The organism is Sphingobium sp. CECT 9361 (genome assembly GCF_918741285.1).
Classification (GTDB): Bacteria; Pseudomonadota; Alphaproteobacteria; order Sphingomonadales; family Sphingomonadaceae; genus Sphingobium.
In genome coordinates this window covers 747,207-804,746 of sequence record NZ_CAKKNC010000001.1, presented here as the reverse complement: position 1 = coordinate 804,746, position 57,540 = coordinate 747,207, and the positions used below count along the sequence as shown (strand labels likewise).

At 61.9% G+C, this 57,540-nt stretch carries 53 protein-coding genes and 1 pseudogene (2 of these 54 running past the window's edge); 22 read left to right on the top strand and 32 right to left on the bottom strand.

Features of this window, described 5'->3' with window-relative positions:
* Positions 1-857, top strand: a pseudogene (locus LQ220_RS24985) (O-antigen ligase family protein) (its annotated part extends 247 nt beyond the left edge of the window); the annotation flags it as partial.
* A 207-nt stretch (positions 858-1,064) separates the two neighbouring features.
* On the opposite strand, the gene LQ220_RS24980 reads toward LQ220_RS24985, so the two are convergent.
* Entirely contained in the window at positions 1,065-1,673 is a 609-nt protein-coding gene (locus LQ220_RS24980) for a heparin lyase I family protein (protein WP_354957072.1), read from the bottom strand.
* Between the two features lie 359 nt (positions 1,674-2,032).
* Between LQ220_RS24980 and LQ220_RS03580 the strand changes: the two genes are divergently transcribed.
* The 3 genes from LQ220_RS03580 to galE are packed head-to-tail and all read left to right on the top strand — an operon-like array spanning position 2,033 to position 5,059.
* A complete protein-coding gene (locus tag LQ220_RS03580; RefSeq protein ID WP_230186888.1) occupies positions 2,033-3,655 on the top strand; it encodes a heparinase II/III family protein in 1,623 nt (540 codons plus the stop codon).
* Entirely contained in the window at positions 3,652-4,065 is a 414-nt protein-coding gene (locus tag LQ220_RS03575) for a hypothetical protein (protein ID WP_230186887.1), read from the top strand. Before LQ220_RS03580 ends, LQ220_RS03575 begins: the two co-directional genes overlap by 4 nt.
* Positions 4,055-5,059 (top strand): UDP-glucose 4-epimerase GalE, encoded by a 1,005-nt coding sequence (gene galE, locus LQ220_RS03570; protein ID WP_230186886.1) that lies wholly within the window; start codon positions 4,055-4,057, stop codon positions 5,057-5,059. Before LQ220_RS03575 ends, galE begins: the two co-directional genes overlap by 11 nt.
* Positions 5,060-5,760: 701 nt before the next feature.
* Here the strand turns inward: galE and sppA are convergent.
* The gene (sppA, locus tag LQ220_RS03565) at positions 5,761-7,644 is read right to left on the bottom strand and encodes a signal peptide peptidase SppA (RefSeq protein WP_230186885.1); all 1,884 of its coding nucleotides are present in this window, start codon (positions 7,642-7,644) and stop codon (positions 5,761-5,763) included.
* Positions 7,645-7,963: 319 nt separating this feature from the next.
* On the opposite strand from sppA, the gene groES reads away from it, so the two are divergent.
* The 4 genes from groES to LQ220_RS03545 all read left to right on the top strand — a co-directional run bounded on the left by groES (position 7,964) and on the right by LQ220_RS03545 (position 13,633).
* Positions 7,964-8,251, top strand: a complete 288-nt coding sequence (groES, locus tag LQ220_RS03560; RefSeq protein WP_230186884.1) for a co-chaperone GroES — start codon at positions 7,964-7,966, stop codon at positions 8,249-8,251.
* Between the two features lie 124 nt (positions 8,252-8,375).
* Complete coding sequence (groL, locus tag LQ220_RS03555) at positions 8,376-10,028, top strand: chaperonin GroEL (protein ID WP_230186883.1); 1,653 nt, start codon at positions 8,376-8,378, stop codon at positions 10,026-10,028.
* A 324-nt stretch (positions 10,029-10,352) separates the two neighbouring features.
* Entirely contained in the window at positions 10,353-11,486 is a 1,134-nt protein-coding gene (locus LQ220_RS03550) for an acyltransferase (protein ID WP_230186882.1), read from the top strand.
* A 143-nt stretch (positions 11,487-11,629) separates the two neighbouring features.
* The gene (locus LQ220_RS03545) at positions 11,630-13,633 is read left to right on the top strand and encodes a M13-type metalloendopeptidase (RefSeq protein ID WP_230187255.1); all 2,004 of its coding nucleotides are present in this window, start codon (positions 11,630-11,632) and stop codon (positions 13,631-13,633) included.
* A gap of 4 nt (positions 13,634-13,637) precedes the next feature.
* On the opposite strand, the gene LQ220_RS03540 is transcribed toward LQ220_RS03545, so the two are convergent.
* Both LQ220_RS03540 and LQ220_RS03535 read right to left on the bottom strand, forming a co-directional pair.
* Positions 13,638-14,642: an LLM class flavin-dependent oxidoreductase gene (locus tag LQ220_RS03540; protein WP_230186881.1), complete on the bottom strand. Its 1,005-nt coding sequence runs from the start codon at positions 14,640-14,642 to the stop codon at positions 13,638-13,640.
* Between the two features lie 50 nt (positions 14,643-14,692).
* Positions 14,693-15,124, bottom strand: a complete 432-nt coding sequence (locus tag LQ220_RS03535) for an OsmC family protein (protein WP_230186880.1) — start codon at positions 15,122-15,124, stop codon at positions 14,693-14,695.
* Positions 15,125-15,309: 185 nt separating this feature from the next.
* Here LQ220_RS03535 and LQ220_RS03530 point away from each other — a divergent pair, with 185 nt between their 5' ends.
* Positions 15,310-16,875, top strand: a complete 1,566-nt coding sequence (locus LQ220_RS03530; RefSeq protein ID WP_230186879.1) for a peptidase S10 — start codon at positions 15,310-15,312, stop codon at positions 16,873-16,875.
* Between the two features lie 3 nt (positions 16,876-16,878).
* On the opposite strand, the gene LQ220_RS03525 is transcribed toward LQ220_RS03530, so the two are convergent.
* Positions 16,879-18,705 carry an ABC transporter transmembrane domain-containing protein gene (locus LQ220_RS03525; RefSeq protein ID WP_290369007.1) on the bottom strand — a complete coding sequence of 609 codons (1,827 nt, stop codon included), beginning with the start codon at positions 18,703-18,705 and terminating at the stop codon, positions 16,879-16,881.
* 202 nt (positions 18,706-18,907) lie between these two features.
* Between LQ220_RS03525 and phaZ the strand changes: the two genes are divergently transcribed.
* Positions 18,908-20,146 (top strand): polyhydroxyalkanoate depolymerase, encoded by a 1,239-nt coding sequence (phaZ, locus tag LQ220_RS03520; RefSeq protein ID WP_230186878.1) that lies wholly within the window; start codon positions 18,908-18,910, stop codon positions 20,144-20,146.
* A 54-nt stretch (positions 20,147-20,200) separates the two neighbouring features.
* Here the strand turns inward: phaZ and LQ220_RS03515 are convergent, their stop codons facing one another.
* On the bottom strand, positions 20,201-21,505 hold the full coding sequence (locus LQ220_RS03515; protein ID WP_230186877.1) for a class I SAM-dependent methyltransferase: 1,305 nt from the start codon (positions 21,503-21,505) through the stop codon (positions 20,201-20,203).
* Positions 21,506-21,616: 111 nt separating this feature from the next.
* Here LQ220_RS03515 and LQ220_RS03510 point away from each other — a divergent pair, with 111 nt between their 5' ends.
* Positions 21,617-22,585 carry a dipeptide epimerase gene (locus tag LQ220_RS03510; RefSeq protein WP_230186876.1) on the top strand — a complete coding sequence of 323 codons (969 nt, stop codon included), beginning with the start codon at positions 21,617-21,619 and terminating at the stop codon, positions 22,583-22,585.
* On the opposite strand, the gene LQ220_RS03505 is transcribed toward LQ220_RS03510, so the two are convergent.
* The 10 genes from LQ220_RS03505 to LQ220_RS03460 all read right to left on the bottom strand — a co-directional run bounded on the left by LQ220_RS03505 (position 22,582) and on the right by LQ220_RS03460 (position 33,751).
* A complete protein-coding gene (locus tag LQ220_RS03505) occupies positions 22,582-23,046 on the bottom strand; it encodes a GNAT family N-acetyltransferase (RefSeq protein ID WP_354956931.1) in 465 nt (154 codons plus the stop codon). The two genes, LQ220_RS03510 and LQ220_RS03505, sit on opposite strands and share 4 nt — an antisense overlap.
* Positions 23,047-23,177: 131 nt before the next feature.
* Positions 23,178-24,578 (bottom strand): dihydrolipoyl dehydrogenase, encoded by a 1,401-nt coding sequence (gene lpdA / locus LQ220_RS03500; protein ID WP_230186875.1) that lies wholly within the window; start codon positions 24,576-24,578, stop codon positions 23,178-23,180.
* A 99-nt stretch (positions 24,579-24,677) separates the two neighbouring features.
* Positions 24,678-24,947, bottom strand: coding sequence for a GIY-YIG nuclease family protein (locus LQ220_RS03495; RefSeq protein WP_290369014.1), 270 nt, complete (start codon positions 24,945-24,947; stop codon positions 24,678-24,680).
* A gap of 143 nt (positions 24,948-25,090) precedes the next feature.
* The gene (gene odhB, locus LQ220_RS03490) at positions 25,091-26,356 is read right to left on the bottom strand and encodes a 2-oxoglutarate dehydrogenase complex dihydrolipoyllysine-residue succinyltransferase (protein WP_230186873.1); all 1,266 of its coding nucleotides are present in this window, start codon (positions 26,354-26,356) and stop codon (positions 25,091-25,093) included.
* Between the two features lie 9 nt (positions 26,357-26,365).
* Complete coding sequence (locus LQ220_RS03485; protein ID WP_230186872.1) at positions 26,366-29,167, bottom strand: 2-oxoglutarate dehydrogenase E1 component; 2,802 nt, start codon at positions 29,165-29,167, stop codon at positions 26,366-26,368.
* An 88-nt stretch (positions 29,168-29,255) separates the two neighbouring features.
* Positions 29,256-30,140: a succinate--CoA ligase subunit alpha gene (sucD, locus tag LQ220_RS03480; RefSeq protein WP_230186871.1), complete on the bottom strand. Its 885-nt coding sequence runs from the start codon at positions 30,138-30,140 to the stop codon at positions 29,256-29,258.
* 92 nt (positions 30,141-30,232) lie between these two features.
* Complete coding sequence (gene mdh, locus LQ220_RS03475; RefSeq protein WP_230186870.1) at positions 30,233-31,195, bottom strand: malate dehydrogenase; 963 nt, start codon at positions 31,193-31,195, stop codon at positions 30,233-30,235.
* A gap of 222 nt (positions 31,196-31,417) precedes the next feature.
* The gene (zapE, locus tag LQ220_RS03470; protein ID WP_230186869.1) at positions 31,418-32,530 is read right to left on the bottom strand and encodes a cell division protein ZapE; all 1,113 of its coding nucleotides are present in this window, start codon (positions 32,528-32,530) and stop codon (positions 31,418-31,420) included.
* Entirely contained in the window at positions 32,527-32,961 is a 435-nt protein-coding gene (locus tag LQ220_RS03465) for a PaaI family thioesterase (protein ID WP_230186868.1), read from the bottom strand. Before LQ220_RS03465 ends, zapE begins: the two co-directional genes overlap by 4 nt.
* A gap of 4 nt (positions 32,962-32,965) precedes the next feature.
* Positions 32,966-33,751, bottom strand: coding sequence for a succinate dehydrogenase iron-sulfur subunit (locus LQ220_RS03460; RefSeq protein WP_230186867.1), 786 nt, complete (start codon positions 33,749-33,751; stop codon positions 32,966-32,968).
* Positions 33,752-33,880: 129 nt separating this feature from the next.
* On the opposite strand from LQ220_RS03460, the gene LQ220_RS03455 reads away from it, so the two are divergent.
* A complete protein-coding gene (locus LQ220_RS03455) occupies positions 33,881-34,540 on the top strand; it encodes an HAD-IB family hydrolase (protein WP_230186866.1) in 660 nt (219 codons plus the stop codon).
* Positions 34,541-34,611: 71 nt separating this feature from the next.
* Complete coding sequence (locus tag LQ220_RS03450) at positions 34,612-35,700, top strand: CDP-alcohol phosphatidyltransferase family protein (protein WP_230187253.1); 1,089 nt, start codon at positions 34,612-34,614, stop codon at positions 35,698-35,700.
* Here LQ220_RS03450 and LQ220_RS03445 read toward each other — a convergent pair.
* Positions 35,697-36,818, bottom strand: coding sequence for a hypothetical protein (locus LQ220_RS03445; protein ID WP_230186865.1), 1,122 nt, complete (start codon positions 36,816-36,818; stop codon positions 35,697-35,699). The two genes, LQ220_RS03450 and LQ220_RS03445, sit on opposite strands and share 4 nt — an antisense overlap.
* 9 nt (positions 36,819-36,827) lie before the next feature.
* Complete coding sequence (locus tag LQ220_RS03440; protein WP_230186864.1) at positions 36,828-37,544, bottom strand: NTP transferase domain-containing protein; 717 nt, start codon at positions 37,542-37,544, stop codon at positions 36,828-36,830.
* 91 nt (positions 37,545-37,635) lie between these two features.
* On the opposite strand from LQ220_RS03440, the gene LQ220_RS03435 reads away from it, so the two are divergent.
* Positions 37,636-38,973, top strand: coding sequence for an oligosaccharide flippase family protein (locus tag LQ220_RS03435; protein WP_230186863.1), 1,338 nt, complete (start codon positions 37,636-37,638; stop codon positions 38,971-38,973).
* Here the strand turns inward: LQ220_RS03435 and LQ220_RS03430 are convergent.
* On the bottom strand, positions 38,970-39,767 hold the full coding sequence (locus tag LQ220_RS03430) for a nucleotidyltransferase family protein (protein ID WP_230186862.1): 798 nt from the start codon (positions 39,765-39,767) through the stop codon (positions 38,970-38,972). The genes LQ220_RS03435 and LQ220_RS03430 overlap by 4 nt on opposite strands.
* An 81-nt stretch (positions 39,768-39,848) precedes the next feature.
* Between LQ220_RS03430 and LQ220_RS03425 the strand changes: the two genes are divergently transcribed.
* The 5 genes from LQ220_RS03425 (at position 39,849) to LQ220_RS03405 (ending at position 44,211) form a co-directional block, all read left to right on the top strand.
* On the top strand, positions 39,849-40,685 hold the full coding sequence (locus LQ220_RS03425) for a diacylglycerol kinase family protein (protein ID WP_230186861.1): 837 nt from the start codon (positions 39,849-39,851) through the stop codon (positions 40,683-40,685).
* 1 nt (position 40,686) lies between these two features.
* The gene (locus LQ220_RS03420; protein ID WP_230186860.1) at positions 40,687-41,418 is read left to right on the top strand and encodes a metallophosphoesterase; all 732 of its coding nucleotides are present in this window, start codon (positions 40,687-40,689) and stop codon (positions 41,416-41,418) included.
* Between the two features lie 36 nt (positions 41,419-41,454).
* A complete protein-coding gene (locus LQ220_RS03415) occupies positions 41,455-42,726 on the top strand; it encodes a dipeptidase (protein ID WP_230186859.1) in 1,272 nt (423 codons plus the stop codon).
* 79 nt (positions 42,727-42,805) lie between these two features.
* A complete protein-coding gene (locus LQ220_RS03410; RefSeq protein ID WP_230186858.1) occupies positions 42,806-43,150 on the top strand; it encodes a DUF6481 family protein in 345 nt (114 codons plus the stop codon).
* Positions 43,151-43,344: 194 nt separating this feature from the next.
* Positions 43,345-44,211 (top strand): hypothetical protein, encoded by an 867-nt coding sequence (locus LQ220_RS03405; protein ID WP_230186857.1) that lies wholly within the window; start codon positions 43,345-43,347, stop codon positions 44,209-44,211.
* A gap of 5 nt (positions 44,212-44,216) precedes the next feature.
* Here the strand turns inward: LQ220_RS03405 and LQ220_RS03400 are convergent, their stop codons facing one another.
* From LQ220_RS03400 to LQ220_RS03365, 8 genes are all read right to left on the bottom strand, one after another.
* Positions 44,217-44,639: a hypothetical protein gene (locus tag LQ220_RS03400; protein WP_230186856.1), complete on the bottom strand. Its 423-nt coding sequence runs from the start codon at positions 44,637-44,639 to the stop codon at positions 44,217-44,219.
* Positions 44,636-44,815: a hypothetical protein gene (locus LQ220_RS03395; protein ID WP_230186855.1), complete on the bottom strand. Its 180-nt coding sequence runs from the start codon at positions 44,813-44,815 to the stop codon at positions 44,636-44,638. Before LQ220_RS03395 ends, LQ220_RS03400 begins: the two co-directional genes overlap by 4 nt.
* Positions 44,816-44,885: 70 nt before the next feature.
* The gene (gene rpsI, locus LQ220_RS03390) at positions 44,886-45,434 is read right to left on the bottom strand and encodes a 30S ribosomal protein S9 (RefSeq protein ID WP_230186854.1); all 549 of its coding nucleotides are present in this window, start codon (positions 45,432-45,434) and stop codon (positions 44,886-44,888) included.
* The gene (gene rplM / locus LQ220_RS03385; RefSeq protein ID WP_230186853.1) at positions 45,434-45,913 is read right to left on the bottom strand and encodes a 50S ribosomal protein L13; all 480 of its coding nucleotides are present in this window, start codon (positions 45,911-45,913) and stop codon (positions 45,434-45,436) included. Before rplM ends, rpsI begins: the two co-directional genes overlap by 1 nt.
* Positions 45,914-46,046: 133 nt before the next feature.
* Complete coding sequence (locus LQ220_RS03380) at positions 46,047-47,099, bottom strand: COX15/CtaA family protein (protein WP_230186852.1); 1,053 nt, start codon at positions 47,097-47,099, stop codon at positions 46,047-46,049.
* 32 nt (positions 47,100-47,131) lie between these two features.
* A complete protein-coding gene (gene arsB, locus LQ220_RS03375; RefSeq protein WP_230186851.1) occupies positions 47,132-48,160 on the bottom strand; it encodes an ACR3 family arsenite efflux transporter in 1,029 nt (342 codons plus the stop codon).
* Positions 48,157-48,642 carry an arsenate reductase (glutaredoxin) gene (arsC, locus tag LQ220_RS03370; RefSeq protein ID WP_230186850.1) on the bottom strand — a complete coding sequence of 162 codons (486 nt, stop codon included), beginning with the start codon at positions 48,640-48,642 and terminating at the stop codon, positions 48,157-48,159. Before arsC ends, arsB begins: the two co-directional genes overlap by 4 nt.
* Before the next feature lie 12 nt (positions 48,643-48,654).
* Entirely contained in the window at positions 48,655-48,984 is a 330-nt protein-coding gene (locus LQ220_RS03365) for a metalloregulator ArsR/SmtB family transcription factor (RefSeq protein WP_230186849.1), read from the bottom strand.
* A 122-nt stretch (positions 48,985-49,106) separates the two neighbouring features.
* On the opposite strand from LQ220_RS03365, the gene LQ220_RS03360 reads away from it, so the two are divergent.
* The 3 genes from LQ220_RS03360 (at position 49,107) to LQ220_RS03350 (ending at position 51,475) form a co-directional block, all read left to right on the top strand.
* Positions 49,107-49,484, top strand: coding sequence for a MerC domain-containing protein (locus tag LQ220_RS03360; RefSeq protein ID WP_230186848.1), 378 nt, complete (start codon positions 49,107-49,109; stop codon positions 49,482-49,484).
* Between the two features lie 205 nt (positions 49,485-49,689).
* Positions 49,690-50,442: a methyltransferase gene (locus LQ220_RS03355; protein ID WP_230187252.1), complete on the top strand. Its 753-nt coding sequence runs from the start codon at positions 49,690-49,692 to the stop codon at positions 50,440-50,442.
* Between the two features lie 154 nt (positions 50,443-50,596).
* The gene (locus LQ220_RS03350) at positions 50,597-51,475 is read left to right on the top strand and encodes a DMT family transporter (RefSeq protein ID WP_290369013.1); all 879 of its coding nucleotides are present in this window, start codon (positions 50,597-50,599) and stop codon (positions 51,473-51,475) included.
* Positions 51,476-51,494: 19 nt separating this feature from the next.
* On the opposite strand, the gene LQ220_RS03345 is transcribed toward LQ220_RS03350, so the two are convergent.
* From LQ220_RS03345 to LQ220_RS03325, 5 genes are all read right to left on the bottom strand, one after another.
* A complete protein-coding gene (locus LQ220_RS03345; RefSeq protein ID WP_230186847.1) occupies positions 51,495-53,219 on the bottom strand; it encodes an SPOR domain-containing protein in 1,725 nt (574 codons plus the stop codon).
* Between the two features lie 105 nt (positions 53,220-53,324).
* Complete coding sequence (gene ftsZ / locus LQ220_RS03340; RefSeq protein WP_230186846.1) at positions 53,325-54,740, bottom strand: cell division protein FtsZ; 1,416 nt, start codon at positions 54,738-54,740, stop codon at positions 53,325-53,327.
* Between the two features lie 122 nt (positions 54,741-54,862).
* A complete protein-coding gene (gene ftsA, locus LQ220_RS03335) occupies positions 54,863-56,125 on the bottom strand; it encodes a cell division protein FtsA (protein WP_230186845.1) in 1,263 nt (420 codons plus the stop codon).
* A 4-nt stretch (positions 56,126-56,129) separates the two neighbouring features.
* Complete coding sequence (locus LQ220_RS03330; RefSeq protein WP_230186844.1) at positions 56,130-57,083, bottom strand: cell division protein FtsQ/DivIB; 954 nt, start codon at positions 57,081-57,083, stop codon at positions 56,130-56,132.
* Positions 57,080-57,540 carry the end of a D-alanine--D-alanine ligase gene (locus LQ220_RS03325; RefSeq protein ID WP_230186843.1) on the bottom strand. 484 nt of this gene lie beyond the right edge of the window, so only the last 461 of its 945 coding nucleotides appear in the window; the start codon falls outside the window, past its right edge — the gene reads right to left on this strand; it ends in the stop codon at positions 57,080-57,082. Before LQ220_RS03325 ends, LQ220_RS03330 begins: the two co-directional genes overlap by 4 nt.

Sequence of the window (57,540 nt, the reverse complement as noted above, 5' to 3'; positions counted from 1 at the left end):
AGCTCGTGCCCTTGCCGCCGACCATATGGCGCGCCCTGCCCGGCCGAGACCTAGCATCAGATATCCTTGATGCACTCGGGCAAGGAAGCCGCGCTGCGCCGCAAAGCCTGGATCCGACGGCCACATTAAGATGGCTAACAGGCCTCCTTCCCGGTGCAGCTATGCTGATCGCGGTGCTGCACCTTCGTCAGGAGGACAGATTTCTCCTCCTTCACCTGGCCGTTTTGCTCGCGCTCGCAAGTTTGGCCGTGGCCGCCGTGCAATCGGTGACGGGCGGGCATTGGGGAGTCATCTACCCTTCCGCCCATAGGGGATATCCCACGGGCGTCTTCGCCAATCGCAATCATCAGGCGGCGCTTTTGCTGCTGGCCATTCCGATGGCAGCAGCCTGCGCGAAAACCCACGCTGAAGGATCGCTGGCACGCTGGCTGATACCTGTGCTGTCCCTCCCCTTCGCGGCGGGGGTACTAGCTACTACCTCCCGCATGGGGCTCATTCTGCTGCCGGTCAGCTTCGGCGGAGCTGCGCTCCTGCTCTTGGGCGGTGTACGCCCCAACATGAAGTGGACGACGATTGCTGCACTGATAGTTGCTACAGCGGGCATGACGATCGTTCTAAGCGGAAACCGCGTAGCAGCCTATGCGATCGACAGGCTGACAACCGGCAATGTAGACCGCCTGGCTTTCTGGCAAGGAACGGTGCGGGCCATTGCCGAATATTGGCCCGTAGGTTCGGGCATGGGGACATTCGTTCCCGTGTTCCGCAGCGCCGAGCAGCTCGCGGACATAAGCCCCTATTATCCAAACCACGCGCACAACGACTTCCTTGAGTATATACTTGAGGGCGGGGCTCCGGCGGCCCTGGTAGTCCTGCTTGGGCTTGTGTGGTTCGGCCGAACGGTGTTCGGGCTGTCGAAACGCGTGGCTGCGGAAAAACACTCAGACTGGACCGCGGTATGCGGCATCCTCCTGCTGATACTGCATTCCTGCGTCGATTATCCGGCCCGCATCCTTTTCCTGGAGGCATTGGGCGGAATGTTCGTGGGATTGCTCGTGCCTCCGCCTCTAATGCAGAGGAGGGACGGTGCAACGCGGTGGGGGCGGCGGAGTCGACGCGACGGAACCCGCCGGTCCGAGCCGGACCGACATATTCGAATAGGCAACGCGGATCACGCCGCGATCCTGCACTCGATAAATGCCAAACTGCCAGTACGGCCCGCGGGGATCGTTATAGCCGAGCGGCATGGTGGAATCGATGATAGCAATTCCGTTTCGCCAGACCCGAAGATGACCGGCGACTGGATCGGGCGTGACTTCCCATATCCAGTGGACCCAGCGTCCCAAGGTCGCTGGTGCGGACCATCTTATCATGGACTTGGGCGATGCCAGCGCGAACCGCTCGCGCACCGAATGCGTAAGAATGCGCTGAACGCCGCCATTCATTTCCATGGCGATAATGGCAGGCAGGGGCCGCTCGCTCGCCTCAGCCGAATTGTGAACCTGTCCGATGATTGCCGGCAGGCTCGCAGTGCTTCCGGGTGCAATATATTGGAAATACGTGATGGTCGCCGGGCGGCCGAAAGGCAGCGCGATACGGCTAAGCAATTCCGCGCGCTCGAAAGGCCGGTTCCGGGCACGATCGTAGCTCGCACGATCACCCGGCCTCACGGTCATCGTGACGCAGGAAGAGCGACGGTCGATCCGAAATGCGTGGCGAGAAGATGCAGCATAGACATACTCCGCATCGCCAATGATTTGAACTGTCTGTTCAACAGAATCCATGATCGTTTCCTGTGCAATTCCATGACACTCATATCTATATTCATAATTTATCGACATGTGTCGAACAATATTTCGGCGATACACAGATGAGCTTATCCATTACATTAAAAGCACTTTCACGAATTTCATTCCAGATGTTGCGACATCAGGTGCGCCGCCAGTTGCGTAATCGGTTGGTTCCCCTCGCCCCAAAAATCTACGCGGGATATTTGGCCCGAAAGAACAGGCTCCTCCCAGCCCTGCCGGACTCATTGGCGATCTCCGTCAGCCTTGCTGGCTTCATTGCGGCCTATTACGAGGCCTCCTCCCAAGCCCTCGCCGATGCCTCCTGCGGGCGGTTCACATTGTTGGGGGAAACCGTCGATTTCGGTGCGATCGAAAACATCGACTGGTATTTTCGGCTTCCGCAGGAGAACGATCATCATCTTTGGCGGATGAAGCTCAGTCAGTGCGAAGTACTGCATTCGCTAATTGCAAGCGGCCACCCGGCGCATCAGTTGACTGTTCTTGCGTTGCTGGATTCCTTTGAGCACGCCGCCACCATCGATCGCCCTGACGCCTTTAAGAACATTTGGTCCCCTTATGGAGCATCGCATCGGCTGTTGGCGATGCTGAGCGGCCTCGCCCTTGCAAAGCTCGGCGCACTTTCCGCCGAAGTTGGCGCCCGCCTGCGCGCCTTTATCCGCCGCGACGCCGCCTTCGTGCTTGCCAATGTGGAGCATGACCTGTGCAACAATCATACGGAGCGAAACCTTGCTGCGCTCTGCCTGTACGGGATCGCCAGCGACGGCCTGCCCTCGCGCCTTTGTGCGAAGCTGGATCGCGCTGTATCGGCCATCATTCGTGCGACGGTGCTGCCCGACGGAATGCAGGTCGAGCGCTCCGCCATGTATCAGGGGCTGACGGTGATGTCCTTGCGCATCTTTGCCGACGCCTACTTCCTGCGGCCATCGACACGGAAAATGGCCGCGGAAAAGGCAATAGCGGCAGGCCGGGCGTGGGCGTTCATGACACATGATGACGGGGAAATCGCTCTGTTCAATGACAGCTGGACCGAAGAAGTGCCGCCCGTGAGCCATATCATGGGCACTTCGGTTATGACCGAGCCATTACCCGGCATTCTGGCCGATGCGGGCTATGCGCGCTTGCGTACCGACCGCTTCTCGCTCTGGATGGATGCAGGTGAGATCGGCCCTCCCTGGAACCCTGGTCACGGTCACGCCGATTTCCTATCCGTGGAACTGGACGTCGACGGCAAGCGGCTGATCGTCGATCCGGGGACGGCGCAATATTCCACTGGGCAGGAGCGCAGCTTCGAGCGGTCGGCGGCCAGCCACAACGGCCCCCGGTTCATTGATAGCGAGCCGGTCGAGTATCTGGGCTGCTTCAAGGTCGGGCGGATGAACAGCGCACGGCTGATCCCTCCAGCAGAACTGGCGGTGTTGGACTTCCCGGCAGTCGGTGGCTTCATTCCGATGCGCGAAGGCACCGTTTGCCGGATTGCCGCGCACATACCCAGCGGACTCCTGATCGCCGATCATTGGACGGACGCGACCCCCGGCGCCGTCCGCCTGCTTATCCCCGCCGAATGGAACCTGCTGGATGCTGGCCCCACCGCGATCCGGCTCGTTCTGGATGATACACAGATCACGATCCGCGCCTTACGGGGAGGTTTCGCCGCCGCGTCCGCAGGTCAGTGGTGCAGGCGGTACATGCGTCCCGAAGGCGCGCATGTCCTTACGCTGGAACCTGAACGCACGGGCGATGTGCAAAATGCACTGCTCCTCGTCGGCGATGGCACGACCCGCCCTCGCTCGCAGGATGTGGAAAAAGTTGCTGGACTGTGCGCGCGCCGGGCAGTCCTCGGGAGATGAACCTGCACATCATCGCGCTTGGCTGGAGCCAGATGAAAATGGAGGTGGAGCACATCGTCGGCTTCAGTTCCGACGCGCTTCATGCGCAGGTGGGGATGCTGGTCTTCATCGCCTGCCAATATGTGCTGCGCGGGAGATCGTCGCTGCTCGTGCCTTGGCTATTGCTGTTCGGGATCGAACTGACCAACGAAGCCCTCGACATGTCGCGTCCCCCCGGAAGCGTTGAGAACGACCTTGGCTCTTCGCTGCACGATCTGATCAACACCATGCTCGTGCCGACGGTGATGGTCTTGCTTTGGCGGCCACCGGTCCAGTCCACCGCTGGCGATGCCGAGATGTCCACGGTATCCGAATCCAGACGCGAATTACCTGCGACCGCCACGAAATGGAGAGACGGATATGACGGATAAGCCCACAGTTTTGGTGACCGGCGGGGCTGGCTATATCGGCAGTCATGCGGTTCTGGCGCTGCGTGATGCCGGCTGGCGGGTCGCGGTTATCGACAATCTGGTGACCGGCTTCCGCTGGGCCGTTCCGCAGGACGTGCATTTTACCCGCGGCGATATCGCGGATCAGCCGTTGGTCGAAGCGTTGCTGCGTGAGCAGAATATCGGCGCGATCATGCATTTTGCCGGGTCGGTCGTGGTGCCGGAATCGGTGTCCGATCCGCTGAAATATTATCACAACAATACAGTCAAGAGCCGCGCTCTGATCGAGAGCGCCGTCCGCTGCGGCGTGCCGCATTTCATTTTCTCTTCGACGGCCGCCACTTATGGCACGCCGGAGGAAATCCCGGTGCGGGAGGATGCGCCGCAGCGACCGATCAATCCCTATGGCATGTCGAAGCTGATGACCGAGGCGATGCTGGCGGACGTCGCGGCTGCGCATCCGATGAACTACTGCGCGCTACGCTATTTCAACGTGGCGGGTGCCGATCCGCACGCGCGTACCGGCCAATCGACCGCAGGCGCTACGCATCTCATCAAGGTGGCGGTTGAGGCAGCGCTCGGCAAGCGCGCGCATGTGAGCGTGTTCGGGACCGACTTCGATACGCCGGACGGCACGGGCGTGCGCGACTATATCCATGTGTCGGATCTGGCGGCGGCGCACGTCCTGGCGCTGGAGGCGCTACTGGCGGATCCGTCGACAAGCCACCAGTTGAATTGCGGCTATGGCCGAGGTTATTCGGTTCTCGAAGTACTCGACGCAGTCGATAGGGTGACAAACATAAAGATCGAGCGGCAGTTGGAAGGACGCCGTCCGGGTGATCCGGCGGCGCTTATCTCTGACAACCTGGCGATTATGAGCCACTTTCCCTGGAAGTCACAATATGCCAACCTCGACCAGATCGTTACCCACGCCCTCGCCTGGGAACGCAAACTGAGCGAGATGCAGGAGCGTTAGGCGCATGACTGTATAAGATGTACGACAGAGTTTGCGGCTGAAGCGGCGCGTCTTGCGCGCAAGAGCGACTGGACGCGGCGAGAGACGGCCAAAAATCTGGACGTTGGCCTGTTCACACTGACACGGTGGTCTCGCGGAGCCGTGATCATGAGATCGATGCTTCTAATCCCGCACGATCGGAGGATATGGCAATCGAGATCAAACGGCCCCGCCGGGGAGTACGAGATCTTCCACCAGGAACGTCACATCCCTAAGAGATCTGCGCCCACCCGCTGAGTGGCCCAGACACTAACAGTCTGGACCACGATCGAATCTCTTCTGGCTGGCGGTCCCGAGGAATTATAATACAAGTAGCGGTCTTAGCCCAAATCTGGCCGCGCAGACTCCAAACGGAGGGCCATCCTAGCAAGGGGAGAGAGCGGCAGTGCTTCCTCTGCGCGATATTTCGGGCTTCATCCCCTGACGCCGGAGACCCCAGCCTTCGCTGGGGTGACGGGTTTGAGAGGGGGGAGCGGATTTTGGGTGGTGAGCCGAAGCCCCCCACCGTCATGCCAGCGAAGGCTGGCATCTCAGGCGGAGGCGGGCAACAGTCGGGCATGGCGCGAGGCGCGGTTCGCATTATGGCAGCGCGTGGGCAGTCTTCATTCTGCTCCTGCCTGAGACCCCAGCCTTCGCCGGGGCGACGACAAGGACTCAGGCCCCTACCAAAGCTTCCCCACCAGCATCGCCCAGAACGATTTCTCCTCGCCCGCCGCCACTGGCTGCGGTGCGCCGTAGCCGCGGCATTCCAGGCAGGCGGCTTTCATGGCGCCGCCGGTTACCAGCCCCTGTGCATCGGCTACGGCCTGCATCGCCCATTGGCGCTGGATCCATGCCTGCCGTCCCAGCAGGTCGGTCGGGATCGCGGCTTCCTCCGCGCCGTCGCTCATCCAGTTTTCGATGAATTGCGCGAATTTGTCGGGGGCTTTTTCGATGTAATAGGGTTTGGCGGTGGCGGGATCGAGCTTGGCGAGTTTTGCCGCGGCGGCGATGGCGTCTTCCAGTCCGCCGAACTGATCGACCAGGCCGATCTGCCGCGCGGTGCCGCCATCCCAGACTCGGCCCTGCGCGATGCCGTCGATCTGTGCTGGCGTCCGCCCGCGCGCCTTGGCCACCAGCCCGACGAAGCGGGTGTAGACTTGCTCCACGCCTGCCTGCGCGATGGCATCGAATTGTGGGCTGACGCCACCGGCCAGATCGGGTTCGCCCGATAGCGGGGTGGTCTTCGATCCGTCGGTGGTGACGCCGATTTTCGCCAACGTCCCTTCGAAGCTCGGCAGGATGCCGAACACGCCGATGGAGCCGGTGATTGTCCCCGGCTCGGCAAAGATGCGGTCGGCGGGGGTGGACACCCAATAGCCGCCGCTCGCCGCGACATTGCCCATCGACACCACGACCGGCAGGCCGCGCCGCTTCGCCTCCATGATAGCGCCGCGAATTTTCTCCGACGCCAGCACCGACCCGCCGGGCGAATCGACGCGGATCACCAGTGCCTTGAGCGACTTTTCGGTGAGCGCCGTATATAGCAGGTCGGACAGCGTATCGCCCGCCGCCGTGCCGGGACCGGCTTCGCCATCGACGATTTCGCCCGCGATGGTCAGCACGCCGATCTGGCCGTTATTGGCCGGCGTGTTCGCCTTCACATAGCGCGCATAATCGATGGCCGCGAAGGTGCCGGGTTTCTTGTCATTGCTTGGCCCGACCAATGCCGCGACGCGCGCGGCGAAAGCCGATTCCTCACCCAATTTGTCGATCAGTCCGGCATTCACGGCGGCCTTGGGCAGATCGCCTCGCACGGCCTGCGCCGCTGCCAGCGGATCGGCGACATAGGCGGCCAGCTTTGCCTTGGGCCGTGCCTTGCCGACTTCATCCAGCCAGTTCTGCCACAGCGCACCGGCCAGCGCCTGATCCGCCTGCTTCGCTTCGGGCGACTGATCGGCGCGAATATAGGGTTCGACGAAGCTCTTGTAGGTGCCCACGCGATAGACATGCGTGGTCACGCCCAGCTTGTCGATCAGCCCCTTGTAATAGAGCCGCGATCCGCCCGGTCCGGCCAGCACGACCTGACCGAAGGGATTGAGCCACACTTCGCTGGCATGGGCGGCCAGTTGATAGCCATCGGCGCTGTAGAGCGTGGCATACGCCAGCACCGGCTTTTTCGCGGCGCGCACGTCATCGAGTGCCTTGCCGATGCGCGACAAAGCGACTTGCCCGCCGCCAAGGAATCCGTCGAGGTTGAGAACCACGGCCTTGACGTTGCCGTCGGTCTTTGCCGCGTCCAGCGCCGTGACGACATCGCGCAGGCGATATTCCTTCATCTGCGGCGCGCGGCCCGGCAGCGACGCCAGTGGATTGATGTCCTGCGGTTGCTCAACCACCACGCCTTCCAGATCGAGCACGAGCGCACCGCTCGACACGCTGGCGACCGGCGCTGGGGAATAAGACAGCGCGGTGTAGAGCAAGCCGAAGAACAACAGCAGGAACAACAGCACCAGCGCGTCCTTGATGCCGACCAATATGCGCCATGCGCTGCGTACAAATGCCAAGGGGTGCTGCCTTCCGTTCCGAACCTGCTGCTCAACTAATGCTTTGCGATGGTCGCTTCAATGCCCGCGCATCATGCGACCTGCCTCACCTACCCCCTCAAACCGTCACATTTTTCTTTTAAGAGGTCTTGACCAGGAATAGCGCAGAACCATATCTGCGGCGCTGGCACTCTTCACTGGAGAGTGCTAACAAACAGAAGTTCACTGGGAGCGGGAGAGAGTCGGACCATCGATTGTGGAGCCAAGGGCATGACAATCATGTCCCGTTCGCATCGAGGCCGCTGTCGTTCGTTCCCTTCTCGAAGGGAAAGGCAAATTTATGGCATTCCGTCCGTTGCATGACCGCGTACTGGTCCGTCGCATCGAAGCCGAAGCGAAAACCGCTGGCGGCATCATCATCCCCGACACCGCCAAGGAAAAGCCGCAGGAAGGCGAAGTCGTCTCCGTCGGCACCGGCACCAAGGCCGAAGATGGCAAGGTTACGCCGCTCGACGTCAAGGCTGGCGACAAGATTCTGTTCGGCAAATGGTCGGGCACCGAAGTGAAGGTCGAAGGCGAAGACCTGATCATCATGAAGGAATCGGACATCCTCGGGATCGTTGGCTAACGCCTTGCTTCGTCATCCCAGCGAAAGCGGGGATCCCTCTTCTTGAGGGACGTACGAAGCAGAAAGAATTGAGATCCCAGCTTTCGCTGGGATGACAGTTGAACAATAGCAGAGGTAATTTCTCATGGCTGCAAAAGACGTAAAATTCTCCCGCGACGCGCGTGAGCGCATTCTGCGTGGTGTCGATATCCTGGCCGACGCGGTCAAGGTAACGCTGGGCCCCAAAGGCCGTAACGTGGTCATCGACAAGAGCTTCGGTGCGCCCCGCATCACCAAGGACGGCGTTACCGTCGCCAAGGAAATCGAACTGAAAGACAAGTTCGAGAACATGGGCGCGCAGATGGTCCGCGAAGTCGCTTCGAAGACCAACGACATCGCTGGCGACGGCACGACCACTGCGACCGTATTGGCGCAGGCAATCGTCCGTGAAGGCATGAAGTCGGTTGCTGCCGGCATCAACCCGATGGACCTGAAGCGCGGCATCGATCTGGCCGTTCTCAAGGTTGTCGAAGACCTCAAGGCACGTTCCAAGCCGGTTTCGGGTTCTTCCGAAGTCGCTCAGGTTGGCATCATTTCGGCAAATGGCGACACCATCGTCGGCGAAAAGATTGCCGAAGCCATGGAGCGCGTCGGCAAGGAAGGCGTCATCACCGTTGAAGAAGCCAAGGGCCTCGACTTCGAACTGGACGTCGTGGAAGGTATGCAGTTCGACCGCGGTTACCTGTCGCCTTACTTCATCACGAACCCGGAAAAGATGCTCGTCGAGCTTCAGGATCCTTACATCCTGATCCACGAAAAGAAGCTGTCGAACCTGCAGGCGATCCTTCCCATTCTGGAAGCCGTCGTTCAGTCGGGCCGTCCGCTCCTGATCATCGCCGAAGACATCGAAGGCGAAGCACTGGCGACCCTGGTCGTCAACAAGCTGCGCGGTGGCCTGAAGGTTGCAGCAGTCAAGGCGCCTGGCTTTGGCGATCGTCGCAAGGCGATGCTGGAAGACATCGCGATCCTGACGAAGGGCGAGATGATTTCCGAAGACCTCGGCATCAAGCTCGAAAACGTCACGATCGGTATGCTCGGCACCGCCAAGCGCGTCACGATCGACAAGGACAACACCACCATCGTTGATGGCGCCGGCGATGCCGATGCGATCAAGGGCCGCGTGGAAGCCATCCGTGCGCAGATCGAGAACACGACCAGCGACTACGACAAGGAAAAGCTGCAGGAACGTCTTGCCAAGCTTGCTGGCGGCGTTGCCGTCATCAAGGTCGGCGGTTCGACCGAAGTGGAAGTGAAGGAACGCAAGGATCGCGTCGACGACGCTCTCCACGCTACCCGCGCTGCCGTTGAAGAAGGCATCGTTCCCGGCGGCGGTACGGCTCTGCTGTACGCAACCAAGGCTCTCGAAGGCCTCAAGGGCGCGAACGACGACCAGACCCGCGGTATCGACATCATCCGCAAGGCAATCACTGCACCTGTCAAGCAGATCGCCCAGAACGCAGGCGTCGATGGCGCCGTCGTTGCAGGCAACCTGCTGCGCGAAAATGACGAAACCCGTGGCTACAACGCTTCGACCGACGTCTATGAAAACCTCGTCGCTGCTGGCGTGATCGACCCGACCAAGGTCGTTCGTACCGCTCTGCAGGACGCGGCATCGGTTGCTGGCCTGTTGATCACCACGGAAGCGGCGATCAGCGACAGCCCGAGCGACGACAAGGCCGGTGGCGGCATGCCCGGTGGCATGGGCGGCATGGGTGGCATGGGCGGCATGGACTTCTAAGTCCTGCGGTCACGCACTACGAATTGGGGCCGGGAGAGCGATTTCCCGGCCCTTTTCTTGTGTGGGGGGTGTTGTGGGTGAGACGGCGCGCCTTACGGTCATCCGTCATCCTGAACTTGTTTCAGGATCCATTCCTCCTCTTGGCGCTACGCCTGGGGCACGATGGATCCTGAAACAAGTTCAGGATGACGAGGGTTTATTGGCCTGACGAATGACGGGCGTCGCCATCAATCCCGTCGATACCCCGCCCCACCTCCAAAGGCTGACAATTCCTCCCGCAATCGTTACGCTCCCCGCTCGTTAGAACCGCACCGGAACCCCTGCTTGCCTCCCTCACCCGTTACCCATCCCCGCAACGACGCCATCGGCATTGCCCGCGTCCTCTGTATTCTCGGCGTCGTTTATGTGCATGCCTGGACCGGACGTACGGGGGAGGAACTGGCGCAATTGGTCGGGTCCGGGCAGGAAATGCTGCGCTGGACGCTGATGGAGGGGCTGGGCAAAAGCGCGGTTCCGTTGCTTGGCATGATATCGGGCTATCTGGTCGCCGGATCGCGCCGCGTGCTGGACTGGCGGCAGCATGTCGCCGGGAAGGCACGTACGATCCTGCTGCCGATGCTGCTTTGGAACGCCATTGCGATCCTGTGCGTATCGGGCGCGGCGGCGGCTGGCTGGATACTCGCGCCCACCCCGCACAGCGTGGGCTGGGTAGTCGAGGAAATGCTGGCCCTCACGCGCGCGCCGGACATAAATGTACAGATGCCGTTCCTGCGCGACCTGTTCATCTGCATGATCGTCGCGCCTTTGCTCGTACGCCTTCCGGTGCGCGGCATGGCGCTGCTGGCATTGGCCGTTGCGGCGCTGGCCATCGGGGGATGGCCGCAACCGATATTGCTGCGGCCGATCATCCTGTTCTTCTTCCTGTCGGGGATGATCGCGCGGCGTCTTTCGCTGGCCGAGCGGACTGCTGCGCTCCCGGCTCTGCTGGCGCTGCTGCCCTTCGCGATCCTCGTTCCGGTGAAGGTGGCGCTGTCGCTACCCCCCGCGCCTTTCCCGACAACTCAGCCGCATGCCATGGCGGCGCTGGATCTGGTAACGCGGATCGCGGCTGCACTGTTTTTCTGGCGGATGGCCAATGCGCTGGCGACTTCGAGGATGCGCGATGCATTGCTGGCGATAGAGCCTTATGCGTTCTTCCTCTTCTGCTGCCACCTGATCCTGATCTGGCTTGGTGGACCGTTCATCGGCCAGTGGACCGGGCCTGTGGGATCGCCGCTGTACCCCGCCTTCCTGATTCTCCATCCGCTGCTGGTGCTCGGCGCTTCGATTGTCGTGGCGCAGATCATCCTGCGCATATCGCCTGCCTTTGCCCGGACATTGAGCGGAGGGCGCCTTGCGCCATTACCGAAATCCCCGCCAAAACGCAGCGAACGATTAGAGAAACCGCGCGTCGCGTAACATATTGTCGTTTCGATCAATTTTCGACGAAATGCATGGACAGCAGACGAACGACATCCCCAATATCGTCGCAAATCGACACGAGAGGGACGTCCATGAAAAAATCGATCAGGTTCGCAACCGCCACCGCGCTGGTATTCGCGATGCAGTATCCGGCCCTTGCGCAGCCCGCCAAGACAAGCACGACCACACCCGCATCGACGACCGCGAAGCCGCAACTTGGCACCTATGGCTTCGACACGGCGGGGATGGACCCAACGGTCAAACCGGGCGATGAATTTTACGATCATGCCAATGGCGGCTGGGCACGCAGCCATCCGATCCCGGCGGATAAATCGAGCTTCGGCATGTTCACCGTCCTCGACGACCTTTCCAAGACACGCACCCGCGAAATTCTGGATGCGGCCAAGGGCGATCCGCAAAGCAAGGTCGGCGCAGCCTATGCCAGCTATCTGGACGCAGCGACGGTCGAGGCCAAAGGGCTGGCACCCATCAAGCCGTGGCTGAACGACATCAAGGCTTTGAAGGATCGCAAGGGCTATGCCGCGCTGGTCGCCAAGGCCGCGCGTAACGGCGTAAAGGGTCCGTTCGCGCTCTATGTCGGTCAGGACGACAAGGCCCCCGACACTTACATCGCGCAGATGACCCAGTCCGGCCTCGGCATGCCCGACCGCGATTATTATCTGACCGATAGCGAGAAGATGAAGGCGGATCGCGCCGCCTATGTTGCGCATCTTACCAAGATGCTGGAACTGGCAGGCGAGAACAATGCCGCCGCGCGCGCCACGGCGCTGATGGTGCTGGAAACCGACATCGCCAAAGTGCACTGGACGCGCGTCGACAGCCGCGATGCGGACAAGACCTATAACAAGATGACGCTGACGGAGCTTGCCAAGGCCGCACCGGGTTTCGACTTTGCAGCGTTCCTCAAAGCCAATGGCATTGCTTCGACCGACCTGCTGATTGCTCAGCCCACCGCCTTTACCGGCACCGCCGCGATTCTGGCCAAGGCGCCTATCGACGTTCTGAAAGACGCGCTGCTGATCCGCAGCCTCGAAGCCTATGCCGACGTTCTGCCCGACGCGATCGGCGCACAGAATTTCGCGTTCTATGGCACCACCCTGTCCGGCACGCCGCAGCGCGAGGACCGCTGGAAGCGGGGCATCAACTTCATGAAAGCCAATCTGGGCGAGGAAGTCGGCAAGGTCTACGTCGCCAAATATTTCCCGCCGGAAACGAAGGCCGCCGCCGACGCGCTTGTGAAGAATGTGCTGCTCGCATGGGGTCGCCGCATCGACGGCTTGTCCTGGATGAGTGCGGAGGCCAAGGCGCGCGCACACAAGAAGCTCGCGGCCTTCACGCCCAAGATCGGCTATCCCGACCAGTGGCGCGATTATGCCGGGCTGCAGATCAAGGCAGACGACCTGTTCGGCAATGCCCTGCGCGCCAAGCAATTCGACTTTGCCTATAGCGTCGGCAAGCTGGGCAAGCCCATCTACCGCTGGGAATGGGGCATGACGCCGATGGAAATCAACGCCTATGCCAATTTCGGCATGGTGGAGATCGTCTTCCCCGCCGCTATCCTGCAGCCGCCCTTCTTCGATCCCAATGCCGATCCGGCGGTCAACTATGGCGGCATCGGTGCCGTGATCGGCCATGAACTGAGCCATCATTTCGACGATCAGGGATCGAAATATGACGAAACCGGCAAGCTGGTGCAGTGGTGGACCGATCAGGACGTCGCCAATTTCAAGGCGCTGACCGGCAAGCTCGTGTCGCAATATGACGCCTATGAGCCGTTTCCGGGCGAGCATGTGAAAGGCGCGCTGACGCTGGGTGAGAATATCGGCGATCTGGGTGGTCTGGCCGTGGCGCTGGATGCGTATCACGCTTCGCTAGGCGGCAAGGCTGCGCCGGTGATCGACGGCACGACCGGCGATCAGCGCTTTTTCCTGGGCTGGGCGCAGGTGTGGCGGCGCAACGACCGCGAGGCACGGTTGCGTCAGTTGCTGGTCATCGACCCGCACTCGCCGTCACGCTATCGCACCGACATCGTGCGCAATTTCGATGCGTGGTACGATGCGTTCAAGCCTGCCGCCGATGGCAAGTTGGTGCTGAAGCCTGAGGATCGCGTGAAGATCTGGTAAGCGCTTACGCGGCTTCCAGAGCGCCAATCTGTTCCGCAGCCTCCATCGCAATCGCGATGGAGCGCTTGCGGGCGGCGGGATCGAATATCGCGCCACTGACCATCACTTCGTCGACGCCGGTACGCTTGACGAAGGCAGCAAGGTCGCGCGCCACATCGTCGCGGTCGCCGATGGCGGAGCAGGACAGCACATTGTTCAGCATCGCCTGCGCCTGCGGGGGCAGATTTTCCCGATAGCCTGCAACCGGCGGCTGCATCTTGCCGGGGGTGCCGGTGCGCAGCGCGACGAAGCTTTGCATCATAGAGGTTGCCAGAAATTCCCCTTCCTCGCGCGTATCGGCAGCGAAGATGTTGAAACCGGCCATGGCATAGGGGCGATCAAGCTGCGCCGAAGGGCGGAAATCGCGGCGATAGATGGCCAGCGCGTCATCCAGTGCGTCGGGCGCGAAATGCGAGGCGAAAGCGTAAGGGAGGCCCAATGCTGCCGCGAGTTGCGCGCCGTAGAGGCTGGACCCTAAAATCCACAGTGGAATATCCGCGCCTGCACCGGGCGTCGCGGTGAAGCCAAGGCGGTCGTCGCCTGCGAAATAGGCCTGCAATTCCATGATATCGCGCGGGAACTGATCCGCCCCGCCCGCCAACGTACGCCGCATCGCTTGCGCAACGCGCTGGTCCGATCCGGGTGCGCGACCCAGACCCAGATCGACGCGGCCGGGATACAGTGCCTCCAGCGTGCCGAACTGCTCGGCGATCGCCAGCGGCGCGTGATTGGGCAGCATGATGCCGCCCGCCCCGATGCGAATCGTGGACGTGGCCGCGCCAATATGCGCCAGCACGACAGACGTTGCCGCCGACGCGATCCCGGCCATGCCATGATGCTCGGCTGTCCAATACCGCCGATAGCCCAACGCTTCTGCGGTGCGGGCATAATCGGCGGCATTGGCCAGTGCGGTGGACACGTCGCTCCCCTGCGTAACGGGAACGAGATCGAGGATGGATAAAATGGTCATGCCCCCGATATAGGGCATGATCCGTTGCATTTCACTACCTGAATTGCAAACTATCCTTCGAGCGTTGCGTCGAGCGTGATTTCCGCCTTGAACAGCTTGGATACCGGGCAGTTCGCCTTGGCCTTTGCCGCCAGTTCCTGGAACGTCGCGTCGTCGGTGCCGGGGATGCTGGCCGTCAACGTCAGCGCGATTGCAGTAATCGCGAAACCGCCGTCGGCCTGTTCCAGCGTCACGACGGCCTTGGTCTCCATCTTATCAGCGGTTAGGCCAGCTTCGCCCAGGATCATCGACAACGCCATGGTAAAGCACCCGGCGTGGGCCGCGCCGATCAGTTCTTCCGGATTGGTCCCGGCAACGCCTTCAAACCGCGCGGCAAAGCCATAAGGATGCGCATCGAGTGCGCCGCTCTGCGTCGAAATCGCACCTTTGCCGTCCTTGAGGCCACCGCTCCATACGGCCGATCCGCTACGATTGATTTTCATGACACTGTCTCCTTCGGGTGAACGATCGGTAGGCTATGCCTGCTGCATGACAGGCCAACGACGGGTCGAACGAGCGGGAGGGCGGAAGGCTCCGCGATTTTGGCAGCTGCGGAAAGAGCATTGCACATGCGCAAAGTCTGCGTAAGAATATGCCATCCGATTATCACTTTATTTCAGGGCCTTGCATGACCGCCATTCACACTGCCATCACCGCCGCCATTGCCTTGCTCGCCGCGTCCACGCCCGCTTTCGCGCAGAAGGAAGGCAGCGCGAAAAGCGCCACCGAAGCCAAGGCGGCCAAGACCGCGGAAGATGTCGCAGCAAACTGGACCACAGCGCCGGTCATCGAAGCGAAGACATCGCGCGCGGGCAAGGTGACGGTCGGCGGACGGACCATCGGCTTTACCGAGACCGCAGGAACGCTGACGCTGCGCGACATGAATGGCAAGCCGACCGGCAGCATATTCTACACCGCCTACACCGCGCCCTCCACCAACGGAAAGCGCCGTCCGGTAACGTTCCTCTATAATGGCGGTCCCGGCTCCTCGACGGTTTGGCTGCGGATGGGATCGTTCGCGCCGATGCGTGTCCAGACCAACGAACCGCAGGCCGTGGCCCCTGCCCCCTTCCCCGTTACGGCCAATGAAGACACGCTGATCGGCAGCACCGACATGGTGTTCCTCGACGCGATGGGCGCAGGCTATTCGCGGCCTCTGGGCGATACGCCCGCGTCGGATTTCTATGGCTTCGACAAGGATGTGGATGCCTTTGCGAAGGCAATCACCCGCTATGTCACCGTCAACAAGCGCTGGGGCGATCCCAAATATATCTTCGGCGAGAGCTATGGCACGCCGCGCTCGGCGGCGCTGGCGTACAAGCTGGAGGATCAGGGCATGGCGCTGAACGGGGTCATCCTGTTGTCGTCGATCATGAATTACGGCGTGCGGCAACCGGGGCTGGATGTGGATTTCATTGGCCTCTTCCCCAGCTACGCCGCGACGGCATGGTATCACAACCGGATCGCCGACCGCCCCGCCGATGTCGCCACCATCGTCGAGCAGGCGCGCCAGTTCGCCAACGGCCCCTATAGCGCGGCACTCGCCAAGGGATCGGACATCACCCCTGCCGAGTTGGACAGCGTCGCGCAGCAGATGAGCCGCCTCACCGGCCTGTCGCCCGAGTTCATCAAGCGCGCCAATCTGCGCATCAGCCTCAGCCGTTTCCGCAAGGAGCTGCTGCGCGACAATCGCACGACCATCGGGCGGCTCGATTCGCGCTACACCGGCATGGATGACGATGCGGCAGGCGACCGGCCGGAATATGATGCGTCGAGTACGGGGATCACGGGCCTGTATGTCGGCAGCTTCCTGCAGCGGCTGGGCGACATGGGCTATGACACCGACCTTACCTATCGCCTGAGCGCGCGGGATGGTGCGGACTGGAAGTGGGAACTGTCGCACAAGGCACCCGACGGGTCGACGCAAAGTGTCGTCGATTCCACGGCCGATCTATCCGCCGTGATGCGGATCAACCCCCATCTGCGCGTGCTGTCGCTCAATGGCTATTACGACATGGCGACGCCGTTCTTCGCGACGGAGCAGAGCCTGAAGCACATGATGCTGGACCCGTCGCTACAGAAGAACCTGCAGTTCAAATACTATGAATCGGGCCACATGATCTATCTGAACCCGCAATCGCTCCACCAGATGCGGTTAGACATGGAGCGTTATTATGCGGAGGGCGTGCGCTAGGCGTTACGCCGCCTCGTCGTGAAACTGCAGCCGCGCGAGCTTCGCATAGAGGCCACCCTGCGCGTTGAGCGTGGCGTGGCTGCCCTGTTCGACGATCCGGCCCTGATCCATCACAACGATGCGGTCGGCGGCGCGGATCGTGGCGAGCCTGTGCGCGATGACGATGGTAGTGCGTCCGCGCATCAGCGTGTCTAGCGCGTCCTGCACCAGCCGTTCTGACTGGGCATCCAGCGCGGACGTCGCTTCGTCCAGCAACAGGATCGGCGCATCGCGGAGCAGCGCGCGGGCAATCGCGATACGTTGACGCTGCCCACCCGACAGGCGCGTGCCTGCTTCGCCCATGAAGCTGTCCAGCCCCTGCGGCAGCGCGCGCAGGAAATCCTCGGCATGGGCGGCACGGGCCGCTTCCCACAGCCGGTCGTCGGTCGCGTCCCAATTGCCGTAGCGCAGATTGTCGCGCGCGGACGCCGCGAAGATCACGCTTTCTTGCGGCACCAGCGCCATCATCGCGCGGATATCCGACGGATCGGCATCGCGCAGATCGACATCGTTCAGACGAACAGACCCGCCCTGCGGGTCGTAGAAGCGCTGCGCCAACTGGATCAGCGTCGATTTGCCGGCCCCCGACGGACCGACGACTGCCACTGTTTCGCCGGGTTCGACGGTCAGCGTGAAATCGTCCAGCGCCTTGGCATCGGGTCGGGTCGGGTAAAGGAATGTCACATGGTCGAACGCCAGCTTTGCCCGTTCGATCCGCGGAACAGCGATGGGCTGCGCAGGCGGCGCGATGTCCGGCACTGCAGTCATCAACTCGTTCAGTCGCTCAGCCGCACCCGCACCGCGCAACAAATCGCCCCACGTCTCCGTCAGCGATCCGAATGCACCTGCCACGAGTCCGCTGGTCAGGACAAAGGCGGCAATAGCACCGCCCGACAGCTTGCCGCTCGCCACGTCGATGGCACCCTGCCACATGATCATCGTGACCGCGCCGAAGATCAGGCAGATCACCACGCCAGTCATGATCGCGCGCAAGCGGATGCGGCGGCGCGCAGTTTCGAAACCAAATTCGACTGCGCCCTTGAACCGCGCCGCTTCGCGCTCTTCCTGCCCGAAGGACTGCACGATCCGCATCGCGCCCAACACTTCGGACGTCATGCTGCCGACATCGGCCAGACGATCCTGACTGTTGCGCGAAAGAACGCGCACTTTGCGGCCCATGAAGACGATGGGCAGAATGACGAGCGGTATGCCCAGCAGCATCATGCCCGCCAGCTTGGGCGCCAGCGCAATCATATAGCCGATGCCCAGAACGCCCGTGACGGCATTGCGCAAAGCGACAGAAACCGTCGTTCCCACGACCTGTTCGATGACAGCCGTGTCCGATGTCATGCGCGAGGCAATTTCGGACGGACGATTTTCCTCGAAGAAACGCGGGGCCATCCGCAACAGGTTGCGCTGCACCGCGGCACGGATGTCCGAAACGACGCGCTCACCAAGCCAGGAGACGAAATAATAGCGGCAAGCCGTGGCGATACCCAGCGATATGACAATCAGCAGCAGATACTGGAACCAGCGGCCGATATCGCCGCCCGACCCCCCGCCGGAAAAGCCGCGATCGATGACCAGTTTGAACCCGCTGGGAATCGCCAGCGTAGCCGCCGATGCAAACAGCAGCGCCGTCAGTGCGCTGGCGATGCGGCCCGGATAATTCCGGGCGAAAAGCCACAACATGCCGAGGCTGGCGAGCTTTTTACCGCGCGGCGCCTCCGCCTTGTCCACGATGCCGTTTTGCGTGTCGGGGGTCGTTGCCCCGCTGTTGTCCCTGCTCATGGAAAGTGACCTAGCAGCCCACGCAGGCCCCCTCAATCGCTATTGCTGGTGAAGGACGGTGACCGAGATATTCGTTTCGGTGTTGGCGCATATCGGCACATGCATGCAACGCAATCGATTTATTTACGTTGCAGTGCGATACGAAACAGGCTTTGATGTCAGATCGCTCCTGGAGCGATCCTAGAAGGAATGCAGGTTTATCATGCTTTACAGCGCCTATGAGTTTCAGCGCAACCTCCTCGCCGGGGCAAGCGCGTTTGCCAATGCCGGTGCGGAATTGCTGAACAATCCGGCCAATCCCTTTTCCTATTTTGGCGGCGGGCCGATGCTGGCCTCTGCGCTCGATGTGTTCGCGCACGCCTCTGCACCGCGCGGCAAGCCTGCGTTCGGCCTGCCCACCACCGAAATCGGTGGCAAGACCGTTGCGATCGCCGAAGTCATCGAGGCGCGCAAGCCTTTCGGTCAACTGCGCCATTTCACTCGTGACGGCGTTAAGGCCGGCGATCCCAAATTGCTGATCGTGGCACCGATGTCCGGCCATTTTGCCACGCTGCTGCGCGGCACGGTCGAGCGGATGCTGCCCGGTCATGACGTGTGGATCACCGACTGGCGCGACGCGCGCAACGTCCCGATGTCCGAGGGTACGTTCGATCTGGACGACTATGTCGATTATCTGGTCGGCTGGCTGGAGCATATCGGCCCGGGCGCGCATATGCTGGCGGTCTGTCAGCCGTCTGTGCCGAGCTATGCTGCCGCGTGCCTGATGGCGGCGGACAAGCACCCTGCCCGCCCACGGACGCTGACAATGATGGGCGGACCGATCGACACGCGCGCAGCGCCTACGGCGGTCAATACGCTGGCCACCGAACGGCCCATCGGCTGGTTCGAACAGAATGTCGTGGCGACGGTGCCCTTCAACTATCCCGGCAACGGTCGCCGCGTCTATCCCGGCTTCATGCAGCTTGCCGGGTTCATGACGATGAATCTGGGCGATCACCTCGTCAGCCACTGGGAGATGTTCAAGCATCTGGTCGATGGTGACGATGACAGCGCCGACGCCACCAAGAAATTCTATGAGGAATATCGCTCCGTCTGCGACATGACGGCGGAATTCTACCTCCAGACCGTCAGCGAAGTGTTCCAGAAGCACAGCCTGCCCAAGGGTGAACTGATGCATCGCGGTCGACTGGTCGATCCCGCTGCGCTCAAGGATATAGGCATCCTGGCGATCGAAGGAGAGCGCGACGATATTTCGGGCCTGGGTCAGACCAAGGCGGCGCTGACCATCGCCACCAACCTGCCCGATAGTCACAAGAAATATTATATGGCCGAAAGCGTCGGCCACTATGGCATTTTCAACGGCAGCAAGTGGCGGACGAAGATCGCCCCCGTCGTCGAAGAGTGGATCGCCACGCACAACGGCCAAGTCCAAGACGGCTAAGTCAGAAACATCATTCCGGGCGGCTGAACGCGCGTTCGCCGCCCGTGATTGCGATCAGCTCTCCTGCGGCTTTCGCGCCAGCAACGCGGCCAGCTCCAGCGCACGGCTGGGCGATATCGTCCCGGTCAGCGCCAACGCCTGATCGCCTTCTTCCCAATAGGCAATGTTCTCATTCTCGCGCTTGGTGACCAGCGGCTTTCCCTCGGCAGGGGTTTCCGCCCGACCGGTCAGCAGCGTAACCGACTCGCCCTGGGGCGTCGTCAGCGACAGGGCCACGGCGGACGTGCCCTCGGTCGGGTAAAGCTGCACATCGCGCACTTTCCATCCGGCGGGCAGGGTCGGCAAGCGCAGGCCAGTCGAACGCGCGATCTCTCCGCTGTCCAGATGCGTGCTTTCCACCTGCGACACCATCGCCTGCCGCAACAGGCCCGTGCGGTGCGATGCAGCGGCTTCATCGATGAAACGTGTGTCCGCTGCGCGCGCGGGTTGAGGAAACTCGCCGAGCACGCCATGTCCAATCCAGCCAGTCGCAATCAGCGCAGCGATACCCGCCGCGCGCACCATATGGCGCGTCGGTGTGCCCCGGTCATTGGCGGGTGCAGGCGGCACGCCCACGGCGCGCTTCACGCCGACCAGCGTTCCCTTCGTCCCGTCATGCAATAGGGAAAAATCGATATCCGGCCACCGCTTGCGCCAGCGCCGCGCCACCAGCCGCTCGCCGGGACGCGCCGCATCGTCCAGCAGGATCACGCCGCCGGGTGCCAACCGCCGGAACAGGCTATCCGCCGCACCGCGTACGAGCGGATGAATGCTCCAGGGCGGTCCGTCGATGATGATGAGGTCGATCCGCTCGGGCAGGCGATCCACGCTGTACCAGCGCCCCGGCCAGCCATCGACTTCGGCCTCCAGCGGGGCGTGGCGTATATCGACCGACAAGCCATTGTCCTTCAGCCAGTTGCGCGTCCCTTCGACGAAACCGGCATGCTGATCGAAACTGATCAGCGATCCCCCGCCATGCAGCGCCATCGCCTTGGCCGCAACCAGAGTCGATGCGCCAGCCCCCAGTTCCACCGTCACGGCAGGGCGTAACCGCGCGATGTTCATCACGATATGGCGCAGGAATCCCGTATCGGCTTTCCAGCTTCCCAGATGGGGCAGCGAATCGGGTGCAAGGCCCAGCGCGTTCATTAATGCCCGCTTATCTGCCTTGCTGCCGCCATGCAGGCTCCTCAGCAGCCACGGCCAGCCGATCGCTCCGAAGCTGAGCCGCCATATCCAGTCATTTGCCTTGCGCAAAAAAGGCTGCGCAGAATCGCCCTGAGCAAGGGGCAGCAAGCCGGTAAGCTCTCGTGATGTCACGGTTTGTTTATCCTGGGTTCGGGGGCTCGCTCGTCTCTGTACCGCGCAACCGACGCGCGGGAAAGCCCGCATGGGGTTTGCGCTGCTCGCCAAGCCGCCTAAAGCAATCCGATGGTCGAAATAGTTTCAGCAACAGTCGAACGCTGGCCGGTCGATGGCGCCTTCATCATCAGTCGCGGCGCGAAGACGCATGTCGATGTCATCGTCTGCACCGTAGGTGACGGCACCCATGTCGGGCGCGGCGAAGGCACCGCCATATATTATGAAGGCGAAACGGCGGAGGATTGCGCAGTCGCCATCACTGCGTATCGCGGACCGATGGACCGGGACAGCGTCAACCGGGGCATGGACAGCGGTGCGGCGCGCAACGCGCTCGACTGCGCCCTGTGGGATTATGAAGCGAAACGCACGGGCGTCCCCGTCTGGCAGCGTGCAGGATTGCATGCTCCGGTCGCGGTGCCGACCGCCTTCACGATCAGCCTGAACGATCCCGCACAGATGGAAAAGGATGCACAGACCGCCGCCACGCGCGGCTTTGCCCTGCTGAAATGCAAGCTGACCGGAGAAGGCGACCGTGACCGGATTGCGGCGGTGCGCCGGGGCGCACCCCATGTCCGCCTGATCGTCGACGCCAACGAAAGCTGGGCCGAGATGGATGTGGCGGCGGAAGCAGCCGCGCTGGCCGCGCTGGGCGTTGAGCTGATCGAGCAACCCATCCCGCACGGGCATGAGGAGATGCTGAGGGGGGTGCAATCGCCAGTGCCGTTCTGCGCGGACGAAAGCGTTCATACGCGCGACGATCTGAACAAGCTTACTGGCTTTTCGGCAGTGAACGTCAAGCTCGACAAGGCCGGTGGCCTGACCGAAGCGCTGGCCCTGACCGCAGCGGCGCGCGCGCGCGGGCTGCGCATCATGCTGGGCTGCATGCTCGGCACATCGCTGGGCATTGCGCCCGCATTCCTTGCGGCACAGGGCGCGGATTGGGTCGATCTGGACGGTGCGCTATTGCTCGCCAAGGACCGCGCGGGTGCCTTGGCAATGCGCGACGGCATGCTGTTGCCGGGGAATTTGTGGGGTTAAACCCGTCTGAGCACCGTTGCCGTAATCGACTGATGCACCGCAAAACCGAGCGACTGGTACAAGGCGATGGCAGCCGCATTCGTCGCGTAGCTGTGAAGAAACGGCTTTTCGTTGCGCGCCAATATGCGCGATGCCACGACGCGCATCAGAAAACCGGCATAGCCCCGGCCACGACAGTCCGGCTGTGTGCACACGCCGCTGATTTCCGTAAAGGGCCCGGGCTTCATCCGCTCCCCGGCCATGGCGAGCAGCCGTCCATTTTCGCGAATGCCGACGAAGCCGCCTAGCCGATGCGTCTTTTCGGCAAAAGGTCCGGGTGCGGTGAGCGTCGCCAACGCCAGCATGTCGGCTGCGTCGGCATCGTCCAGATCCTGAACATCGAAACTCCCGGTTGGGGGCGTGACCGATGTCGCGACCATTTGGACGCACAAGGCGCTGCGGACGACTACGATACCGCGCAAAGCGTAGCGCCTTAGCTCCGCCGATGGCGAGGGCCGATTGGCGCCCGGTCAGTGCAGACCAGACCGGGCGATCCAGCACTCGGTCCGGGTCCGTCAATCCCGCATCCGCCATCTGCAGCCTCCGCCGGGAATTACATGTGGATGGGCTTGCCCTGCACGGCCATCGACGCTTCCTTGAACGCTTCGGCGTGGGTGGGATGCGCGTGGCAGGTGTAGGCGATGTCTTCGGACGATGCACCGAATTCCATGGCCTGCGCCGCTTGGGCAATCATGTCGCCGGCGGGCGACGCGATGATCCAGACGCCCAGCACCTTGTCGGTATCCGCGTCGGCAATGACCTTCACGAAGCCTTCAGTGTCGCGGATCGCCTTGGCACGGCTGTTCGCCATCATCGGGAACTTGCCGACCTTGACCGCGCCGCGTTCCTTCGCGGCCTCTTCGGTCAGGCCGACGCCTGCGATTTCGGGATGGGTGTAGACGACCGAGGGAATGACATCGTGGTTTACGATGCCCGTCAGCCCTGCGATGTTTTCCGCCACGGCAACGCCTTCGTCCTCCGCCTTATGCGCGAGCATCGGGCCGGGGATCACGTCGCCGATAGCCCAAACGCCGGCAACCTTGGTGCCGAACTCATGGTCGGTTTCGATCTGGCCGCGCTTGTTGAGCTCCAGCCCGATCTTGTCGAGACCCAGCCCGTCGGTATTGGGCTTGCGACCGATGGCGACCAGCACCACGTCCGCTTCGATAGCCGTCGCGTCGCCGCCAGCGGCAGGCTCGACCGACACGGTGGCTTTCTTGCCCTTCACCGACACGCCGGTCACCTTGGTGCCGGTCTTGATGTCGAAGCCTTGCTTCTTGAAGATCTTGGCCGCTTCCTTGCGCACGTCGCCGTCCATGCCGGGCAGGATCTGGTCGAGATATTCGACAACCGTGACCTTCGCACCCAGACGCCGCCAGACCGAGCCAAGCTCCAGCCCGATCACGCCGCCACCGATGACGACCATATGCTCAGGCACCTTGGGCAGCGCCAGCGCGCCGGTCGAATCGACGACGATACCCTTGGCATTGTCGACTTCGACACCCGGCAATGGCGTTACCGAGGAACCCGTTGCGATGACGATGTTCTTCGCCGTCACGGTCTTGCCCGCAACGTCTACGCTATGCGCATCCTTGAACGTAGCCAGACCCTTGATCCAGTCGACCTTGTTCTTCTTGAACAGGAATTCGATACCGCCCGTCAGGCTCTTTACCGCATCATCCTTGTCGGCCAGCATCGCGGGCAGATCCAATTCGACATTGCCGATCTTGATACCATGCTTGAGCAACGCGCCCGAGGCGGCCGCGTCAAAATGATGCGAAGCGTTGAGCAGCGCCTTCGACGGGATGCAGCCAACGTTTAGGCACGTGCCGCCCAGCGTCGAACCCGACTCGACACAGGCCGTCTTCAGACCAAGCTGCGCCGCGCGGATCGCCGCCACATAACCACCCGGCCCCGCGCCGATCACCAGCACATCATAATCAAATTCGGCCATTCTTCACCTCGCTTATGTGTTCCTGCGAAGGCAGGAACCCAGTAATGGTGCAACGCTTGCGCGCCTGGACATTTCCCGCTCCCGCCTGCGCAAGAGCACCTAACTTGCTATTTCATCGAACAGATCGCGCCAATCAGGATTTGCGTCCTCGATCAGATTGATTTTCCATTCGCGCTTCCATTTCTTCATTTGCAATTCGCGTTGTCTGGCTTCCTGCAAATCATCATGACATTCAAACCAAACCAGTCGGTAGCAGCGATATTGTTTGCTGAACCCATCGCCCAGACCGTTGCGATGCTGCCATGCCCGCTGGGCCAAATCGCTGGTCACGCCCAGATACAGCGTGCCATTCTTATTGCTGGCCATCAGGTAGACGAAACCGCGCTTCGTAGACTGTCTCCATTATCAAACGTGTTCCAGAGCAGTGCAGATCCCAGTAATCGGATGAAGCACTCAGGCGGTGCTATTTACTGGGTTCCTGCCTGCGCAGGAACACGGTTGTTATGGGTGGCTCACAAATCGATCAGCAACCGCGTCGGATCTTCGATCGCGTTCTTCACCGCGACCAGGAACGTCACGGCTTCGCGACCGTCGATCAGGCGGTGGTCGTAGCTCAATGCCATGTACATCATCGGGCGGATTACGATCTGACCGTCGCGGACGACGGCGCGGTCTTCGATGCGGTGCAGGCCCAGCACGGCGCTTTGCGGGGTGTTGATGATCGGCGTGGACATCAGCGATCCGAATACACCGCCGTTGGAGATGGTGAAGGTGCCGCCCTTCATGTCTTCCATGGTCATCGTGCCGTCCTTGGCCTTCTTGCCGAAGTCGCCGATGGTCTTTTCGACTTCCGCGACACTCATGCTTTCGGCGTTGCGGATCACGGGCACGACCAGACCGTTGGGCGCGCTAACCGCGACCGAGATGTCGGCATAATCGTGGTAGACGATTTCATCGCCGTCGATCTGCGCATTGACGCCGGGGATGTCGCGCAGGGCCATCGTCACCGCCTTGGTGAAGAAGCCCATGAAGCCGAGGCGTACGCCATGCTTCTTTTCGAACAGATCCTTGTACTTCGCGCGCGCTTCGATGACGGCGGTCATGTCCACGTCGTTGAAGGTGGTGAGCAGCGCAGCGGTTTCCTGCGCGGTCTTGAGACGCTTGGCGACAGTCTGGCGCAGGCGCGTCATGCGCACACGCTCCTCGCCGCGACCGGGCGCGGACGGCGCAGCGGCAGCAGCAGGCGCTGCGCTGGCGGCGGAAGCGACAGCGGCTTTCGCTGTGCCGTCAGCAACGGCGGCGGCGACGTCGTCCTTGGTCAGACGACCGTCCTTGCCGGTGCCCTTGATCTTGCTCGGGTCGAGACCATGTTCCAGCACCATGCGGCGCACGGCGGGCGACAGCGTCAGATTGCCGCCTTCGCTGTCGTCGTCCTCCGCAGGCGCCGAGGCTGCAGGTGCAGGCGCCGCCGATTCTGCCTTGGCAGCCGGTGTGGGGGCCGGTGCAGCGGCGGCAGCGGGCGCAGGCGCGGCAGCAGCACCGCCCGCTTCAATGACCGCGATTACCGCGCCAACATTGACGGTATCGCCTTCCTTGACGAGTTGCTGGCCCAGCACACCCGCGACGGGCGACGGCACATCGACTGCGACCTTATCGGTTTCAAGGCTGCAAATAGCCTCATCGAGCGCCACCGCATCGCCGGGCTTTTTCAGCCATGCGCCAACGGTTGCTTCGGTTACGGATTCGCCCAGCGTGGGGACTTTGACTTCGGTTGCCATGATGCTGATTTAGCCCTTCTTCTGGCGACGGATTTCTTCGCGCACACTGTGGCCGAGTGCATCGGCTACCAGCGCGCCCTGTTCGGCGATGTGACGTTTGGCGAGGCCGGTGGCGGGCGATGCCGATGCCTTGCGGCCCGCATAGCGCGCCCGCATCGGTGCCTTGCCTGCGTCGTGCAGGCTCTGCTCGATGAACGGCTCGACAAAGAACCAGCCGCCATTGTTGCGCGGCTCTTCCTGACACCAGACGACTTCTTCAAGGTTCGTCATCCGCTTGATGCGAATGGCGAGCGCTTCGGTCGGGAACGGATAGAGTTGCTCCACGCGGACGATCTGCGTGTTCTTGTCGCCAGCGGCATCGCGTGCTTCGATCAGGTCATAGGCGACCTTGCCGCTGCACAGGACAAGACGCTTGGTGTCCTTGTCGGATGCCGGATTGGTATCCGACAGCAAGCGCATGAAGTGCGTATCGCCCTGGAAATCCTCCGCCTTGCTCACCGCCAGCTTGTGCCGCAGCAGCGACTTGGGCGTCATGATGATCAGCGGCTTGCGGAACGACCGCAGCATCTGGCGACGCAGGATGTGGAAGTAGTTCGCAGGCGTCGTGCAGTTGGCGACCTGAATATTGCCTTCCGCGCAAAGCTGCAGATAGCGTTCCAGACGCGCAGAGCTATGTTCCGGCCCCTGCCCTTCATAGCCATGCGGCAACAGCATCACGAGGCCGTTGGCGCGCAGCCACTTGGATTCGGACGACGCGATATACTGATCGATGATGATCTGCGCGCCGTTCGAAAAGTCGCCGAACTGCGCTTCCCACAGCACGAGGCACTTCGGATCGGCCAGCGCATAGCCATATTCGAAACCGAGCACACCATATTCGGACAGCGGCGAATCCAGCACTTCGAAATGGCCATGCGGCACGGTCGACAGCGGAATATATTTCGCTTCGGTGTCCTGATCGACCCATACCGAATGCCGCTGACTGAACGTCCCGCGACCCGAATCCTGACCCGAGAGGCGCACGCCATAGCCTTCAGACAACAGCGAACCGAAGGCCAGTGCCTCGCCAGTCGCCCAGTCGAAGTTCGCGCCGGTTTTGAACATCTCCGCCTTGGCGTCGAGGATACGGCGCAGCGTCTTGTGGATGTTGTGCGTTGCCGGAACGGTGGTCAACGTCCGGCCCAGGCTGTCGAACAGCTTGGACGATATCGCTGAATCGATGCTCTTGCGGTCGGTTTCGATGTCCGCAGGCTGCGACAGGCCAGACCAGCGTCCGGCAAACCAGTCCGCCTTGTTGGCCTTGTAGCTCTTGGCCGCTTCGAATTCGCCTTCCAGATGGTCGACAAATTCCTTGGTGGTCGCGGCGATGAACGTATCGTCGATCACGCCCTGCGCCTTCAGCCGTTCGGCGTACACGTCACTGACCGGCGGATGCTGGCGGATCTTCGCGTACATCAGCGGTTGCGTGAAACTGGGCTCGTCGCCTTCGTTATGGCCGAAGCGGCGATAGCACCACATGTCGATCACGATGTCGCGGTGGAAGGTCTGGCGATATTCGATGGCCAGCTTGCACGCGAAGGTCACGGCCTCGGGATCGTCGCCATTGACGTGCAGAATCGGCGCCATGATCCCCTTCGCCACGTCGCTGGGATAAGGCGAGGAGCGCGCGAATTGCGGGCTGGTGGTGAAGCCCACCTGATTGTTGATGACGAAGTGGATGCAGCCGCCGGTATTGTACCCGCGAATGCCGGAGAAGCCGAGGCATTCCCAGACGATCCCCTGCCCTGCAAAGGCTGCGTCGCCATGGATCAGCACCGGCAACACCTGCGCATGTTCGGCCAGATCGTCGCGGAACACCTGCTGCGCGCGGACTTTGCCCAGCACCACCGGATCGACGGTTTCCAGATGCGAGGGGTTGGGAACCAGGCTCATGTGGACCTTCGTCCCGCCGAATTCGCGGTCGGTGGAGGTGCCAAGATGGTATTTAACATCGCCCGATCCGCCGACATCTTCGGGATTGGCCGTGCCACCCGAGAATTCGTGGAAGATCACGCGGAAACCCTTGGCCATCACATTGGCCAGCACGTTCAGGCGACCGCGGTGGGCCATGCCGTACACGATTTCCTTCACGCCCTGCGCGCCACCATATTTGATGACAGCTTCGAGCGCCGGGATCATGGATTCGCCGCCGTCCAGACCGAAACGCTTGGTGCCGACATATTTGCGGCCCAGGAATTTTTCGTACTGCTCGCCGTGGATGACCTTGGTCAGGATCGCCTTCTTGCCTTCGGGCGTGAATTCGATTTCCTTGTCCTTGCCTTCCATGCGTTCTTGCAGGAAGCGACGCTCTTCGACGTCGGCAATGTGCATATACTCAAGGCCGACATTGCCGCAGTAGTTCGCGCGCAGGATGTCGACCATTTCACGCACGGTCGCATATTCCAGGCCGAGTGCGCCGCCCAGATAGACTTTCTTATCGAGCGCACTGCCCGAAAAACCGTGATATTCCGGCGTCAGATCGGCCGGCAGCTCACGCTGCGACAGGCCCAGCGGATCGAGATTCGCGGCCAGATGCCCGCGCACGCGATAGGTGCGGATCAGCATCATGGCGCGGATCGAATCGCCCGCTGCTTCGGCCACATCCTTATCGGACACTGCCTTGCCGGACGCAGCGGCCTTCGCCTTGATCTCGACCGCCATCTGCGTGGGGTCGAGGGCAGCCGTCAGTGCGTCGGTATCCTGTGGGGGCCAGTTGGGCTTGGCCCAGCTTGGACCCTGCTCGACTTCAAATTCCTGACCTTCGTAACCCATATTCCGTCCAATCTTGCGCATCCCCGCGTGCAGTCGCGGAACGCCAGCGCAAACCGGGGGTGCAGCCCCGGTTCGCGTTCGGGCCAGATTAGCCCTTCAGTACTTGTAGCAAAGTTGTGCCGAGTTCGGACGGACTGGGCGAAACACGGATGCCCGCTGCCTCCATCGCTGCGATCTTGCTTTCCGCGTCACCCTTGCCGCCAGACACGATTGCACCGGCATGGCCCATGCGACGGCCCGGAGGCGCCGTGCGGCCCGCGATGAAGCCAGCCATCGGCTTTTTGCGACCGCGCTTGGCTTCGTCGATGAGGAACTGAGCCGCCTGCTCTTCCGCATCGCCGCCGATTTCACCGATCATGATGATCGATTCGGTGGCGTCGTCGGCCAGGAACAGTTCCAGCACGTCGATGAAGTTGGTGCCGTTCACCGGATCGCCGCCGATGCCGACAGCCGTCGTCTGGCCAAGGCCCGCGTTCGACGTCTGGAACACCGCTTCATAAGTGAGCGTGCCGGAGCGCGAGACTACGCCGACGCTGCCCTTCTTGAAGATGGAACCGGGCATGATGCCGATCTTGCATTCACCAGGCGTCAGCACGCCGGGGCAGTTCGGGCCGATCAGGCGTGACTTGCTGCCGGAAAGCGCACGCTTCACGCGCACCATGTCGAGCACGGGAATGCCTTCGGTGATGCAGACGATCAGCGGGATTTCCGCGTCGATGGCTTCCAGAATGGAGTCAGCCGCGAATGGCGGCGGAACGTACACGACCGAAGCATCTGCGCCGGTTGCCGTCTTGGCCTCCAGCACGGTGTCGTACATCGGCAGGCCGATGTGAGTCTGACCGCCCTTGCCGGGGGTCACACCCGCAACCATCTGCGTGCCGTAGGCCAGCGCTTGTTCGGTATGGAAGGTGCCGGTCGCGCCGGTCATCCCTTGCGTGATGACTTTGGTATTCTTGTTGACGAGGATAGACATGCTTGCCCCTTCGTGGAGGTGAGTGGCATTTTCATCCTAATCGACCGGCCCCGGGCTGCACACTTTTCCTGGGGAGGTCGGTGCAGCTCGTATCAGTTCAGCGAGGGATCGATACCCTTGCACGCAACCAGCAGTTCCTTCACCGCGTCCACCGACACGGTCAGGTTCGCCTTGGCTTCGTCGGTCAGCGCGATTTCGATGACTTCCTCGACACCGCCTGCGCCGATCACGACGGGCACGCCGACATACAGGCCGTCAACGCCATATTTGCCTTCGACATAAGCGGCGCAGGGCAGGACGCGCTTTTCGTCGCCTAGATAGGCTTGCGCCATGGCGATGCCGCTGGTGGCGGGCGCGTAGAATGCCGAGCCGGTCTTGAGCAGCGCGACGATCTCGCCGCCACCCGAACGGGTGCGTGCGACGATGGCGTCGATGCGCTCCTGCGTGGAACGGCCCATTTTGATGAGGTCGGGAATGGGGATGCCTGAAACGGTCGAATATTCGATCACCGGCACCATGGTATCGCCATGACCGCCCAGCACGAAGCTGGTCACGTCCTTGATCGACACCTTGAACTCGTCGGCCAGAAAGTGGCTGAAACGCGAGCTGTCGAGGACGCCCGCCATGCCGACGACCTTGTTATGCGGCAGGCCGGAGAATTCGCGCAGCGCCCACACCATCGCGTCGAGCGGGTTGGTGATGCAGATGACGAATGCGTCAGGCGCGTTGGCCTTGATGCCTTCGCCCACGGCCTTCATGACCTTGAGGTTGATACCCAGCAAGTCGTCGCGGCTCATGCCGGGCTTGCGAGCAACACCGGCGGTGACGATGATGACGTCCGCGCCCGCGATATCGGCATAATCGTTGCTGCCGGTAATCTGCGAGTCGAATCCTTCGACCGGGCCGCACTGCGACAGGTCGAGCGCCTTGCCCTGGGGAACGCCCTCAACCACATCGAAGAGGACGATGTCGCCCAGGCCCTTCAATGCCGCGAGATGCGCGAGCGTACCGCCGATATTGCCAGCGCCGATCAGCGCGATCTTCTTACGGGCCATTGTCATCCTCCAAAGGTTACGAACTTGGAATTGGAGGACCGCTTAAGCCGAATAAGTTAAGGTTTCAACTGCGCAAAGTGACCAGGTTGCAATTATCTTTGCAATTCATTCGCAATTGCATTAGTGCAGCGTACAGCTGTTTCCCCCTCGCCTCCACCCCAAGGCGAATCTCCCTGAGACAGCGCTCAACTGGCGAGGTGCTCCCCCTGCGGAGCGCCTCGCCTATTTTTCACCATGGCCCAAAGCGAGATATTCGTCCGACTGCATCTCCATCAGGCGGGACACGGTGCGCTCGAACTCGAAGGCGCCATCGCCCGTGGGATAGAGGGCAGTCGGCACAGCATCGGCGGACGCCAGCAACTTCACCTTATATTCGTACAGCGCATCGATCAGCGTGACGAACCGTGCTGCCTCATTGCGGTTTTCCGGGCCGAGCACCGGAATCCCGACGATGATGACAGCATGATACCGCCGCGCGATCGCCAGATAATCGCTCGCCCCGCGCGCTTCGGCACAGAGCCGCTTGAACGAAAAGGCCGCCAAGCCTTTCAGGCTCTTGGGCACATGCAGTGTCCGCCCGCCGCCCACCGGCAGTTCTTCGGTCGGGACATGCGCCCGGTCGCTTGGCGGATAGTCGGTCAGGCGAAAGAATGCCGCGCTCAGCGCCGCAGTCGCTTCCGGTCCATTCGGCACATGCCACAAGGTCGCATCGCCCAGCCGGTCGCGGCGATAATCGGTCGGCCCGTTGAGACCCAGCACATCCAGGCGATCCTTGATGAGGTCGATAAACGGCAGGAACAACTGACGGTTCAGCCCATCCTTGTAGAGATCGTCGGGCGGGCGGTTGGACGTGGTGACGATGGTCACGCGCGCCGCGATCAGCCCCGCGAACAGCCGCGACATGATCGCCGCATCGGCCATATTGTTGACGACCATTTCGTCGAAGCACAGCAACTGCGCCTCATCCTTCAGCGCTTCGACAACCGGAGGAATGGGATCGCCTGTCTCGCTCTTGCGCGCTTCGGCCAGCCGCGCATGGACGTCGATCATGAATTCGTGGAAATGCACCCGCCGCTTGAGCCGCACCTGCACACAATCATGGAACAGGTCCATCAGCATGGACTTCCCGCGCCCGACGCCGCCCCACATATAAACGCCGCGTGGCGGTTCCGGCAGCTTGCGCAGCATCCGCCACAGCGTCGATCCGCGCGGTGGCACAGCCTCCAGCTCCTGCTGCAGCGCATCCAGCCGGTGCGCCGCGGCTTCCTGATCGGGATCGGCCCGCAATTCGCCAGCCGCGATCAGCGCATGATAGCGAGCCAGAACGCCGGTCATCGGGCCGTTACCTTCCGCAGCACGCCCGTTCCGTGCACCAGAACGGCATCGCCTTGCCGCAGGACGATTCGCAGAAACTGCATCCGGCCCGTTTCGCGCATCAATCCGACTTCACCGTCGATGGGCGCGCCGACATGGCCGCTATCGGGATAATCTATCGCCATGGAAACGGTCACGCAATCGGGCCGCCCGGTCGCAGCATAGAACAGGATGCCCAGACAATTTTCGGCAAGGCCGGCCAGAAATGCGCCATGCAGGCCACCCAGCTTATTGCCTGCCATCGCGGGCGGATCGACGCGAAAATGCGCAAAGTCCGGCCGCTCGGTGCGAAAAAGGACGGCGGGCCACAGCTCTGGCCATGTTCCCGTCCCCGTAAAATCGAACGACCGCCAGACGGACTCGTCTGCCTTACTATCGGGAGCCTCGGTCACACAATCAAAGCGCGCGTTCGACCATCATCTTCTTGGTCTCGGCAATCGCCTTCGCCGGGCTGAGACCCTTGGGGCAGACATTGGCGCAGTTCATGATGGTGTGGCAGCGATACAGGCGGAAGGGGTCTTCCAGCTCGTCGAGACGCTCGCCAGTATATTCGTCGCGGCTATCCGCCAGCCAGCGATAAGCCTGCAACAAGATCGCGGGGCCGAGGAACTTGTCGCTGTTCCACCAGTAGGATGGGCAGGATGTCGAGCAGCAGGCGCACAGGATGCACTCGTACAGACCGTCCAGCTTTTCGCGATCTTCAGGGGACTGGAGGCGTTCCTTGCCCGATGGCGGCGGCGTCACGGTTTGCAGCCACGGCTTGATCGAGCTGTACTGCGCGTAGAAATGCGTGAAGTCAGGCACCAGATCCTTGATCACGTCCATATGCGGCAGCGGCGTGATCTTCACTTCGCCCGCGCAATCCTCGATCGCGGTGGTGCAGGCGAGGCCGTTCTTGCCGTTGATGTTCATCGAGCACGACCCGCAAATGCCTTCGCGGCACGAGCGGCGGAAGGTCAGCGTCGGATCCTGCTCGCTCTTCATCTTGATGAGCGCGTCGAGTACCATCGGGCCGCAGCTATCGAGATCGATTTCGAACGTGTCGTAACGGGGGTTCTCACCGCTATCGGGATCGTAGCGATAGACCTTGAACTTTTTGACGTTGGAGGCGCCTTCAGCCTTGTATGTCGTTGCGCCCTTGCCGTTGATGCGGCTGTTCGCAGGCAGTCTGAATTCGGCCATGATCGTCGTGTCCCGTATGAGTCCCGATGCGGACCCCTCAACAATATGGGGACGGCTTAGTCAAGGTACCACAGGCGATGACAGTAATCGAAACTGTTGCAGTGCGGCATTTAGCGATTAGGAAACGCCATGCACATCGCCATTTACGACATGGACCGCACGATCACGCGCAAGGGCACCTTCACGCCTTTCCTGATTTTCGCCGCCCGCCGACGCGCACCGTGGCGGCTTGTCGCATTGCCGCTCTGGGTGCTGGCGATGGCATCGCACAAGGCGGGGATGGTGGCGCGCAAGCCGCTCAAGCAATTCGGCTTTCGCCTGTTTCTAGGCCGCACGATTTCCACCGACACCGCGCAAGAGCTGGCTGATGCCTATGCTGCCCATACCCTTGCGCAGAATATCCTGCCCGGTGCGATCCCCCGGGTCGAAGCGGATCGTGCCGCGGGACGTATGCTGGTCATGGCGACCGCCGCGCCGGACTTCTATGCCCGCGCAATCGGCACTGCGCTGGGCTTCGATGCGGTGATCGCGACGCGCCATGACCGCACGGGCGGCGGCGTATCGCACCGGATCGTCGGGGAAAATTGTTATGGGCCGCAAAAGCTGGCGAGGATCCGCGCATGGCTGACCGATAACGCCCTCACCGCCGACAGCACTCGCTTTTACAGCGACGACCTTTCCGACGCGCCAACGCTCGACTGGGCAGGCGAGTCCTACGTCGTGAACGCGGACGCCAAGCTGGCGCAAATTGCGCAGGATCGCGGGTGGACCACCCTTAGTCTGCGCTGAACGCCGCACGCTCACCCCGTAACAAAAAGTCCGCGACACGCCCGTGTCGCTTCACTATTAGCCGACCCATGATGACGCAGACGCTTCGCACCATTGGCTCCAACGACACGCCAATCTGGGGGATGTCCAACGCCGAGAGGCTGCGCCGGATGATCGCCAGCGCCGCAAAGACCGGGCAGCAAGCCGCCGAAGGGCATGTCGTCACCGCCAATCTGGCCTATGTATTCGATCCGCTGCTGCTGCGCCTTGCTCTCGAAAAACCCGGCACGGTGTTTCGCTACGGCAACGACCTGATCCTCGCCCATGCACCCGAAGGCATCGATCCACTCGATGCCGCCAGCGCGTCCGGCCTGCACATTATCGACCTTTCACTGGGCGAGAAATTCTACAACCGGCAGTTGCGCAAGCTGGAAGTGCCGTTTGTCCGCAAGCTCGACCCTTCGTCGCGCAAGGCCATCGAACGGCAAAGCTATTTCGGCGCGTACAAAGGCGTCACCGATGCGCTGACCAAATATCTGTGGCCCGAATTCGCGCTGTTCCTCACGCGCATCGCCGCGCAGTTGAAGATGACGCCGAACATGGTCACGGCCATCGGCGCGACCGGCTGCGTCATCGCCACCTTCCTGTTCGCGGCGGGCCATTACTGGAGCGGGCTTGCTATCGGCTTTTTGTTCATGGTCCTCGATACCGTGGACGGAAAGCTGGCACGCTGCACCATCACCGCCTCGAAATGGGGCAATATCTTCGATCATGGCGTGGACCTGATCCATCCGCCCTTCTGGTGGTATGCGTGGGGCGTCGGGCTTGCGGCGCATGGCATGGCACTGGAACCGCGCAGCTTCATGCTGATCATGGTCGCGGTGGTTGTCGGCTATGTCCTGCAACGGCTGATCGAAGGCGCGTTTATCAAGGATTTCGGCATGGACATCCATGTCTGGCGCCCCTTCGATTCGCAGTTCCGCTTGGTCACTGCCCGCCGCAATCCCAATATGGCGATTCTGGTCGCTTCGGTCGTTGTGGGGCGCCCCGATCTCGGCCTGATCGCGCTGGCATGGTGGACGGTGATTTCGCTTATCGTCCATGCCGTACGACTGGCGCAGGCCTATGCCGTGCGCAAACGCGGCGGCGCGATCACGAGCTGGCTGGAACAGCCCGCTTAGGACTTCGCCAACAACGCGATGATCGCCTGCGCGCTGCGGCGGGGCGCGTCATTGCCAGCATGGCCCAGCGCTTCGATGGCAAAAGCCGATTGCACATCGCGATACAGAGGATGTTGTTCTTCCGCTGCCATGATTGCGGGCCAGAGGTCGCCCAAAGACCGAACGACCGCGCCGCAGCGCCGGTAATCGTCCGGCTGCCAAGCCATTTCCGGCGTATCGAGCGTCACGCAAGGCCGGGGACGTGCGAGATATTCGATGACCTGGCTGGAGCTGTCGCCCAGATACAGGCCCGCCATCTGCGTATAACTGCCATCCACCATCGCGAAGCTGCCGCTGTCGACATGAACATGCGGCAGGTCGGCAAAGCGATTCAGATAGGCCAGCGCCTCTTCGTCCCGCTCGAACAAGCGCTGATGCGGCGCGAGGACGACATTATAGCGATCCTGCGCGGCCAGCATCTCCACAATGGCGTGACCCCATTCCCACCAGGACGACCGATACCGTTGCCAATGCGGGGCATAGAGCAGCACGGGGCGCGTATCGGGGAACAGATCGGCGGCAGTAACCGAAGGTCGAAAGGCAGATTTGACATAGCCCGTCACCGCTATCGCATCGCGCGATATGCCATGTGCGACATGATCTGCCGTCAGGTAGTCGCTCGGCACAAACAGCCGACTGGCGTGGCGCAAACGTCCGTCGCGATTATAGTTGAGCGGTCCCGCCCCATGCACCGTGAAGACGAAGCGCGACCGCATCGGCAGGACACGCGGCAACCACAGGCTCGTCTGTTCGGCACAGACCGTCACCGGCACATTCCACAGCGCAGGCGCGAGCCGCAACAGCATCGGCAGCTTCGCAGGCAACGGCGGATTCTGGCCTTTGCCCAAAGTCGCGTGTTGCAAAAAACCGGGCGCGCGGCGCAGACGGACACGCGCAGGGGTCAGCGGCGCCATCCATTCGCCCAGCAATTCCTCATGCGCCGATGTGCTGATCCACACATCGATCGTCAGATCGGGCCGCGCCTGCGCCAGTGCCTCAACGATAGGCCACAGATGCGGCACCAGCAGCATCTCGCCAAGGAACAGGAACGCGACATCCGCCCGGTCCGATTTACGCATAGGGTCGGTTCATGCGCGTCTGTCGTGCCATGCGGCGATATCTTCGGGCCGGTCGATCTCTATCCAGTCGTCGCGATCCACGACGATGGCGTGCACGCCATCCTGCCGCGCGATCTCTGCAACGATGGCGTGATGGAAATTCAATATGCCGCCTTCGCGCGAAATGACGGTGTCGAGTGCCGCCCGATACAGCCCCTTGTCCTCCCGCCCGACGATGATGCCCAGCGAGCGATAGCGCGCCTGCGCAGGCGAAAGCGTCTTGCCCACATCGCGCACCATGCCATCCTCAACCTCGACGAGCATGTCGTCCAGTTCCGCTTCCGCAATGGGCTGAACGAACAGATTGAGCCCCGGCTTGCACGCGGCAAAGCCCTTTGCCAGCAAGTCGGCGGCATATACCGTATCGCCATTGAGCAAGGCGAAATCTCCGTCGAGCAGATCCCGCGCGGCCCACACGCTACTGATGCTGCTGGCCGCAAGCCAGAAGGGATTCAGCCGGACACTCGTGCCGTCGCCCCGCGCCGCGACATGCGCCGCCAGCTTTTCGAACCGATAGCCGCCCACGACGACAGTATGATCGACGCCCGCCGCTTTCAGCGCATCGAGTTGATGATCGAGGATCGCCTTGCCGTCGATCTTGATGAGGCATTTGGGCATGTTCGCCGTCAGCGGCAGCAGGCGTGACCCCTGCCCTGCACTCAGGATGATGGCTTTGTCGATCGTCATGCCCCGCGCTTAGCCAATTCCCGCACCATCGACAATCGCTGCGCCGACGCCTAGATATTCGGCGCGCTGCTAACAGGGACCGCTCGACATCGTGCACAAGAAGGACAGGGCCGCCAAGCCAGCGCAGGCAAGCGATGCTGCCTTTTCGCGGGTGATCGCCAATACGGCATGGTTGCTCGGCGGCAAGGGCATCGGCGCGATCCTCAGCCTGTTCTACCTCGCCATCGTCACCCGCACGCTGGGCGTAGCCGATTTCGGGCGCTTCGCCCTGATCCTCAGCACCGCGCAAGCCATCAGCGTCATGGTGACATTCGAATCCTGGCAGATCGTCGTCCGCTTCGGGCAGAAGCATCTGCACGGCGGCGATCCCCATGCGCTCAACCGGCTGGTGCGGTTCTGTATGTTGATCGACATCGCCTCGGCGCTGGCGGGGTGCTTGCTGGCGGCGGCAGTGGCGTTCCTGCTCGGCCCGTTTTTCGGCTGGTCGCCCGATCTGGCGGGTCAGGCGCTGATCTTCTGCGCCGCGATGCTGCTCGGCATCCGATCGACCCCCACCGGCCTGCTGCGCCTGTTCGATCGTTTCGATACCGGAACGATTGCCGAAACCATGATCCCCATCGGTCGGATGGTCGGTGCGCTGGTGGTCATGGCGTTTACCCCGTCGATCACCGCATTCCTCATCGTCTGGGCCTGCGCAGAACTGTTTTGCGCATCGACTTATTGGACGCTCGCCCTCCGCGCCGCGCGGGGGCGGATAGGCTCGTGGCGCTCCGGCAACCCCCTTGCCGCCCGCGCAGAGAACCCCGGACTCATCGGCTTCCTCACCGCCACCAACCTCTCTACGACGCTGTCCTCGGTCGGCAAGCAGGTCGCCGTGCTCATCATCGGCGTGTTCGTCGGCCCCACCGGCGCAGGCTTCTACCGCCTCGCCAATCAGCTTAGTCAGGCACTGACCAAGGTGTCCGGCATGCTCTCCCGCACCATCTTCGCCGAACTCGCGCGCGCCAGCGCCAGCGAAGGTGCGGAGCAGGTCCGCGCGCTCTTCCGCCGCATGAATCGCCTCGCGCTCATCACCGGCGCAGCGATCATCACGCTCATCATCGTCGCGGGAAAACCGCTGCTGGTCCTCGTTGCGGGGGAAGCTTTCGCAGGCGCCTATCCCCTCCTGCTGCTGCTCGGCATCGCCGCCTCGATCGATCTGGTGGGTGTCAGTTTCAGCCCGCTGTTGATGGCGACGGGCCGCGCCGGGTTGTCGCTGCGGATCGTCTTCATCAATACGCTGGTGCTGCTGGGAATGCTCACGATCTTGCTTCCGCGCTACGGCACCATTGGCGCCGCCTACTCCAGCATAGCTGCCGCGCTCATCGGCTTTTTATTGATGGGATGGGCCAGCCGCCGCGCCATGCGAGAACCGCAGGTGTCGGCTTAACCGCGCGCCTTCAGGATCGCCTCGGCCTGTATCAGGTCATCGGGTTTGTCGACATCGATGCACGCTTCCGCCTGCGGCATGGCCACCACCCGCGCCGTCAGGCCAAAGCGCCGCCCAAGCCGCGCCACCGCCTGATGAATCGTCAGCACCCGCAACAGTGCCCCGATCAACAGCAGCGGCCCGAACGCGCCGACGATCTTCATCCCCTTCTTGCGGTCCTGCTCCACCGCCTGCCACCGGTCGAGCAAGGGCCGCGCCTTGTCGCTACCGATCCAGAACAGGTTCGCGCCGGACCACCAGCCGCTGCGGAATTTAAGCCATGTGCGTCGACTTGAGGGATAGCCCGCCAGCAATATCGCGCGCTCGACCATCCCGACCGCAATGTCGCTGCCCTGCGCACCCGCCACGAACGCATCGATCATTGCGCCGGTCAGCAGCACATTGTCCGCCGTCGTCAGCAACACCGGCGGCGGCGCAACATCGTCCAGCACGGCAATCACCGACGCACTGATGCCATTGCCGCTTTGCGCAAAGCGGACGGCGGGATTGTCGCGATACCCCGCAAGCCCCGGATCGCCAACCAGGCCATCCACATCCTGCGCCAGCACCACGATCCGCGCGATGGCCGCATGGCCGACCAACGCATCGAGGACATGGGCAAGCATCGGCTTATTGGCGACCGGCAACAACGCCTTGGTCGTTACCCCGCTGCCATCCAGCAGCGGATCGGGACCGGGACGGCTGCCCGCAAGTACGATGGCAGTCACGCCGGAGGAGCCTGAAGAACGAAGCATGCGCCGCCTTTAGCCGAACAATCGCATCGCGCCCATATCGCAACGCGGAAAGAATCGCGATCTGGTGCGTTCGGGAGCGTAATGAAAAAACTCTGGCTCATCTCGAACAGCAACAGTGGCAGTTACGATGCGGCCATGTGCGCCCGCATCGGCGAAACCGTGGTGGCGCATGGCGGCCTATTCGACCGCTGCATCACCTTGCCCGATGACGATCTGCCAACAATTGCCGAAGTCGAAGCGGCTGGCGTGGAGATCGTCGCGATCTTCACCGGAGACGGCACCATCAACGCCAGCACCCGCAAGCTGGAAGGCTGGGGCGGGCAAGTGCTGATCCTGCCCGGCGGCACGATGAACCTGCTGTCCAAACAACTGCATGGCGATGTCGAAGCGACCGACATCGTGGCCCGCGCGCTTTCGCCGCAAGCGGTCGACACCGACCTGCCCGTCGTGGTCGGATGCGGTCAGCGGGCGTTGGTCGGTATCATCGCGGGACCGACCGCGGCGTGGGTCGATGTGCGCGAGGACATGCGCGCGCTCGACCTGTTGAGCCTTGCGGCAACAGTCCCCGGTGCCATCGCCCAGACGTTCAATGGCGACATGGTGCGGCTGGCCGGCGAAACTGAGGAATATCAGGCGATCTATATCCAGCCGCAAGGCGACACGCTCGAAGCCATCGGTATCCGTGCCAAGAATCCTGCCGAACTTGTCCAGCACGGTATCGCCTGGCTCTCCGGCGACTTCCGCAAGGGACCGGCCGATGTTCTGGAAACCGGCACATCGGTGACGGTCGAATGCGATAGCGCCATCGGCCTACTCATCGATGGCGAGAAGCGCGACGGCACCCACCCCTGCACCTTCACGCTGGAAAAGAGCAGCCTGCGCTTCATCAAGACGCTGACCGACGCGCCCGCATCCTGACATGACGCTGCTGTTCCACGCCAGCGATCTTCATTTCGGACGAGAGGATCGGGATGCGCTCGACTGGTTCGTGGCGGAAGCGACCGACGCAAAGCCGGACGCCATCGTCATCACCGGCGACCTTACGATGCGCGCGCGCAGTGCCGAATTTGCCGCCGCGCACCGCTGGCTGGAAGCATTGCCAGCCCCCGTATCGGTCGAAGTCGGTAACCACGACTTGCCCTATTTCGATGTCTTTGCGCGGTTCTTCCGCCCCTATCGGCGTTACGATGCGCTGGAGCGCCTGATCGAGCGTCCGCTGGCCCTGCCCCACGTCACCATCGTCCCGTTGCGCACCACGGCGCGGGCGCAGTGGCGGTTCAACTGGTCCAAGGGGATCGTCACCGGCGACCGGCTCGACGACACGCTGGAATTATTGGGCGAGGTAGATACGCATCACCGCCTGATCGCATGCCATCACCCGCTGATCGAAGCAGGCACCAGCGGCACCGCCTCCACGCGCGGCGGACGGGCCGCCCTGCGTGCGCTGGCGGCGCAAGGCGCGACTGCCGTGCTGTCCGGCCATGTCCACGATCCCTTCGACCGAACCGAGCAGATCGATGGCCAGTCCGTCCGCCTGATCGGCGCTGGCACCCTGTCCGAACGGCTGCGCGATACCCGCCCCAGTTACAACGCCATCCACATTTCCCCCACCGACCACAGCATGGATGTTCGGCACGTTCATATGGCGTGATTGACAGGCCTAAGCCTTACGTTACGCTGCCACAGCATGAACCGCACCCTCCTCCTTGCGCTCGCCCTGCTTCCCCTCCCCGCCATCGCTGCTACGCCGCTCGCTGACCCCTATGCGGCGCGCGTGGCCAAGGTGCTGGCGCAGACGCCGCTGATCGACGGGCATAACGACTGGCCCGAAGCGTTGCTCGATCACGCAAAGGACGACCGCTGGGCCGTTGCGCTCGATCGTTTGCCGGTAAAGGATTACGACACCGACATCGAAAGGCTGCGGCAGGGCAAGGTCGGCGGGCAGTTCTGGTCGGTCTATGTGTCTGCCAACCTGCCCGGTCTCGAACAGGTGAAGGCCACGCTCGAACAGATCGACCTCGTCCATCAGTTCGCGGCCCGCTACCCCGACACCTTCCAGCTCGCGACCACCGCTGCACAGGCCCGCGCGGCGTTCAAGGCAGGCCGGATCGCGTCGATGATCGGCGTCGAAGGCGGCGGGCAGATCGACGGCAGCTTTGCCGTGCTGCGCCAGTACAAGGCGCTGGGCGCGGGCTACCTCACCCTCACCCATTCGCGCACGATCCCCTGGGCCGACAGTGCCACGGACGACCCGCAGCATGGCGGCCTCACCAAATTCGGCGAAGCGGTGGTGACCGAACTCAACCGCCTGGGCATGTTGGTGGACCTCAGCCATGTGAGCGAGGACACGATGCTGGACGCGCTGCGAGTCAGCAAGGCCCCGATCATCTTCTCGCATTCCAGCGCCCGCGCGATTTGCAATCATCCCCGCAATGTGTCCGACGCCGTGCTGAAACAGGTCGCGGCCAATGGCGGCATCGTCATGGTGAACTTTGCGCCGAACTACGTCAATGAAGCGCGTCGCGTGTGGGGCGCGGCGCGAGGCGCAGAGCAAGCACGCTATAATCTGCCCCCCTTCGGCGGCCTTTATATCGGCGACCCGGAAAAGGCGAAGGCTGCGCTGGCGGAATGGGAAAAGGCGAATCCTGAACCCATCGTCACCATGGGACAGGTTGCGGACCATATCGATCACATCGCCAAAGTCGCTGGCGTCGATCATGTCGGTCTGGGCGGCGACTATGACGGGCTGCCTGCCTTGCCGCAGGGGATGGACGGGGTGGAGACGTATCCCAAGCTGATGGCCGAACTCATGAAGCGCGGCTGGTCGGACGCGGACGTCGCGAAACTGGCGGGCGGCAACATCCTGCGGGTCATGGAAGCGGCAGAGAAAGTTGCTGCCTCAATGGCGAAAATGCCTGCTGCCAGTGGCACAATTACGAGCCTCGACGGAACAAAATAGCCTCTTTTGCCTTGCATGATAAGGGAAATGGGGGCAGGCGCTCCCCTCCCCCATTCAAAACGGACAGGCTTTCAGACTCATGGCGACGTATCGAGACCCCGCTTTTCAAGATCGCCTCGCGCTCGCCGCGCAGGCGAAGCAGAAGGCGCTCGACAAGTTGAAGGCCAAACCGCCGCTCGATCCGGCAGTGGTCGCAGAGCGCAAAGCCGCCGCCGAAGCCAAAGCCGCTGCCGAAGCGGAAAAGCGCGCCGCCAAGCTGGCTGAAAAGAAAGCCGCGCAGGAAGCCGCCGCCGCTGCAAAAGCTGCCCGCCGCGAAGCCGAGCTTGCCGCTCAGCCGAAGGTGAAGGAAAAGGTGCAGCTTACGCCGGAAGAGAAGAAGGCCATTCGCGACGCAAAGTACGCCGCGCGTAAGGCACGGAAATAAAAGGCCAATTTTCGGGACAGGCGCCTGTGACCAGACGCTGCCCCATAGTTTTTTGATGTAACGACCCCTCAATTCGACCGGCCTGTCTCGCAATTGCGAGAAAGAGGTTCCGTTCCCCCCGCGCTCGTGACAGAGGGCGGCTGTCGATATTAACCATCTTACGCTCTATAATGTGTCCGGGGGGACGAATATCCATGTACGATACAGGGCCGCAGGCTCCAGCTATCATCGCGCCGGTTCACACGGAAAATGGCGGAAGCCAGAGCGTCGGCGCACCGCCTTTTGTGCGCCAATGGCGCCGGGCGTTGCGCACTTACCAGCAGGATATAGATCCGTCCGACAAAGGCGACACAGTCAAGCGCCTCTTGCCTGACCGGCGCTACACCGCGCCCGGCTTACAGAAGTTCATCTCGATCGGGCCGCTACCGCTCAAAGGGTGGAATGTGCAGTTCGAACCCTATTTCGGCGAACCGGGTTGGGTCAGGCTGGAATGCCGCAGCGGGGAACGCGCCCGCAACGATCCGACCTCGGTCAACCGTGTCGGACTGGATGGGTACACCGACCTGTTTCCGATAAAGCAGCGCGTCAATGAGCAGTTCTCCTTCGTCCCCGGAAAGAATGCGCGGGCCGTTAAGGTCGGCCAGTGGCTCAATTTCCACGAAATTCATGCGACCACCTTACCCGGCGATATCGAGCAAGCCGGGCCGCTGGGCTTTTTCCTCGAATGGTCGTCCGGTCTGAAACGCAATGTCTTCCGAATCGTGCGCAACGTTCCGATCCGCAAGGGCACTGCCGTCGTCGGCAAGAAACCCTATATCCTGTATCAAGGCGATCTGACCGAAGGACAGCGGTACAATTTCGCTGTCGATTTCTACGAGCATCCCACGGCGGGTTACGTCAGAATCTGGCAAAGCAACAAGCAGATCGTGGATTACCGCGGCCCGTTCGGCTATGGCGGCGGACGGCAGAATTACCCGCAGTTCCGGATCTATCGCGGCCAGCGCACCGAAACCGCAGTGACATACACGAAGATCACATCGATACGGACGATTACACCCTGAGCGTTTCAGGCTGCGGCTGCGTCGACTTTGCGAAAGACCTCCAGCGCCAACGCGCTGTAGGTGGCACAGGCAAGCGCCAAGGGATATGGCGGGCCGATAGCGGCGCGGACAGGCTCGAACGCCAGCCGATTCTGCGCGGCGCGTAACTGCACAAGCGCCGTCCGGCTGGCTTCCGTCAGTCCCATGGCTGGCCCTGCCCGCCGCCATGCTTCCGCCGCGCAATAGACACGTCGCGTGCGTCGCGCTCCCGCGGCCAGCGCGACGATGTCGACCAGGAAGATATCGAGTTCGCGCAACCCATTGCCCATGACCCGGCGCGGCATGGGCTTCTCACCCCGCACTGCTGCCGGGTCGCCTGCCAGAAAAGCCGATGCGCGCAACAACTGCGCGACCTGCGCCTGAAGCAATAGTGCCGCAGGTGGCGTCACCGCAGCTTGGCGATCTTGATCCCGTCTGTCTTCGCGCGATCCTTCACCGATTCCTCGCTGCGGGTCAGCGCCTTGGCGATGGCTTTCATCGCCATGCCCTTCGCTGCCAGCGTGCGCAGCTTGGCCAGTTCTTCGGAAGTCCAGGGTTGCTTGTGACGTTCGAACCGTTCGCCCATATCGATTCCTCAAATGAAAAAGGGCGATCCCGTAAGGACCGCCCTTCTTGAGTTTGGTATATTCCCGAAATCAGCGCTTCGAGAACTGGAAGCTCTTGCGGGCTTTCGCCTTGCCGTACTTCTTACGTTCAACCGTACGGCTATCGCGGGTCAGGAAGCCTTCGGCCTTGACCGCGCCGCGCAGGGCAGGCTCGTACTTGGTCAGCGCCTGGCTGATGCCATGCTTGACTGCACCGGCCTGACCGGAAAGGCCGCCACCCTTGACGGTAGCGATAACGTCGTAAGAACCGACGCGATCGGTGACGGTGAAGGGCTGGTTCAGAACCAGACGCAGGGTCGGACGAGCGAAATAGATTTCCTGATCGCGACCGTTGATCGTGACCTTGCCCGAACCGGGCTTGATCCACACGCGGGCCACGGCGTCCTTACGACGACCGGTGGCATAAGCGCGACCCAGACCGTCGATTTCCTGCTCGCGCAGCGGCATCGTCGGCGCAGCGGGCTGAACCGGCGCAGCGTTTTCGACCGGTGCGGAAGCGTCGGCGGAAACCGTCGCAGCGACAGGCGCGGCGGAGGTCAGATCGGCGAGATCGGACAGGGACTGGCGGTTATCGGACATTATGCACCCACCTTGTTCTTGCGGTTGCGCGACCCAAGGTCGATCACTTCGGGGTTCTGCGCTTCATGCGGATGTTCGCTACCGGCGAAAACGCGCAGGTTGCGCATCTGCTGACGACCCAGCGGGCCGCGCGGAATCATGCGCTCGATTGCCTTTTCCAGCACGCGCTCAGGGAAACGACCGTCCAGGATCTTGGCAGGCGTGGTTTCCTTGATGCCACCGGCGTAACCGGTGTGCTTGTAATAGACCTTGTCGGTCATCTTCTTGCCGGTAAAGCGCACTTTGCCCGCGTTGATGATGATGACATTGTCGCCGCAATCGACGTGCGGGGTATAGCTCGGCTTGTGCTTGCCGCGCAGAATATTGGCGATAATCGAAGCCGCACGGCCCACAACCAGGCCTTCCGCGTCGATCAGCACCCACTTCTTGTCGACCGTGGCGGCGTTGGCCGACTTGGTCGTCTTCATCAGCGCCTTCATGGGCCGAATCTCCTGTTGAATAAGTCCCGACGACACAACAGGCGTCAGGGGATGCGCGCTAATGACGGCCAACCGTCCAGAAGTCAAGGGAAAGCGGGGGTTTCCTGACGGGTATCAGAATACCATGCCCTTTTCAGCGTCGCCGGGCACCCGTCGCATGGGCTGCCCAGGCGGTGCTGGCGACCACAATTGCGCCGACCGCCTGATGCAGAACGGCCAGCGGCAGGGCGATCCCGCTCATGACTGTGGCAATACCCAGCAGCACCTGCGTCCCCACCGAAGCATTGAGCGCGATGGAGGCGCCGCGCGACCCGGCCCGCTTGGCCCGCCGCGCCAGCACGATCAGGACCACCGCCGCCACAAATGCCCACCAGCGATGGATGAAATGCACCAGATACGGATCGTCGGTGACCGTTGCCCAGAACGATCCAAGCCATTGCACGCCAGCGGGGTAGAAGCGGTCGTTCATCAGCGGCCAGGTGTTGGCGACATAGCCTGCATCCATGCCCGCCACGAATGCGCCGAACAGCAGTTGCACGAACAGCACCAGCGCGGCGGCGACCGCGAATCCCGTCAACCGCGCCGTCCGCGCGCGCGTATCCGCCGCTTGCGTCAGCAGATCGAGCGCGGTCCACACCAGCCCCGCCAGTACGAACAGCGCGGTAATAAGGTGCACCGCCAGACGGTAGTGGCTCACATCGGTGCGCACCGACAGGCCGGACGCCACCATCCACCAGCCGATCGCACCCTGCAACCCGCCCAGCATCAGCAGCGCGAACAGACGAATACCATATCCCGCAGGGATGGCGCGCTTCCATGCGAACCACGCCAGCGGCAAAGCAAAGGCCAGCCCGATCACGCGGCCCAGCAGCCGATGCGCCCATTCCCAAAAGAAGATGAACTGGAAATCGGAAAGGCTCATGCCATTGTTGATCTCCCGATATTCGGGGATCTGCTTGTATTTGTCGAACGCCTCCATCCAGTCGGCATGGGACAACGGCGGCAATGCGCCCGTAATCGGCTTCCATTCCGTAATCGAAAGCCCCGATTCGGTCAGTCGGGTAATGCCGCCGATGACGACCATCGCGAACACGAGAATGGCGACGCAAAACAGCCACAGGGCAATACTGCGCGGACGGGGCGATGAGCGGCGCGAAAACGCCGACTGACTATGCGACGCGGACATAGCGGCGCTATTGCGCCTGCACCGCGCCGGTTTCAAGCGGGATATGCGGCCCCGCGTTCATACCAGCCGCGCGACCGCTTAACGATCGCCACAACGGACAGCATGACAGGCACTTCGACGAGGACACCCACGACCGTCGCCAGTGCCGCGCCAGAGCCAAGACCGAACAAAGCTATCGCCGTCGCGACCGCCAATTCGAAAAAATTGGAGGCCCCTATCAACGCTGACGGTGCCGCTACGCACCACGCCACGCCGAAACGACGGCTGAGCCAATAGGCCAGCCCCGCGTTGAAATAGACTTGAATGAGGATCGGCACCGCGAGCAACGCAATGACCAAAGGACGCGCGATGATCTGCGGTCCCTGAAATCCGAACAGCAGCACCAGCGTCGCCAGCAACGCCCCCAGCGATACAGGCCCAAGCTGTTTCAGCAATCCGTCCAACGTCCCGCGCCGAAGGGCCGACCGCCGAAGCCATTGCGCCATGGCGACCGGTACGACGATATAGATCATGACGGAGAGCAGCAATGTATCCCAAGGCACCGTAATCGACGCGACACCCAGCAGCAGCCCGACGATCGGCGCGAAGGCAACCACCATGATAAGGTCGTTCAGCGCCACCTGCCCCAGCGTATAGGCAGGATCGCCATCACACAGATTTGACCAGACGAAGACCATCGCGGTGCAAGGCGCTGCCGCCAGCAGGATCAGCCCGGCAATATAGGATGGCCCCTGCCCCGCCGGAAGCAACGGCGCAAACAGCCAGCCGATGAATATGCTGGCCAGCAGCGCCATCGAAAAGGGTTTTACGGCCCAATTGATGAACAGGGTAACTCCCACGCCTTTCCAATGTCGTCTGATGCTCGCCAATCCGGCAAAATCGACCTTGAGCAACATCGGAATGATCATCAGCCACACCAAAGCAGCCACGATCAAGTTGACGCGCGCCACTTCGGCGGCGGCAATCAGAGCGAACAGCGCCGGAAAAGCGGCACCGGCGGCAATCCCCACAACGATACAAAGCGCAACCCACAATGTCAGATACCGTTCGAACAGGGTCATCGCGCAATCCCCTGCCCGCTGGCCTTCTGTCCGTTGGCCCTCTGTCCATGGGCATCGACGACCTGTTCGCCATCTTCCTTCGTAAACGCTTCCCGTTGGGGCAGCGGCAATATGTCCAGCACCGTTTCGGAAGGGCGGCACAACCGGACGCCCAGCGGTGTCACGACCAATGGACGATTGATCAGCAGGGGATCGGCCATCATAGCCTCGATCAGCGCATCGTCCGGCAACGCGGGATCGCCAAGACCCCGGTCAGCGAAGGACGTCCCCTTTTCCCGCAACAATTCTCGCGGCGACAGGAGCGCGCGGTTCATCAAGCTGACAAGCATAGTCCGCGACGGTGGGTTGGTACGATAATCGATAATGTGCGGCTCTATGCCCGCGTTACGGATCAGCGCGAGCGTGTTCCGCGACGTGCCGCAATCCGGGTTGTGATAGATAATGACGTCGACTGGCTTAGCCGACCCTTCTTGCTCGGTCATCGGATCGCTCCTTCAGCAGCAGGATAATTCGGCAATGATGGGATCGCACAGCGCAGCATCTCCGCCGCAACAGTCCTTCAACAAATACACGGCGAGTGCCTGAACCCGGTCGAGATCGGCATGATAGCGGATCGATCGCCCTTCGCGTTGCGCCTTTATCAGTCCGGCCCGTGTCAGAATCGCCAGATGAGTGGACATCGTATTTTGCGGCACGGCGGATAGCCGCGCCACCTCGCCTGCGGGCAGGCCATCGGGTGCATGACGGATCAGCAAGCGAAATACATCGAGCCGCGTGGATTGGGCCAGGGCACCAAAAACGAGTAAGACAGAATCAGTATCCATATATCGAGATTATTCGATATTTTGACGTCTGTCACTAGTCGCTTCGACGAGACAGCAAAAGATGCGTTGCGCCGCAATGTAATGTTGTATCTTCTCCGTGAAACGCCTATGTGACACGCATCATGTTACTGACTTTCCGTTCTGCACTGGCCAAAGGCACGTTCGACCGCATGGCGATGGCCTTGTCCGGCCTGTGTGCGGCGCATTGCGTGGCAACGGCCGTCATTCTTGGCCTGCTGGCCACGGCTGGCGGCTTTCTGTCCAACCCGCTGTTCCACGAAACCGGGCTTACCATCGCTATCGTGCTCGGCGCTGTCGCCCTCGGCTATGGCGCGATCCAGCATGGCTACATGATGCCCGCCGCGATCGGCGCGCTGGGATTGGGAGTCATGGCTGGCGCAATGACGCTGGACCATGGGTTCGAGGAAAGCGTGTATACGGTCATCGGCGTCGCGATATTGGCGCTGGGCCACGACCTCAATCACCGCGCCGGGCGATAGGCACTTCGCCTTAAAGCACTTTGCCGTTCCTATGCCTTGCCTATAGGCGCGCGCATCGTCATGGTCAGGGACCTTACAAGAGGAGCCCCCCATGCGAATCCCCCCGATACTGACTGGCACAGTCGTTCTAGGTTTAGCCGCTCTGGCCGTACCATTGGCCATGGCACAACACACGATGGACCATTCAAAAATGGACCACGGCAATATGGCTGACGACAAGATGGCTGGCGGCAAGATGGACCATGCCGCGCATCAGGCCATCATGGCCGCCGTTGCCGCGCCCAGCCGGACTCCGGCAAACGTGACGCGCGACACATATCGTCACCCCGTCGAAACGCTCTCCTTCTTTGGCGTGACCCCCACGCAGACCGTGGTCGAATATTCCCCCGGCGGTGGCTGGTACACTGAAATCCTGGCGCCACTGCTGAAGGACAATGGCACATTCTACGCCGTGCAGTCACCGGGCAAAGGCTTCGACGGTCTGAAAGCGAAAATGAGCGCAGCGACCGGTGTCTATGGCAAAGCGAAGCTCGTTCCCTGGCCCGAAACCGGCATTCCCGCCGGAACCGTCGATACGCTCCTCACCTTCCGCAATGTGCACAATATGGTGATGGGCGGCACTGAGGCTGCCACGTTCAAGGCGTTCTACGCCATGCTCAAACCGGGCGGCACGCTCGGCATCGTCGATCACCGACTTCCCGAAGCACGCGACACAGCAATGGAGAAGTCATCGGGTTATCTGAAGGTCTCGACCGTACGCCGCCTCGCCGAAGCGGCCGGTTTCAAATATGTCGGATCGTCGGAAGTGAACGCAAACCCCAAGGATAGCACCGATTGGGCCAAGGGCGTGTGGACCCTTCCTCCGGTGCTGGCCAACGGCGATACCGACAAGGCCAAATATGTGGCCATCGGCGAAAGCGACCGGATGACTCTGAAATTCGTAAAACCTGCCAAGTAAGACACCTCGGCGGCCATCCCCCAAGTGCGGGATGGCCGCCGACACATGTGATTGCGCGGTGCAGCAAAGCCGCTAAAGCGGTTTCGTGCCGACCCCTGCCCCTACCACGCATACACCACCCACAGTGGCGACGCCCACGATTCGCGAGGAACGGGTGTTTTTCGCTATTGGGCTCAGGCTGGCGGCCATGCTCACCCTCGCCATGATGTTCGCTCTGGTAAAATTGGTCAACGCGCGCGGCGTGCATTTGGGGGAAGCGCTCTTCTATCGTCAGGCTTTCGCGCTTCCGATCGTATTTGCGTGGATCTGCATGACGCAAGGCGCAAAGTCGGTGCGGACCGGCCGGATCGGTCTGCATCTCAGCCGCACGGCACTCGGCTTGCTGGGCATGATATTCAATTTTGGGTCGTTCATCCTTCTGCCGCTGACGGAAGCCACGACCATCGGCTTTTCCATGCCGATTTTCGCAACGATCCTCTCCGCTATATTGCTGAAAGAGGCCACGGGCATTCACCGTTGGGCTGCAGTGCTCATCGGCTTTCTGGGCGTGTTGGTGATGGTGCGTCCCGACGCCAGTCATTTTCCCCTGCTGGGCGTGGCAGTGGCGCTTGTCGCCGCGATCCTGACGGCCAGCATCAGCCTGCTTTTACGCACTTTGGGACGCACCGAAGGCGCGGCGGTCACCGTTTTCTGGTTCACCGTGCTGTCCATGCCGCCGCTCGGCATCACGATGCTGTTTGTTGGACAATCGCACGATCCGCTGACCTGGGGGCTGCTCGCGCTGATGGGCATAACCGGCGGCATCGCGCAATTATTCATGACGGGCGCGTTACGCTGGGCGCCTGTGTCCGTCGTGCTGCCAATGGACTACAGTTCGATCTTGTGGGCGACGGTGTTTGGTTGGCTGGTCTGGAACGACTGGCCGGTTGTCAGCACCTGGATAGGCGCTGCGCTGATCGTCTCCAGCGGCCTTTATATCGCCTGGCGCGAACATGTCCGGTTGAGGACAAATCGGGAAGTGGTCATCCAGTAAAGCGTTTTTACGTGTCGACTTATTTGCCCGAAACGAGGTTCAATTCTTCGCCCGCATCGCTTTTCCAGGCGAATGCATCCGCGCCGCCCTTTTTCAAACTGGCTTCGAAATCCTTGGCCTTTTCAAAGGATGGGAACGGGCCGACCACCAGCCGATTGGTACGGCCCCAGCTTGCCGTGAAAGCATCCTTGCTGGACAGGCTACCATGCTTTTTGCGTAAGCCCTTCAGCGTAAAGCCAAGTGCGGAAACGCTCTGTCCTGTGCCGATCTGAACCCAGTTGCGCGACGGGTTCTTTGCAAGTTTGGCTTTTTCTGCCGCCAGAACCTTGGCCTTCGCGTCGGCTTCCGCCTTTGCCTTGGCAGCGGCGTCTCGCTTCACTTTGTCCGCCGCAGCCCGCGCGGCTTCACGCTTGCGCGTCTGCATCGCCGCTATTTCCGCAAGGTCGACAGCAGCGACCTGATTCTTGCTTTCGCTCTCCGGTACGTCGAGTTCGCGGATAATATCCGCCAACGTGCGCGTGGCTACGGGGCTAGGGGACGGTGCGGTGGCGGCGTTAACTGACGGCTGAACAGGCGCATCGGCCGACGTTTGTGTTGCAGGAACGGACGACGAGCCAAACGCAGGTTGCCGGACGGGTGCCGGGTCCACAGGTCCCTGGACCATAGGTCGCGCCGGGGTCGGTGTGGGTGTTGGCATAGGGGTTGGTGTGGGCTGCACTGTGCTCGGTTTCGGCGCGGGCGCATCTGCAGGCGCGGCCGGGGTCGGCGACGGCGACGGCGACGGCAAGGCCGTGGTCTTAACGGGTTGGCGGATCTGCGGCTCGGTATTGGACTTTGCCGGGGCGTTTACCACTACCCTCTGCCTAGCCCGCGAAGCGGACGATGGCGTTGCAGTGGAGGGCATGGTCGGCGCAGGCGAGGGCGTAACGATGCGGGGAGCCGCAGCCGTATTGGCCGCCATCCGCACACCGCTATTGGTCGGGAAACTACCAAAATGCACTGCGGCTGCGCGTTGTGCGGGGGTCAGTGCGGCCATGCGCTCCATATAGGGCTGGATCGCGTCTGCCAGCGGCTTGGGCATGACCTTTTGCGTGATATCGCGCGCCTGCTGCTCACGCCCGTTCATCGCCAGGACAAAGGCCCGATTACGCCATGCCGCACGGTCATTCTTATACAGGAGCGGCTCGATCATCTTCTCCGACGCATCGACCTGACCGGAGATGCCCAGCGACACTGCATAGCGACGGATCAATTCCGGGTCGTTGGGCCTGGCTTGCAATGCTGCCTGATAGTCGCGCTGCGCGCCTGCCTGATCGCCGCTCAGATCCTTTGCAAGACCGCGGTCTGAGAGAAAGCTGTTGTTCGGATATCGTAGCCGCTCGGCCTGATCGAATAGCCGCAGGGCTTCGGTCGGATTCTGTAATTGGAGCATGGCACGGCCGAGACCGGCCTTTACGCGACCATTGCCGCTCGAAATCTCATCGGCGCGGGCGAAAAATCCAGTTGCCGCGCGCGGATCGTCCAGATCGAGCGCAGCCTCTCCCGCCCCGATCAGAGCACTGACATCGCGCGGGTTTTCGCCCAAACGTGCCAGATGGCTGTTCAGATTGGCAGCGGCATCGGGTGGACGAACATCGAGTTGCGAAAAGCCGGGGCTGCTTTGGGCGAGCAAGGGCGAGGCCACAATAGCCGACAGGGCTACCGTTGAACCAAACAATAAGCGGAAGGAAGAACGCAGGGTCACGACACTGGTCCTAGCCTGATGGTCAGTGAACAGGAAATGTATTGCACCAGGCTTTGCGACGGAACGCCTGCCTGCACGGATCATCCGTGCAGGCAGGCTATCGGCTTACTGGTTGTTCTGACGGTTGAGGAAACGGGGGATGTCGATGCCTCCCGGTTTGCCTTCCCCATCGGCATCGGCAGCCTTATCCGTACCGCGCGAAAGACCCGACATACGCTCAAACAACGTACCGCCACCGGTGGCTACCCGGGGAGCCGCACGAACCGGCTCAGGTTCCGGTGCTGCCGTTTCGGCGCTGAGGATCAGTTCTTCCTCTTCGGTCAAATCGGAAATAACCACCGGCGCCTTAGGCGCCGCGAAAGGCGCAGCAAGCGGAGCGGGTTCGACAGGCACTTCGACGTTTGAAAGCTCGAGCGGTTCTTCCTGCGGTTCCTCGACGGCCGTAACTTCGACCGGCGCGGGGGGCGCTAGTGGAGCGGCGGCAGCCGGGGTCGATACCGCAGGGCGATTGGCAAAGCTGAAAGGCTGCGACGCGGGCGCAGCGGCGTTCGATGCTTCATGATCTATACCGGTCGCCACGACGGAGACGCGGATACGGCCATTCAAGCTGTCGTTGAATGCCGAGCCCCAGATGATGTTCGCATCGGGATCGACCAGTTCGCGAATGTGGTTGGCAGCTTCGTCGACTTCCATCAGGCGCATGTCTTCGCCACCGACGATCGACACGATGACGCCCTTTGCGCCCTTCATGCTGACGCCATCCAGCAGCGGGTTGGCAATTGCCTTTTCAGCGGCCTGCAGCGCGCGGCCATCGCCTTCGGCTTCGCCGGTGCCCATCATCGCCTTGCCCATTTCGCCCATGACGGAACGAACGTCAGCAAAGTCGAGGTTGATGAGGCCAGGCATGACCATCAGGTCGGTGATGCCACGCACACCCTGCTGCAGTACTTCGTCGGCCATCTGGAACGCTTCCTTGAAGGTCGTGTTCGGATTGGCGACGAGGAAGAGGTTCTGGTTGGGAATGACGATCAGCGTGTCGACATGCTTCTGCAACTCTTCGATGCCTGCTTCGGCAGAGCGTGCACGGCGCGCGCCTTCGAAAGTGAAGGGCTTCGTCACGACACCGACGGTCAGGATACCGCGATCCCGCGCAGCCTTGGCAATTACGGGTGCTGCACCAGTGCCAGTGCCGCCGCCCATGCCGGCTGCGATGAAGCACATATGCGCGCCGTTCAGCGCTTCTTCGACCGCAGCGATGGTTTCTTCGGCAGCCGCGCGACCGATTTCAGGGCGCGATCCTGCACCGAGACCTTCGGTGATCCGGGGACCAAGCTGAATGCGGCGCTCGGCTGGCGAAGCATTGAGTGCTTGCGCATCGGTATTGGCGACGATGAAATCCACGCCTTCGACCGACGCAGCGATCATGTTCGCAATGGCATTGCCGCCTGCCCCGCCCACGCCAATGACGGCGATGCGTGGCTTCAGCTCATCCACCTGCGGCGGGCCGATTTCAATGCTCATATTCTTAAGGCTCCCTCAGTCTCGCCCGACAAAGCAAAACGTAATATTTTCTTCATGCACCAGTTGAAAAGGCAATTCATCACCTTTTTTACTATTGGTGAGTCACAAACGATTATTCATCTTTAGTAATTGGCTTTCAGTGCACCCATCATGCGTTGCCACCACCCCGTTGCACCCATGCGATGCACGGTTTGGGGCGCAGCCGTCATGCTCCGCAAGTCTACCGGATTGGACGCACCGTAAAGCGCCAATCCGGCAAGCGTGGCAAAAGCGGGACCGCTGTGCGCTTCGGGAAGTGCCGCGAGACCGCGCGGGCGACCGATACGCACCGCACGGCCCAAGGCGCTTTGCGCATAGTCGGCAATGCCCTTCATCTCTGCGCCGCCGCCCGTCAGCACGACCTGACGCCCGACCGGAGAATTGAAACCCATGCCTTTGAGAGAGGCATTTACCTCTGCCATCAACTGATTGAGGCGTTCGCAGATGACACCGACCAGCGCGGCGCGTGTGATCTTGCCGCCGTCTCCCGCCGCAACGTCACCGGAAATCGGTGCGATCTCGATCATTTCGCGGAAGTCGCGGCGCGACTGCATGGCTGAGCCGTAGAAGCATTTCATCCGCTCCGCCTGACTGCGGCGGATACCGAAAGCCGACGCGATATCGTCGGTGATGTCTGCTGCGCCGATGGGAATGGAATGCAAGCCGACGAGCATCCCGCCGACATAGAGCGAGACGTTGGTGACGCCTGCACCCAGCTCCACCAGCGCCACGCCGAGGTCGCGTTCTTCTTCCGACAGACAGGCAAGCCCAGTGGCGATGGGCGACGCGACGATCGCGTTCACATCCAGATACGCGCCACGCACGCACATTTCCATGTTGGCCAGTGGCGCGCCATCGGCCAGCACGACATGGATGTCGACGCCGAGTTTGTCGGCGTGCATCCCGAGCGGGCGCTTGACGCCTTCGGTGCCGTTCAGCGTGAAGCAGGTCGGCTGCGCGTGCAGCACGATGCGGCCGTCGGGGTCGATGCTTTGGCGGCCGGTGGTCAGGAGGTCGTCGATGTCGGACTGCTCGACGCGATAGCCGCCAAGGCCGCGCTCGACCGTAACCACATCGCTGACCAGGCTGCCGCCGGAGAAAGAGACCCACACGTCTTCGATATTGAGGCCTGCGACACGCTCGGCCTGTTCGACCGTTTCGCGGACCGCCATTTCGGTGCGTTCCATGTCGGCAATGTAGCCGCGACGCACGCCCCGGCTTTCGCGCTGACCCGTACCCAGGATCGCCAGTTCGCCCGTATCGGTTCTGCCCGCGATCAGCGCGGAGACTTTCCACGACCCGATATCGACGGCGGTTATGAGCTTTTCGACTTTCGGCGGTGCCATGATCTCAGACTTCCCCCTCACCGCTGGTTGCGGCGACCTTCACGTCTTTCGGCGTTTCGCCCTTAGCGTCATCGCCCTTTGCGGCGCGATCCTTGGGCATACGCAGCACGAACTTATCGGGATCGCGCATGTCGAAGCGGATAATGCCACGGCCCAGCAGGCGGTTTACCCCATCCATCCGCGCGAAATTCACAAGCGCCGATGCCGCCTGAGGCTCGCCTTCGGGGAGAGAAAGCGTCTCGCCCGATTGGAACCGCAAATCCCAGCGACGATCGCCGATCCATGTCGCGCCAGCCAGCATCGGCTTGAGCGCGGGGGCGGCATCGAGCAACTGGTTCAGCCGCGCGGTTTGACGATTGGCGTTGGGTCCGACGACCAGCGGCAGATCGGGCATGTTGGACAGCGAGACCGTTTGCAGCACGGCACCCGACACGTCGATCAGCCGCAACTGACCTGCATTCTGCCATACAGCCACCGGCTGACGCTCGACGATATCGACCACCAGCGTATCGGGTAGGCGACGGGATACGCGCGCGTCCTTCACCCAGCCCAATGTCATCAGGTCGCTGCGCAGCTTGGGTAGATCGACATTGACCATCGAGCGATCCACCTGTCCCAAAGCGATGTTATAGACCGCAAGTTCGTCCATCCGCTCGACGCCATGCACTTCGACCTTGGCGACTTCGAAGCCTGCTTTGGCGGTGGCACTGGCAAATTCCATCTTTGCCATGGCGGGAAGGCCGAGGAACATTGCGGTGCCGACAGCCGCGCTGCCCACTAAGCCGATGATCGCAAAAGTCGCGAGCCGCTGAACCGTCGCATCGCTGATGGGCAATGCGGCAATAAGTCGATCCATGCGCGACTGTTTTTTGAGGGCGCGGCGGCCACGGGTGCCGGTGGCGTTGCGTGGCGGGGGGCGGCTGGTTCCGCCGCGCCTGATGCGTGCATCACTGCTCATGTTTTTGCCCCCCCGGCAGCCAAAGCATCCTCGACGATCCGCTCGACCAGCTCCGCATATGCGATGCCCAGCTTGGCAGCCTGTTCCGGCACGAGGCTGAGTGGCGTCATGCCCGGTTGCGTATTCACTTCGAGGAGGAAGAGGCCGTCGATGCCATGCGTATCGTCCCAACGGAAATCGGAGCGCGATGCACCGCGACAGCCCAAAAGCCGATGCGCGCGCAGGGCAATTGCCTTGCACTGCTCAGCGACATCGTCGGGGATGTCAGCGGGGCAGATATGGTCGGTCATGCCATCGGTATATTTGGCGTCGAAGTCATAGAAGCCGCTTTTGGGCTTCAATTCGGTCACCAGCAGCGCTTCATCGCCCAGCACGGCGGTCGTGAGTTCGCGGCCCCGGATATAGGGTTCGGCAAGCAGTTCGGTGAAATGCTGCCACGGCCCTTCGACATCGCGAC

What these genes read in the sequence shown, in the direction of transcription:
- LQ220_RS24980 (WP_354957072.1), bottom strand. Translation starts at nt 1,673, where the DNA reads ATGACCGTGAGGCCGGGTGATCGTGCGAGCTACGATCGTGCCCGGAAC.
- LQ220_RS03575 (WP_230186887.1), top strand. Translation starts at nt 3,652, where the DNA reads ATGAACCTGCACATCATCGCGCTTGGCTGGAGCCAGATGAAAATGGAG.
- galE (WP_230186886.1), top strand. Translation starts at nt 4,055, where the DNA reads ATGACGGATAAGCCCACAGTTTTGGTGACCGGCGGGGCTGGCTATATC.
- groES (WP_230186884.1), top strand. Translation starts at nt 7,964, where the DNA reads ATGGCATTCCGTCCGTTGCATGACCGCGTACTGGTCCGTCGCATCGAA.
- groL (WP_230186883.1), top strand. Translation starts at nt 8,376, where the DNA reads ATGGCTGCAAAAGACGTAAAATTCTCCCGCGACGCGCGTGAGCGCATT.
- LQ220_RS03545 (WP_230187255.1), top strand. Translation starts at nt 11,630, where the DNA reads ATGCAGTATCCGGCCCTTGCGCAGCCCGCCAAGACAAGCACGACCACA.
- LQ220_RS03540 (WP_230186881.1), bottom strand. Translation starts at nt 14,642, where the DNA reads ATGACCATTTTATCCATCCTCGATCTCGTTCCCGTTACGCAGGGGAGC.
- LQ220_RS03535 (WP_230186880.1), bottom strand. Translation starts at nt 15,124, where the DNA reads ATGAAAATCAATCGTAGCGGATCGGCCGTATGGAGCGGTGGCCTCAAG.
- LQ220_RS03530 (WP_230186879.1), top strand. Translation starts at nt 15,310, where the DNA reads ATGACCGCCATTCACACTGCCATCACCGCCGCCATTGCCTTGCTCGCC.
- LQ220_RS03525 (WP_290369007.1), bottom strand. Translation starts at nt 18,705, where the DNA reads ATGAGCAGGGACAACAGCGGGGCAACGACCCCCGACACGCAAAACGGC.
- phaZ (WP_230186878.1), top strand. Translation starts at nt 18,908, where the DNA reads ATGCTTTACAGCGCCTATGAGTTTCAGCGCAACCTCCTCGCCGGGGCA.
- LQ220_RS03510 (WP_230186876.1), top strand. Translation starts at nt 21,617, where the DNA reads ATGGTCGAAATAGTTTCAGCAACAGTCGAACGCTGGCCGGTCGATGGC.
- lpdA (WP_230186875.1), bottom strand. Translation starts at nt 24,578, where the DNA reads ATGGCCGAATTTGATTATGATGTGCTGGTGATCGGCGCGGGGCCGGGT.
- odhB (WP_230186873.1), bottom strand. Translation starts at nt 26,356, where the DNA reads ATGGCAACCGAAGTCAAAGTCCCCACGCTGGGCGAATCCGTAACCGAA.
- LQ220_RS03485 (WP_230186872.1), bottom strand. Translation starts at nt 29,167, where the DNA reads ATGGGTTACGAAGGTCAGGAATTTGAAGTCGAGCAGGGTCCAAGCTGG.
- sucD (WP_230186871.1), bottom strand. Translation starts at nt 30,140, where the DNA reads ATGTCTATCCTCGTCAACAAGAATACCAAAGTCATCACGCAAGGGATG.
- mdh (WP_230186870.1), bottom strand. Translation starts at nt 31,195, where the DNA reads ATGGCCCGTAAGAAGATCGCGCTGATCGGCGCTGGCAATATCGGCGGT.
- zapE (WP_230186869.1), bottom strand. Translation starts at nt 32,530, where the DNA reads ATGACCGGCGTTCTGGCTCGCTATCATGCGCTGATCGCGGCTGGCGAA.
- LQ220_RS03460 (WP_230186867.1), bottom strand. Translation starts at nt 33,751, where the DNA reads ATGGCCGAATTCAGACTGCCTGCGAACAGCCGCATCAACGGCAAGGGC.
- LQ220_RS03455 (WP_230186866.1), top strand. Translation starts at nt 33,881, where the DNA reads ATGCACATCGCCATTTACGACATGGACCGCACGATCACGCGCAAGGGC.
- LQ220_RS03450 (WP_230187253.1), top strand. Translation starts at nt 34,612, where the DNA reads ATGACGCAGACGCTTCGCACCATTGGCTCCAACGACACGCCAATCTGG.
- LQ220_RS03445 (WP_230186865.1), bottom strand. Translation starts at nt 36,818, where the DNA reads ATGCGTAAATCGGACCGGGCGGATGTCGCGTTCCTGTTCCTTGGCGAG.
- LQ220_RS03440 (WP_230186864.1), bottom strand. Translation starts at nt 37,544, where the DNA reads ATGACGATCGACAAAGCCATCATCCTGAGTGCAGGGCAGGGGTCACGC.
- LQ220_RS03430 (WP_230186862.1), bottom strand. Translation starts at nt 39,767, where the DNA reads ATGCTTCGTTCTTCAGGCTCCTCCGGCGTGACTGCCATCGTACTTGCG.
- LQ220_RS03425 (WP_230186861.1), top strand. Translation starts at nt 39,849, where the DNA reads ATGAAAAAACTCTGGCTCATCTCGAACAGCAACAGTGGCAGTTACGAT.
- LQ220_RS03420 (WP_230186860.1), top strand. Translation starts at nt 40,687, where the DNA reads ATGACGCTGCTGTTCCACGCCAGCGATCTTCATTTCGGACGAGAGGAT.
- LQ220_RS03415 (WP_230186859.1), top strand. Translation starts at nt 41,455, where the DNA reads ATGAACCGCACCCTCCTCCTTGCGCTCGCCCTGCTTCCCCTCCCCGCC.
- LQ220_RS03410 (WP_230186858.1), top strand. Translation starts at nt 42,806, where the DNA reads ATGGCGACGTATCGAGACCCCGCTTTTCAAGATCGCCTCGCGCTCGCC.
- LQ220_RS03405 (WP_230186857.1), top strand. Translation starts at nt 43,345, where the DNA reads ATGTACGATACAGGGCCGCAGGCTCCAGCTATCATCGCGCCGGTTCAC.
- LQ220_RS03395 (WP_230186855.1), bottom strand. Translation starts at nt 44,815, where the DNA reads ATGGGCGAACGGTTCGAACGTCACAAGCAACCCTGGACTTCCGAAGAA.
- rpsI (WP_230186854.1), bottom strand. Translation starts at nt 45,434, where the DNA reads ATGTCCGATAACCGCCAGTCCCTGTCCGATCTCGCCGATCTGACCTCC.
- rplM (WP_230186853.1), bottom strand. Translation starts at nt 45,913, where the DNA reads ATGAAGGCGCTGATGAAGACGACCAAGTCGGCCAACGCCGCCACGGTC.
- LQ220_RS03380 (WP_230186852.1), bottom strand. Translation starts at nt 47,099, where the DNA reads ATGTCCGCGTCGCATAGTCAGTCGGCGTTTTCGCGCCGCTCATCGCCC.
- arsB (WP_230186851.1), bottom strand. Translation starts at nt 48,160, where the DNA reads ATGACCCTGTTCGAACGGTATCTGACATTGTGGGTTGCGCTTTGTATC.
- arsC (WP_230186850.1), bottom strand. Translation starts at nt 48,642, where the DNA reads ATGACCGAGCAAGAAGGGTCGGCTAAGCCAGTCGACGTCATTATCTAT.
- LQ220_RS03365 (WP_230186849.1), bottom strand. Translation starts at nt 48,984, where the DNA reads ATGGATACTGATTCTGTCTTACTCGTTTTTGGTGCCCTGGCCCAATCC.
- LQ220_RS03360 (WP_230186848.1), top strand. Translation starts at nt 49,107, where the DNA reads ATGTTACTGACTTTCCGTTCTGCACTGGCCAAAGGCACGTTCGACCGC.
- LQ220_RS03355 (WP_230187252.1), top strand. Translation starts at nt 49,690, where the DNA reads ATGGCTGACGACAAGATGGCTGGCGGCAAGATGGACCATGCCGCGCAT.
- ftsZ (WP_230186846.1), bottom strand. Translation starts at nt 54,740, where the DNA reads ATGAGCATTGAAATCGGCCCGCCGCAGGTGGATGAGCTGAAGCCACGC.
- ftsA (WP_230186845.1), bottom strand. Translation starts at nt 56,125, where the DNA reads ATGGCACCGCCGAAAGTCGAAAAGCTCATAACCGCCGTCGATATCGGG.
- LQ220_RS03330 (WP_230186844.1), bottom strand. Translation starts at nt 57,083, where the DNA reads ATGAGCAGTGATGCACGCATCAGGCGCGGCGGAACCAGCCGCCCCCCG.